This window comes from Nocardia fusca NBRC 14340 (genome assembly GCF_001618425.1).
GTDB classification, from domain to species: Bacteria; Actinomycetota; Actinomycetes; order Mycobacteriales; family Mycobacteriaceae; genus Nocardia; species Nocardia fusca.
The window spans coordinates 1-57,230 of the sequence record NZ_BDCU01000027.1 but is presented as its reverse complement, the minus strand read 5'-3'; the positions used below and the strand labels follow the sequence as shown (position 1 = coordinate 57,230).

55 protein-coding genes (1 of these 55 running past the window's edge) are annotated in these 57,230 nt (G+C 68.4%); 26 read left to right on the top strand and 29 right to left on the bottom strand.

What is annotated here, in order from left to right:
* The 3 genes from NF4_RS15850 to NF4_RS15840 all read left to right on the top strand — a co-directional run.
* Positions 1-21, top strand: partial view of a CHAP domain-containing protein gene (locus NF4_RS15850; protein WP_232330491.1) — the end only. The gene continues 558 nt to the left of window position 1, outside the view; only the last 21 of its 579 coding nucleotides appear in the window; its start codon lies beyond the left edge, outside the window; its stop codon occupies positions 19-21.
* Between the two features lie 60 nt (positions 22-81).
* A complete protein-coding gene (locus NF4_RS15845) occupies positions 82-1,245 on the top strand; it encodes a hypothetical protein (RefSeq protein ID WP_232330490.1) in 1,164 nt (387 codons plus the stop codon).
* A 488-nt stretch (positions 1,246-1,733) separates the two neighbouring features.
* The gene (locus NF4_RS15840) at positions 1,734-2,450 is read left to right on the top strand and encodes a DUF1906 domain-containing protein (RefSeq protein WP_063128309.1); all 717 of its coding nucleotides are present in this window, start codon (positions 1,734-1,736) and stop codon (positions 2,448-2,450) included.
* A 22-nt stretch (positions 2,451-2,472) separates the two neighbouring features.
* Here the strand turns inward: NF4_RS15840 and NF4_RS15835 are convergent, their stop codons facing one another.
* From NF4_RS15835 to typA, 4 genes are all read right to left on the bottom strand, one after another.
* Positions 2,473-2,904, bottom strand: a complete 432-nt coding sequence (locus NF4_RS15835) for a hypothetical protein (RefSeq protein ID WP_063128308.1) — start codon at positions 2,902-2,904, stop codon at positions 2,473-2,475.
* Between the two features lie 112 nt (positions 2,905-3,016).
* Entirely contained in the window at positions 3,017-3,913 is an 897-nt protein-coding gene (gene mshB / locus NF4_RS15830) for an N-acetyl-1-D-myo-inositol-2-amino-2-deoxy-alpha-D-glucopyranoside deacetylase (protein WP_063128307.1), read from the bottom strand.
* A complete protein-coding gene (locus tag NF4_RS15825) occupies positions 3,910-5,697 on the bottom strand; it encodes an ABC transporter family substrate-binding protein (RefSeq protein WP_269749598.1) in 1,788 nt (595 codons plus the stop codon). Before NF4_RS15825 ends, mshB begins: the two co-directional genes overlap by 4 nt.
* A gap of 41 nt (positions 5,698-5,738) precedes the next feature.
* Positions 5,739-7,637, bottom strand: coding sequence for a translational GTPase TypA (gene typA / locus NF4_RS15820; protein WP_063128100.1), 1,899 nt, complete (start codon positions 7,635-7,637; stop codon positions 5,739-5,741).
* Between the two features lie 147 nt (positions 7,638-7,784).
* Between typA and NF4_RS38630 the strand changes: the two genes are divergently transcribed.
* Both NF4_RS38630 and NF4_RS15810 read left to right on the top strand, forming a co-directional pair.
* Positions 7,785-7,961 (top strand): hypothetical protein, encoded by a 177-nt coding sequence (locus NF4_RS38630; RefSeq protein ID WP_168165626.1) that lies wholly within the window; start codon positions 7,785-7,787, stop codon positions 7,959-7,961.
* A gap of 135 nt (positions 7,962-8,096) precedes the next feature.
* Positions 8,097-8,384 (top strand): 4a-hydroxytetrahydrobiopterin dehydratase, encoded by a 288-nt coding sequence (locus tag NF4_RS15810; protein WP_063128305.1) that lies wholly within the window; start codon positions 8,097-8,099, stop codon positions 8,382-8,384.
* Here the strand turns inward: NF4_RS15810 and NF4_RS15805 are convergent.
* Positions 8,332-9,681, bottom strand: coding sequence for a mannosyltransferase (locus NF4_RS15805; protein ID WP_084533154.1), 1,350 nt, complete (start codon positions 9,679-9,681; stop codon positions 8,332-8,334). The two genes, NF4_RS15810 and NF4_RS15805, sit on opposite strands and share 53 nt — an antisense overlap.
* 327 nt (positions 9,682-10,008) lie before the next feature.
* Between NF4_RS15805 and NF4_RS15800 the strand changes: the two genes are divergently transcribed.
* Entirely contained in the window at positions 10,009-10,767 is a 759-nt protein-coding gene (locus NF4_RS15800) for an Rv1157c family protein (protein WP_232330489.1), read from the top strand.
* 124 nt (positions 10,768-10,891) lie between these two features.
* Positions 10,892-11,242, top strand: coding sequence for a hypothetical protein (locus tag NF4_RS15795; RefSeq protein ID WP_063128098.1), 351 nt, complete (start codon positions 10,892-10,894; stop codon positions 11,240-11,242).
* Between the two features lie 35 nt (positions 11,243-11,277).
* Here NF4_RS15795 and NF4_RS15790 read toward each other — a convergent pair whose 3' ends face one another.
* Both NF4_RS15790 and NF4_RS15785 read right to left on the bottom strand, forming a co-directional pair.
* Entirely contained in the window at positions 11,278-12,918 is a 1,641-nt protein-coding gene (locus tag NF4_RS15790) for a PH domain-containing protein (protein ID WP_063128097.1), read from the bottom strand.
* A complete protein-coding gene (locus tag NF4_RS15785; protein ID WP_063128304.1) occupies positions 12,915-13,427 on the bottom strand; it encodes a PH domain-containing protein in 513 nt (170 codons plus the stop codon). The genes NF4_RS15790 and NF4_RS15785 overlap by 4 nt, the downstream gene beginning before the upstream one ends.
* 722 nt (positions 13,428-14,149) lie before the next feature.
* Between NF4_RS15785 and NF4_RS15780 the strand changes: the two genes are divergently transcribed.
* The 5 genes from NF4_RS15780 (at position 14,150) to NF4_RS15760 (ending at position 21,130) form a co-directional block, all read left to right on the top strand.
* Positions 14,150-16,732: a bifunctional FO biosynthesis protein CofGH gene (locus NF4_RS15780; protein WP_063128096.1), complete on the top strand. Its 2,583-nt coding sequence runs from the start codon at positions 14,150-14,152 to the stop codon at positions 16,730-16,732.
* Between the two features lie 193 nt (positions 16,733-16,925).
* A complete protein-coding gene (fdxA, locus tag NF4_RS15775) occupies positions 16,926-17,249 on the top strand; it encodes a ferredoxin (RefSeq protein WP_030522084.1) in 324 nt (107 codons plus the stop codon).
* Between the two features lie 12 nt (positions 17,250-17,261).
* Positions 17,262-18,380 (top strand): succinyldiaminopimelate transaminase, encoded by a 1,119-nt coding sequence (gene dapC / locus NF4_RS15770; protein ID WP_198165344.1) that lies wholly within the window; start codon positions 17,262-17,264, stop codon positions 18,378-18,380.
* Positions 18,381-18,480: 100 nt separating this feature from the next.
* Entirely contained in the window at positions 18,481-20,118 is a 1,638-nt protein-coding gene (pruA, locus tag NF4_RS15765; RefSeq protein ID WP_063128095.1) for an L-glutamate gamma-semialdehyde dehydrogenase, read from the top strand.
* 61 nt (positions 20,119-20,179) lie between these two features.
* Entirely contained in the window at positions 20,180-21,130 is a 951-nt protein-coding gene (locus NF4_RS15760) for a proline dehydrogenase family protein (RefSeq protein WP_063128094.1), read from the top strand.
* A 343-nt stretch (positions 21,131-21,473) separates the two neighbouring features.
* On the opposite strand, the gene NF4_RS15755 is transcribed toward NF4_RS15760, so the two are convergent.
* The gene (locus NF4_RS15755) at positions 21,474-22,340 is read right to left on the bottom strand and encodes an oxygenase MpaB family protein (protein WP_084533153.1); all 867 of its coding nucleotides are present in this window, start codon (positions 22,338-22,340) and stop codon (positions 21,474-21,476) included.
* A 128-nt stretch (positions 22,341-22,468) separates the two neighbouring features.
* On the opposite strand from NF4_RS15755, the gene NF4_RS15750 reads away from it, so the two are divergent.
* Positions 22,469-23,113: a TetR/AcrR family transcriptional regulator gene (locus NF4_RS15750; protein WP_063128092.1), complete on the top strand. Its 645-nt coding sequence runs from the start codon at positions 22,469-22,471 to the stop codon at positions 23,111-23,113.
* 38 nt (positions 23,114-23,151) lie between these two features.
* On the opposite strand, the gene NF4_RS15745 is transcribed toward NF4_RS15750, so the two are convergent.
* Positions 23,152-24,030 (bottom strand): oxygenase MpaB family protein, encoded by an 879-nt coding sequence (locus NF4_RS15745; RefSeq protein ID WP_084533180.1) that lies wholly within the window; start codon positions 24,028-24,030, stop codon positions 23,152-23,154.
* Between the two features lie 263 nt (positions 24,031-24,293).
* Between NF4_RS15745 and NF4_RS15740 the strand changes: the two genes are divergently transcribed.
* Positions 24,294-25,712, top strand: coding sequence for an acyl-CoA synthetase (locus NF4_RS15740; protein WP_063128091.1), 1,419 nt, complete (start codon positions 24,294-24,296; stop codon positions 25,710-25,712).
* Between the two features lie 830 nt (positions 25,713-26,542).
* On the opposite strand, the gene NF4_RS15735 is transcribed toward NF4_RS15740, so the two are convergent.
* Positions 26,543-28,504, bottom strand: coding sequence for an arabinofuranosyltransferase (locus NF4_RS15735; RefSeq protein ID WP_084533152.1), 1,962 nt, complete (start codon positions 28,502-28,504; stop codon positions 26,543-26,545).
* Positions 28,505-28,519: 15 nt separating this feature from the next.
* Positions 28,520-28,696: a hypothetical protein gene (locus NF4_RS37785; RefSeq protein ID WP_157120346.1), complete on the bottom strand. Its 177-nt coding sequence runs from the start codon at positions 28,694-28,696 to the stop codon at positions 28,520-28,522.
* A gap of 397 nt (positions 28,697-29,093) precedes the next feature.
* On the opposite strand from NF4_RS37785, the gene NF4_RS15730 reads away from it, so the two are divergent.
* Positions 29,094-29,462, top strand: a complete 369-nt coding sequence (locus NF4_RS15730) for a PPOX class F420-dependent oxidoreductase (RefSeq protein ID WP_063128301.1) — start codon at positions 29,094-29,096, stop codon at positions 29,460-29,462.
* Between the two features lie 13 nt (positions 29,463-29,475).
* On the opposite strand, the gene dapD is transcribed toward NF4_RS15730, so the two are convergent.
* Positions 29,476-30,423 (bottom strand): 2,3,4,5-tetrahydropyridine-2,6-dicarboxylate N-succinyltransferase, encoded by a 948-nt coding sequence (dapD, locus tag NF4_RS15725; RefSeq protein ID WP_063128089.1) that lies wholly within the window; start codon positions 30,421-30,423, stop codon positions 29,476-29,478.
* A 60-nt stretch (positions 30,424-30,483) separates the two neighbouring features.
* On the opposite strand from dapD, the gene dapE reads away from it, so the two are divergent.
* From dapE to NF4_RS15700, 5 genes are all read left to right on the top strand, one after another.
* Entirely contained in the window at positions 30,484-31,581 is a 1,098-nt protein-coding gene (gene dapE, locus NF4_RS15720; RefSeq protein WP_063128088.1) for a succinyl-diaminopimelate desuccinylase, read from the top strand.
* A 114-nt stretch (positions 31,582-31,695) separates the two neighbouring features.
* Complete coding sequence (locus tag NF4_RS15715) at positions 31,696-32,499, top strand: LOG family protein (protein ID WP_084533151.1); 804 nt, start codon at positions 31,696-31,698, stop codon at positions 32,497-32,499.
* On the top strand, positions 32,493-33,053 hold the full coding sequence (locus tag NF4_RS15710) for an LOG family protein (RefSeq protein ID WP_063128086.1): 561 nt from the start codon (positions 32,493-32,495) through the stop codon (positions 33,051-33,053). The genes NF4_RS15715 and NF4_RS15710 overlap by 7 nt, the downstream gene beginning before the upstream one ends.
* Before the next feature lie 444 nt (positions 33,054-33,497).
* Positions 33,498-34,379 (top strand): dihydropteroate synthase, encoded by an 882-nt coding sequence (folP, locus tag NF4_RS15705; protein ID WP_063128085.1) that lies wholly within the window; start codon positions 33,498-33,500, stop codon positions 34,377-34,379.
* Positions 34,376-35,314 (top strand): glucosyl-3-phosphoglycerate synthase, encoded by a 939-nt coding sequence (locus tag NF4_RS15700; protein ID WP_063128084.1) that lies wholly within the window; start codon positions 34,376-34,378, stop codon positions 35,312-35,314. The genes folP and NF4_RS15700 overlap by 4 nt, the downstream gene beginning before the upstream one ends.
* A gap of 33 nt (positions 35,315-35,347) precedes the next feature.
* On the opposite strand, the gene NF4_RS15695 is transcribed toward NF4_RS15700, so the two are convergent.
* From NF4_RS15695 to sigE, 6 genes are all read right to left on the bottom strand, one after another.
* Positions 35,348-35,839, bottom strand: a complete 492-nt coding sequence (locus NF4_RS15695; RefSeq protein WP_063128083.1) for a hypothetical protein — start codon at positions 35,837-35,839, stop codon at positions 35,348-35,350.
* Positions 35,840-36,080: 241 nt separating this feature from the next.
* The gene (locus tag NF4_RS15690) at positions 36,081-36,941 is read right to left on the bottom strand and encodes a hypothetical protein (RefSeq protein WP_063128082.1); all 861 of its coding nucleotides are present in this window, start codon (positions 36,939-36,941) and stop codon (positions 36,081-36,083) included.
* A gap of 51 nt (positions 36,942-36,992) precedes the next feature.
* On the bottom strand, positions 36,993-37,409 hold the full coding sequence (tatB, locus tag NF4_RS15685) for a Sec-independent protein translocase protein TatB (protein ID WP_063128081.1): 417 nt from the start codon (positions 37,407-37,409) through the stop codon (positions 36,993-36,995).
* Between the two features lie 33 nt (positions 37,410-37,442).
* Positions 37,443-38,987, bottom strand: coding sequence for a S1C family serine protease (locus tag NF4_RS15680; protein ID WP_063128080.1), 1,545 nt, complete (start codon positions 38,985-38,987; stop codon positions 37,443-37,445).
* Positions 38,988-38,997: 10 nt separating this feature from the next.
* Positions 38,998-39,393 carry a zf-HC2 domain-containing protein gene (locus tag NF4_RS15675; protein ID WP_036514211.1) on the bottom strand — a complete coding sequence of 132 codons (396 nt, stop codon included), beginning with the start codon at positions 39,391-39,393 and terminating at the stop codon, positions 38,998-39,000.
* Between the two features lie 64 nt (positions 39,394-39,457).
* The gene (sigE, locus tag NF4_RS15670; RefSeq protein ID WP_063128300.1) at positions 39,458-40,123 is read right to left on the bottom strand and encodes an RNA polymerase sigma factor SigE; all 666 of its coding nucleotides are present in this window, start codon (positions 40,121-40,123) and stop codon (positions 39,458-39,460) included.
* A gap of 453 nt (positions 40,124-40,576) precedes the next feature.
* Between sigE and NF4_RS15665 the strand changes: the two genes are divergently transcribed.
* The 4 genes from NF4_RS15665 to NF4_RS15650 all read left to right on the top strand — a co-directional run bounded on the left by NF4_RS15665 (position 40,577) and on the right by NF4_RS15650 (position 45,269).
* Complete coding sequence (locus NF4_RS15665) at positions 40,577-41,209, top strand: O-methyltransferase (protein ID WP_396944596.1); 633 nt, start codon at positions 40,577-40,579, stop codon at positions 41,207-41,209.
* 639 nt (positions 41,210-41,848) lie between these two features.
* Positions 41,849-42,619, top strand: coding sequence for a TetR/AcrR family transcriptional regulator (locus NF4_RS15660; RefSeq protein ID WP_063814600.1), 771 nt, complete (start codon positions 41,849-41,851; stop codon positions 42,617-42,619).
* 77 nt (positions 42,620-42,696) lie between these two features.
* Complete coding sequence (locus NF4_RS15655) at positions 42,697-43,617, top strand: ABC transporter ATP-binding protein (protein ID WP_063128078.1); 921 nt, start codon at positions 42,697-42,699, stop codon at positions 43,615-43,617.
* Positions 43,614-45,269: an ABC transporter permease gene (locus NF4_RS15650; protein WP_063128077.1), complete on the top strand. Its 1,656-nt coding sequence runs from the start codon at positions 43,614-43,616 to the stop codon at positions 45,267-45,269. The genes NF4_RS15655 and NF4_RS15650 overlap by 4 nt, the downstream gene beginning before the upstream one ends.
* Positions 45,270-45,324: 55 nt before the next feature.
* Here the strand turns inward: NF4_RS15650 and glgC are convergent, their stop codons facing one another.
* Positions 45,325-46,539 carry a glucose-1-phosphate adenylyltransferase gene (gene glgC, locus NF4_RS15645; RefSeq protein WP_063128076.1) on the bottom strand — a complete coding sequence of 405 codons (1,215 nt, stop codon included), beginning with the start codon at positions 46,537-46,539 and terminating at the stop codon, positions 45,325-45,327.
* A gap of 123 nt (positions 46,540-46,662) precedes the next feature.
* Here glgC and glgA point away from each other — a divergent pair, with 123 nt between their 5' ends.
* Complete coding sequence (gene glgA, locus NF4_RS15640; protein WP_063128299.1) at positions 46,663-47,820, top strand: glycogen synthase; 1,158 nt, start codon at positions 46,663-46,665, stop codon at positions 47,818-47,820.
* A 15-nt stretch (positions 47,821-47,835) separates the two neighbouring features.
* Here the strand turns inward: glgA and NF4_RS15635 are convergent, their stop codons facing one another.
* The 10 genes from NF4_RS15635 to NF4_RS15595 form a co-directional block, all read right to left on the bottom strand.
* Complete coding sequence (locus tag NF4_RS15635; RefSeq protein ID WP_063128075.1) at positions 47,836-48,243, bottom strand: group I truncated hemoglobin; 408 nt, start codon at positions 48,241-48,243, stop codon at positions 47,836-47,838.
* Positions 48,244-48,359: 116 nt separating this feature from the next.
* On the bottom strand, positions 48,360-49,229 hold the full coding sequence (locus NF4_RS15630) for a putative RNA methyltransferase (RefSeq protein ID WP_063128074.1): 870 nt from the start codon (positions 49,227-49,229) through the stop codon (positions 48,360-48,362).
* Positions 49,216-49,383, bottom strand: coding sequence for a DUF3117 domain-containing protein (locus tag NF4_RS36540; RefSeq protein ID WP_064484472.1), 168 nt, complete (start codon positions 49,381-49,383; stop codon positions 49,216-49,218). Before NF4_RS36540 ends, NF4_RS15630 begins: the two co-directional genes overlap by 14 nt.
* A gap of 158 nt (positions 49,384-49,541) precedes the next feature.
* Complete coding sequence (locus NF4_RS15625; RefSeq protein WP_063128073.1) at positions 49,542-50,123, bottom strand: DNA-3-methyladenine glycosylase I; 582 nt, start codon at positions 50,121-50,123, stop codon at positions 49,542-49,544.
* Positions 50,120-50,440, bottom strand: a complete 321-nt coding sequence (locus NF4_RS15620) for a DivIVA domain-containing protein (protein WP_063128072.1) — start codon at positions 50,438-50,440, stop codon at positions 50,120-50,122. Before NF4_RS15620 ends, NF4_RS15625 begins: the two co-directional genes overlap by 4 nt.
* 19 nt (positions 50,441-50,459) lie before the next feature.
* Entirely contained in the window at positions 50,460-51,596 is a 1,137-nt protein-coding gene (locus tag NF4_RS15615) for an Mrp/NBP35 family ATP-binding protein (protein WP_063128071.1), read from the bottom strand.
* 19 nt (positions 51,597-51,615) lie between these two features.
* Positions 51,616-52,470, bottom strand: coding sequence for a lytic transglycosylase domain-containing protein (locus NF4_RS15610; RefSeq protein WP_063128070.1), 855 nt, complete (start codon positions 52,468-52,470; stop codon positions 51,616-51,618).
* A gap of 276 nt (positions 52,471-52,746) precedes the next feature.
* On the bottom strand, positions 52,747-54,108 hold the full coding sequence (locus NF4_RS15605) for a lytic transglycosylase domain-containing protein (protein WP_063814599.1): 1,362 nt from the start codon (positions 54,106-54,108) through the stop codon (positions 52,747-52,749).
* Positions 54,109-54,252: 144 nt separating this feature from the next.
* The gene (locus NF4_RS15600) at positions 54,253-54,861 is read right to left on the bottom strand and encodes a DUF1003 domain-containing protein (protein WP_063128069.1); all 609 of its coding nucleotides are present in this window, start codon (positions 54,859-54,861) and stop codon (positions 54,253-54,255) included.
* The gene (locus NF4_RS15595) at positions 54,858-56,138 is read right to left on the bottom strand and encodes a magnesium transporter MgtE N-terminal domain-containing protein (protein ID WP_063128068.1); all 1,281 of its coding nucleotides are present in this window, start codon (positions 56,136-56,138) and stop codon (positions 54,858-54,860) included. Before NF4_RS15595 ends, NF4_RS15600 begins: the two co-directional genes overlap by 4 nt.
* A gap of 54 nt (positions 56,139-56,192) precedes the next feature.
* Here NF4_RS15595 and NF4_RS15590 point away from each other — a divergent pair, with 54 nt between their 5' ends.
* Complete coding sequence (locus NF4_RS15590; protein WP_063128067.1) at positions 56,193-57,137, top strand: HpcH/HpaI aldolase/citrate lyase family protein; 945 nt, start codon at positions 56,193-56,195, stop codon at positions 57,135-57,137.
* Positions 57,138-57,230: the final 93 nt, after the last annotated feature.

Genomic DNA, 57,230 nt, shown 5'->3' with positions numbered 1-57,230 from the left:
CGGCTGTCGCCCGGGTGGTGACGGGCTTGCCGGATCGATACCTTCATCGCGTACCGTGACCGTCATTCGGTGGAGGTAGAGGTGTCGGAACGACTCATGGAACCGATCGAGGTAGGCGACCCGGGGTGGATCGACTACGCCGAGTTCGGCAGGCGGTTCGTCACCCACGCGGTGACCGAGCGGCGGATCGAGAAGGCGGTCGCCGGCATCACCGGGCGCGGGCTGACCATCGGCCCGGTCAATCTGGCGCCCGCCGGACTCGCCGGGTTCCTCGCCGAGGGCCGGATCGACCGTCCCGTGGTGGTGCGCCGCGGCTCCGAAGTCGCCTTCGACGTGCGGATACCGGTATCCCTGCGGGCCAAGATCCTGCTCGCCGGCAAACCCCTGCGGTCGGAGACGGTGGTATCCATCGGTCTCACCTTCCACGCCCGCACCGCCGACCCGCTGCTGATCGTGATCGATATCCCGCGGGTCGAGCCCGCGGATGTGAGTGTGCTGCTGCGCCTGTCCGCCGCCGACTCGGTGGCCGAATGGCTACTCGACCCGATCGCCGGGCTGCTGCAACGCGAGGTCGCCAATCGGGTGAACGGAATGCTGCGCGATCCGGGCGTGATGCGCAGCCGCATCTACGATATCGAGGCCATCGTCGCCCGCGAACGCTCCCCGCACCGCACCCGCACCCGCTTCGACTGGATCGACTACGCCGAATTCGGGCGGCGGTTCTTTCCGCGCATCGTCACCCGGGACCGGCTCGAACCATTCGTCACCCAGCTCGCCGACCGGCAGATCGAGATCGGCCCCTTGCGGGCCGGTCCCCGGGCGGCGGCCGAGGTCACCGTCCGCGGCGAGGTCGGCCGGCCCGCACTGACCGACCGGGTACCCGAGACCGCCACGGCCGACGACGATCCGGCGCTGGTCCGCTTCGACCTGACCGTCCCGGTCACCCTCGACATCACGGTCAGCGTGCTCAAGGACAACCAGTACCGCGCGGACGTGGAGATCCCCCTGCAACTCACCGCGCACGCGGCCGACCCTCTGCTCATCGTGGTGGAGGTCGACCCGCCGGAACGGGAGAACGTCCGCCTCGAATACGCGGCCCAGGGCATGCGCGCCGCCGTCCTCGGCGTCCTGGCGGGCATCAAGAAACAGATCGTCGCGCAGGTGGTCCGGGTCGTCCGCGCCGAACTCGCCGATCCGGCCATGCGAACCCTCGACGTAGGTGAACGCATAGACCGGCTGTTGTAATTTGCGGCGCTGTTTTTTGGCGCGCTTGCGCGCGCGGGGTCGAGGCCCCCTTGGTCTCGCCGTTCAGGCCTCGAGACTCGCGGCTTCGCCGCATGCGCTTCGAGGCCTGAACGGCGAGACGGGCCTCAACCCTTTGAGGTGTCTCATAAGACTCGACGCATGGGGTTGCGCTGCCCGGTTGTCGCGGGTATCTGTTGCTTTGACACAGCGTCTTCGCAAGCAGCCCACAGCGCGGTTTCACGGCTCGGCCCGCTGGACGCGCAGCGCATCCGACCGCGTGATGCGTCCCGGTCTTTTCTCGCGCCCGCTCTGTCGATCTCCGGTAGAGCCCGGACCCGCGGTGACGCGTGCAGTCGTCGGTCGTGGCGGTCGGGTGGTGGATGTGGTGGAATAACCCCACGTTCGAGGCTCCCGGCGCATGCAGTGCTGATGGGGAAGGTGCGCCGGGCATGCCGTTGCTGTCCACCCGGGTGTGCGAAGGAGTCTCGATGGTTTCTGCACTGTCTCGCCGGGCTCTGCTCGGATATACGGCCGCCGCCGTCGCCGCGGGCGCGGTGGGGTCGGCCTTCGGAACTTTTCGCGCCGGTGCGGCGTCGCTCGGGACCCTGCTCGATTACGCGGGGGGTGTGCCGTCCGCGGCGGCCATCAAGGCGGCCGGGCACACCGGGGTCATCCGGTATGTGTCCGATCGTCGGCCGGGAGCGGAATGGATGGCCGGGAAACCGCTGCTCGCCGGGGAGGTCGAGGATCTGCGGGCCGCCGGGCTGGCCATCGTGTCCTGCTACCAGTTCGGCAAAGGGCCCACCGCCGACTGGCGCGGCGGATACGACGCGGGTCGTCGGCACGCCGAGCGCGGACTGGCTCTACACCGCGCCGCCGGGGGACCGGACAACCGGCCGATCTACGCCTCCATCGACGACAATCCGAACCCCGTGGAATTCGCCACCATGATCCTGCCGTATCTGCTCGGCTGGCAGGCGGTGATCGGCCGGGAGCACACCGGCGTCTACGCCAATGCGCCCACCATCGATCTGGCCAGGGCGGCCGGTGTGGGTGCGTGGTTCTGGCAGCACGACTGGGGAACCGCGCCGGGGTATGTGCATCCGGCCGCGCATCTGCACCAGTTCGAGATCGACGACCGCACGGTCGACGGGGTGGGCGTGGATGTGAACGATATCCTCGCCACGGAGTACGGAGCCTGGTGACCGGCGCCACCCGGCGGACCGGTCAGCGTGCCGGGCGTTTCGTTCGGTTGGCGGCCACGTACAGGTAGACCAGCGGCGCCACCGCCCCGCACAGGAACAGCAGCAGCGTCGGCAGATCGCTGCGCAGCGGGACATCACCGCCGGGGCCCCGGCTCGCCGCGATCAGGAAGGCACCCAGCCAGGCGGCGATCGGCAGGAACAGCACGGTCGGCCGGGTGGTCACCGTGGCGGCCGCCCACACCAGGGCCACGTTCACCGGCGCGGCGATCAGTGCGGCCACCGGTACGGCGACGCTGCCGAGATGGAAGGGCAGGTAGAGCACCTCCAGAGCCGAGGTGATCACCGCGTCCACGATCAGGACCGCGATCAGCACCGGGCCGAGTGCCGCGGTCGCCAGTGCGGTCCAGCGGGTGCGGGAATCCGCACCGGCCCGATCGTCCACGGTGGCGGTCATCCGTGCGACCGGGTCGCCGAACACCGTCCGGCGGTCGCTGTGGGTCCGGTCCCGCTCTCCGATTCCGAGTGCTGCATAGCGACGAGTCTATTGGTGCGTGGGCGCCGCTCGGCTACAGCGAACCGGCGAAGAGATCGTCTTCCCGGCCGTCCGGCCCGCCCGCCCAGGCGCGACCGCGGACGAGAATGTAGTGCTCCTCCGGCAGGACCGGCTGGGCGATCATATTGGTCAACGCGAACTCCCGGCCCGACGGCGCGACCGTGAGCTGGGTGGCGTGGGCGCGCAGCGCGGCGCGTTTCCGGGGCAGGGATTCGGTGACATCGATCGCCGTGGTCACCGAATTACCCGGTACGCACGCCAACTCGTCCTCGGCCGGCAGCCGCCAGCCGGCGGGTAGCGCGCCCGGCAGGCCGTCCACCGTGCGGCGCGCCAGCGCCCGCAGATGATCGCGCAGGATGTCGGCGTCGGTCACGGTCCAGTAGAACTTGGGCGTGTCCCAGCCCTGCGCGGCCGCGGCCTCGACGGCTTCGGTGGTCACCCGGTGGGCGCGGATATGGTCCGGGTGGCCGTAGCCGCCGCGCGGGTCGTAGGTCACCACCACGCGGGGCCGCAGGTCGAGGATCACCTCGGTGAGCGCCCGGACCGCCGCCGGACCGGACTCGACGAAGGCCCGTGGATGCTGCGCCGCCGGAGTCCCGGCCATACCGGAATCGCGCCAGCGGCCCGCGCCGCCCAGGAAGCACGGCGGTCCGGCACCGAGTTCGGTCAGGGCGCGGGTGAGTTCACCGATCCGGTACCCGCCCAGTTGATCCGCGCGGTCGGCGGTCAGGCCGGCCCAGCGGTCGCCCATCACCTCGCCCTCTTCACCGAGAGTGCAGGTCACCACTGTCACGGGGACACCGAGACGCCGGTAGTGGGCGATCGTGCCCCCGGTGGTGATGGTTTCGTCGTCGGGGTGGGCGTGAACCAGCAGCAACCCGCCGGTACGTCCTTCGCCGGAACCGGTCACGGGACGCGCCGCCACATCGCCGCGTCGCCGAATATCCCGGCCTGGATCGCTCCGCTCAGCGACGCCCCGTCCACCGAGGGACCGGCCGCGGCCACCACGTTGTCCTGCACGATCGGCAGTACCGTGGATGCACTCCACAGCCGGGGTTCGGCCTCGCCCAGCGTGCGCGGTACTTCCACGCCGTGCAGCGCGCCGTCGATCGACGGCTGGAACTGCGGATCGCAGATACCGGACAGATTGCTCGGCGCCCGGCGGGCCGCCTCCACGGCGGCCGGAACCTCGGTCTGTTCGCCGTCGGTCGTGGGGGTGACGGGCGCCGCGGGCGGGCAGCCGTAGCGGGAGGCCAGCGCGGTAGCGGGATCACCACCGGTCGCCTCCCAGCCCACTGCCGCGTCGACGGAATTCTCCACCAGGCCTTTGCCGTACAGCTCGTCGGCCGCCAGATTGAGCACCGACGCGTCGATCCCGGCGCTGCGCAGCTGGTCGGCCGCGGTATTGGCCACCGCCAGAGCGGTATCGTCGCCGGTCACCGCGCCGATCCGCAGGACCAGCGGTTCCCCGTTGCGAGCCAGCGAGCGGGGCCGCGGGGCCGGTGAGGTCGCCGAGACCGGCGGCGGCTCCGGGGCGCGGCCGAACCCGGCCTCGGCCAGCAGGCCGAATGCCTGGTCGGGGTTGAGGCGGGGCGGTTCGGTGGGCGTATAGCCGGGATCGGAGGGCGAGAGCACCTGCGCGCGTACCGGTTCCACCCAGTTACCCGTCTGCGCGCCGACCGTGGCCAGCAGCGCGGGATCGAGAAGTGCGAGGACCGCGGTCCGGACCCGATGGTCGCCGAGCACCCCCTCGCGGCCGTTCAGGGTGAGGCGCAGCTGCCGGGACTGCGGCATGATCGCGGTGCGTACCGACGGGATCGCGGCCAGCTGGGCCTGGGTGGCGACCCCGCCGTGCACCAGTGCCATCTGGGTGTCGCCGGTGCGCAGCGAATCCGCCAGTTGGGCGGGGGTGCCGCCGCGGCGCAGCAGGATCTGGTCGGGGCGGGCCGGAGTGCCCCAGTAGCGGTCGTTGCGTTCCAGCAGGATCTCGTCACGACCGGGATCGGCGGATTCGATGGTGAAGTTCCCGCCCGAGACCGGTATCTGCTCGACCAGCGTCCGTTGGAAACCGCCCGGCGAATCCTTCATCAGATGCGACGGCAACAGGTTCGCGAACAATTGCGGCCAGGCCGGATAGGGCTTGTCGAACACCACGGAAACCGCTTTACCGCCGCCGGCGGAACGGACCTCGGTGATGAGGCGGTATCCGGCCGGGTCGATCACACCGGGCTGCGTGATCATCTGCTGCCACAGGTAGTGGAAGTCCTCGGCCGCGATGGGCGCCCCATCGGACCAGTTCGCCTGGTCCTTCAGCGTGTAGGTGACGGTGAACGGGGCCTCGGCGGTCACCGTCGCCGAATCGACCAGCGCCGTATCCGGAACCCACAGCGTGCCGCCGGGCAGGGCCGGGTCGGGTGTGGGCCGGAACGGACTCGGCAGCACCATGGCCGCCACCGCGGCGGTCGCCGGGGACTGGTTCGACCGCAGATGCGGGTTGAAACCGATCCCGATGTCATCGATGGCGACCACCACCGTGTTCTTGGTCGGTTGCGCCGGTTCGGTCTTCGGGCTGTCCGTACTGGCGATGGGCGGCGGCGGGTCGGCAGTACATCCGGCCAGCACCGGAACGAGCACCGCCACGAGCACCAGCAGCCCGCGCCACACCGCGCGCCTCCCCGAAATCACGTTCGGCACTCTACCCAAACCCGCGCCGGCCCGTCCGGGGGCGAAACCGCTTACAGCGCGGCCCGGTCGCGCGCCTTGCGACGCGACAGCTCCCGGGCCCGTTCGTTGGCGGCCAGGGTGACCTTGCGCACACGCACGACCTCCGGCGTCACCTCGACGCATTCGTCGGCGGCGCAGAATTCCATGGCCATTTCCAGATCGAGCTGCAGCGGCTTGGCCAGCGTCTCCATCACATCGGCGGTGGAGGAGCGCATATTGGTGAGCTTCTTCTCCTTGGTCACATTGATATCGAGATCCTCGGCGCGCGGATTGATCCCGACGACCATGCCCTCGTAGGTTTCCGCGCCCGGTTCGACGAAGAACTGCCCGCGGTCGGCGAGCTGGATCATGGCGAAGGGGGTCACCGAACCGGAGCGGTCGGATACCAGCGAACCGGTGTGCCGGGCCCGGATCTCACCGGCCCACGGCGCGTAACCGTGGGAGACGGCGTTGGCGATACCGGTGCCGCGGGTCTCGGTCAGGAAGTCGGTGCGGAACCCGATCAGACCGCGCGAGGGCACGATGAACTCCATCCGCACCCAGCCCGCGGCGTGGTTGTTCATCTGCACCATCTTGCCCTTGCGGGCGGCCAGCAGCTGGGTGATGGCGCCGAGGTACTCGTCGGGGCAGTCGATGGTGAGCTCTTCGTAGGGCTCATGCACCTTGCCGTCGACCTGCCGGGTCACCACCTGCGGTTTGCCGACGGTCAGCTCGAAGCCCTCGCGTCGCATCTGCTCGACCAGGATCGCCAGCGCGAGCTCGCCGCGGCCCTGGACCTCCCAGGCGTCCGGGCGCCCGATATCGAGAACGCGGAGTGAGACATTGCCCACCAGTTCCTGGTCGAGCCGCGACTTCACCATGCGAGCGGTGAGCTTGTGTCCCTGGACGCGGCCGACCAGCGGGGAGGTATTGGTACCGATCACCACCGAGATGGCCGGTTCGTCCACCGTGATGCGGGGTAGCGCGACGGGCTCGTCCGGGTCGGCGAGGGTGTCGCCGATCATGATGTCGGGGATACCGGCGACGGCGACGATATCGCCGGCCACCGCGACCTCACCAGGCTGCCGTTCGACGCCGATCGTCTGCAGCAGTTCGGTGATCTTGACGCTCTTCACGCCGTCGGCGTGCATCCACGCCACGTTCTGCCCCTTGCGGAGCTCACCGTTGTGGATACGCACCAGCGCCAGCCGGCCCAGGAAGGCCGAGGCGTCGAGGTTGGTCACATGGGCCTGCAGCGGCGCGGACGCGTCGCCCTTGGGGGCGGGGATGTTCTCCAGCAGGACGTCGAACAGCGCGTCCAGGTTCTCCGCGTTCGGTACCTCGCCGTTCTGCGGCTGCTCCTTGGACGCCTTGCCCGCGCGACCGGAGGCATAGAGCACCGGCAGATCGAGGGCGAGTTCGGCCGCTTCGGCCGCGTCGTCGTCCAGATCGGAGGCCAGATCCAGCAGCAGGTCGTGGCTTTCCTCGACCACCTCGGCGATGCGCGCGTCGGGCCGGTCGGTCTTGTTGACCACCAGGATCACCGGCAGACAGGCCGCCAGCGCCTTGCGTAGCACGAACCGGGTCTGCGGGAGCGGGCCCTCCGAGGCGTCGACCAGCAGCACCACGCCGTCGACCATGGACAGGCCGCGTTCCACCTCGCCACCGAAATCGGCGTGACCCGGGGTATCGATGACATTGATGACGGTGACGCTGCCGTCCGGATGATGCCGGTGCACGGCGGTGTTCTTGGCGAGAATGGTGATGCCCTTCTCGCGCTCCAGGTCGCCGGAGTCCATGACCCGGTCGACCGGTTCGGCCCGTTCGGCGAATGCGCCGGACTGGCGCAGCATGGCGTCGACGAGCGTCGTCTTACCGTGGTCGACGTGGGCCACGATGGCGACGTTGCGAAAATCGCGTGCAGACGACACGCCGGTTCCTCCTGCTGGTAACTGTTGCTTGCGGCCGGACCCTGCGACAGGGAGATTCGAACTCACCGGGCATCTGGGCCGGTTACACCCTACCGGGAACCCGGTGGCCTGCTGGCGCCGCCCAGAGGTAAGGGTATGCTAACCCGCATGGGCAAGGTCAAGGCGAGCGAGGTTTCGAGCCTCAAGCCGAAGAAGAAGTGCTGTCGTAAGAAGACACGCTGCGTGAAATGCCCTGTGGTCATCATGCGGATGAAGCGCCTGGAGGCCACGGGCGCCTCCGGTAAAGAACTGAAGAAAGGCCTGAAGAAGGCGCGCGCCGCCTGAGGGGGGCGACCTCCGCCTTCGCTCCGGCGTCCGCGCCCTGGAGGCCGGGCAGTTCGTAATAGGGGAGTGCGTGGCTGTGGATGAGGGGGCGGTTGGTGCGGTTGTAGGAATGCGGTGGCGGGGTATGCCCGCGATATGACCACATCACTGCTCTCCGAATCCGAGATCGCGGCGGCCCTGGAAACCCTGCCGGAGTGGAGCCGGGCCGGTGACGCGTTGACCCGCACGGTCGAGGCGGCCACCTTTCCCGCCGGAATAGAACTCGTCCGGCAGGTGGCCGATATCGCCGAATCGGCGAATCACCATCCCGATATCGATATCCGGTGGCGCAAGGTCACCTTCGCCCTGACCACGCACTCCGCGGGCGGGCTCACGGCACGGGACGTGGCGCTGGCCCGGGAGATAGATCGGCTGGCACCGTAGCGGTCCGGGAAGCCGTCCGCCCCGCCCAGACGATCCAGCCGTAGCAGGCCAGCGCACCGAGCACGTACACCGTGCCGAACCAGGACCACACCCCCCAGCGGGAGATGGTCCAGATCGAATCCTGCAGGAACGAGAGCACCCACGGCGCGCCGATCAGCGTCGTCACCAGCCAGTATCCGGCCAGTATCCGCGCGCCGGGCACCGCCCGGTACGGCCCGTAGAGCAACCAGAGGACGGTCGGTAGCAGCCAGCCCCAATGGTGCGACCAGGAGATGGGCGAGACCAGCAGCCCGAACAACTGCACGATCAGCACGGTGCCCAGCAGATCGTCGCGGCGCAGCGCCCGCCACGCGCACCACCCCAGCACCGCCGCCACCGCCACCGCCGCGATCCACCACGGCCCGGTACCCACATCGCTGCCCAGCAGCCGGCTGAGCGCGCCGCGCAGCGACTGGTTCCACACCGAGCCCACCGGCCCGATCCGGTCGGCGTCACCGAGCAGGGTGCCGAAATAGCGCCGGGTCTCCTCTGGATTGATCAGGAAACTCGCCGCCACGGTCAGGCCGAATACCGCCGCCGACCAGACGGCGGCGGCCCAGCGGCGCCGCGCCACGAAATAGAGGCCGCTGATCGCGGGCGTCAATTTGATCCCCGCGACCGCGCCTACCAGGGTTCCCGACAGCCACCACCGGGAGCTGCGGATCGCGACCATCACGCCGAGCATCAGGAAGACATTGACCTGGCCGTAGTCGATGGTGGTGCGTACCGGCTCGAACCAGAGGCCCACCGCCGTCCACGCCACCATCGCGGTGCGCCACCGCGCTTCGCGCAGGGCCTCGCGTCCCAGTATCAGCTCGAACGCGATTCGCACCACCCAGTACAACGCGGCGACGATGGCGAACAGCCACAACATCGCGACCACGGTGAACGGCAGGAAGTGCAACGGGAAGAACACCACCGCGGCGAACGGCGGATAAGTGAAGGGCAGCGGGAAATCCGGTGTCTTCTCGGCGTAGGTGAAATCGTAGAGATGGTCGGTGAGCAGAGCCGCCGACCCGTCGACATAGACGTGTAGGTCGACCAGGTTCATCCCGTTCGGGGTCAGCAGCATCCACAGCAGCCGCGCCAGTACGGTGATCCCGAGCGCCACCAGGGCCAGGCGAAACGGTACGAACCCCCGAATGTCGGTCCGGGCGCCGCTGGGCTGAGTCAATACACGAGCTTTCGAGTCGGTCCGGGCCGGCGGCCGGACCCGGTGCTGTTGGGCGCGTCGCCGGTTTTCCGGCCCGGAATACATTAACCCCACCGGTTTCCGGGCGGACGCGAGCCTTGCACGCGCTCCGCGCGGTGGGCGGCAAACAGTGCGCACAGGGGCCGGTAACCATCGAGCAACCGATGAGTCACGAGTCCACATACGCCTCATTTTTCACACCGGTCACTCGCGTTACCCCCTACTGTTCAGTAGCACAGCGAATTGGGGCTCGCAATCCCTACCCCGGTGCTGTACAACGCGCGTCAGTGTCCTTAGAGTGACCCCGAAACGACGGCTTTTCAGCGTCGCCCAGATGTACCCGAGGTAAGGACGGCTAGACCAGTGCTTCGCACCCGAGGATCGCGGATCGCAATGTCCGCGCTCGCCATAGCGGCGGGCGCCTCCCTCGTGGCGCCCGCGACGGCCGTCGCGGCTCCGGCCACCGAGGCGTCGGTGAGCAGCGTCCCGATGGTCCCCGAAGGGGTTCCCGTCGACGTTCTCGCCGCCCTGGCCCCGGCCATCGTCAACGCACCTGCCCCGGCGGCCAAGGACATCGCCGCACCGGGCAGCCCGCAGGAGGCCATTCTGTCCCAGGCCCGCGCGCTGCTGGCCGCGGTGAATCTGCCCCCGCAGATCAAATCCACGCTGGAACGGGTCATCACGTTCCTCGACGGCAGTGGCGGCGGCGGCCCCGAGATCCCCGAATCCGGGCCGGCTATCGCCCAGTTCCTCTACCCGACCATCGGTCAGGACTGCATCGCCCCGTCCGGTGATTCGGTCGGCACCGCCCTCGCGGTGCCCGGCCCGGCGCAGCTGCCGCCGCCCGGACCCGCCGCCGGCCAGACCGGTTTCGTGTTCACCGCGCTGGGCACCGAACGCCCCACGGCCGAGCAGGTGCAGCCGATGACGGTGCAATGGCGGAACCTGGACACCGGTGAGGCGGGCTCGCAGCCGCTGACCGATGCGGCCAAGATCAACCCGGACGGCCCGGCCACCCTGTCGGCCATCGCGAATACCGGCACCGGCCGGATCGTCGCGGTGATCGGTGGCGGGCTCACCACCCAGGCCACCGAAACCGAAACCCGCAGCTGCACTTTCATGCCGACCATCGGGTTCTTCACCGTCGGCTGAGCCGACGGTGGCTGCTCCGGCGCCGCGGGATGGGCCTTCGGGTCGATCCGCGGCGACCGCCCGGCACCGGAGCGTCGGCTCGTGGCGTGCCGCGTATGCCGCCCGGCTGTGGTAGACCGGGGTGATGGCGACTGTCGAAAGTTCGCGTAGGTCCGGCATCCGTAGCCGGCGCTCGTCACGGTCGATTCTGTCGATCCGCTCCGAGGGGTCGATCCTGTCCATCGGCTCCGCGTATTCGATCCTGTCCATCGGAAGCGTGGGGTCGGTGCTGTCGATCGGGTCCATCGGATCGTTCGGTTCAGCGATCTCCAGCGGGTCCTTCCTGAGTCTCGGCTCGGCCCTGTCCGGCTTGTCCCGGTGGTCCCTGCTGTCCTGGATGGGTGATCACGCGAGTCCGGACACCCGTCCCGGTCTGCGCGTGGTAGCCGACGAACCCGATCTGCGGGAGTCCGCCACCTGCCACTGCCAGACCTGACCTCGGCGTACTACCGTTCCCTGCCCACCATCGGTCTATTCCGGATGGTGGGCGTCCATGGCCGGGGCTCGCCGCGTGACGCCGGCGGCGACGCGATCCATCACCGCCCAGGCGCGATCCTGCGGTATGTCGTGGACGAGGTAGAGCTTCTTACCCGCTGCCGTGGCGGCGCCGACCGTGGCCAGGCCGGCTCGGCGCTGCCAGAAGGTCTGCCGCACAGTCCAGCCGATGATGCCCGGTGCTTCGAGACAGGTGCGTTCGCGGTCGAGGGAGCCGGAACGGACGACCAGCCAGGTGGGGGAGCCGGCGGTGGCGGGGACGACCGCGTGACCGAGGCCGCGGTAGCGGTCCTCGGCGAGCAGTGCGCCGACCGGGGCCAGGCCGGCCGGCAGCAGCCACCACCACACCGTGACCTGCCAGTCCGCCGCGGTCGCGAGGAGCAGGGCCACCGCGGTGAGCGGAACGGGCCAGCAGGCCCGGACATATCGGCGGCGCCGGGCGGCCGGACCGTGCCCGGTCAACGGGATATCGGCGAGGGCGGCCAGTCGTGCCGCTGTCGCGGCGGCGTTCGCGTTCCGTGGACTCAGCAGCCGGGCCAGGGTTCGTTCGACCGCCGCGCGGGGGGATTGCGGCAGGATCTTCTGGCGCGGATTCTCACCGGTCATCACGGCTTCCAGTTGCGCGGCCCCGGCGAGACGCAGCAGGAGTGGTTCGCGGATGGTGGCGCCGCGCAATCGCGCGGTGTCGAGGGTGATCCGGCGCAGCGTGAACAGTCCGCGGCGGATCTGCAAAGTGCTGCCGTGATCGGTGACGCGGAGTCCGTAGTACGTGGCGAGGTAGTGCGCGCACGCCGCCACGCTGACGACGACCACCAGGGCGAGCAGCGCCGCGAGGCCGGCCAGGAACAGCGACAGCACCCCGAAACCACGCACGGTGTCGACGGTGCCGTGGCCGATACGGATCTCGGCGGCACCGAATCCGAACTGAGCGGCCAGGCCGAGTGCCGAGGCGGCGAGCGCGAAACCGGTCAGCGACAGCGGCGCGTACCGGACCCAGCCCGGCTGCCAGTGACCGATCTCCGCACCCCGCTCGGCCGCGGGGGCCTCCGGCCCGGTGTCCGGGCCGGCGGCGGGGAGGCGGGCCGGAGTGGGATCGTCGGCAGCGGTAGGCAGGGTGCGGGTGTGGGCCAGCAGTTCGGCGCGCAGCGGCCGGACGTGTCCGGCGGCGAGTGCGTCCAGCCTGAATCGGTCGCCGGCCTCGGCTTCCTGGCCGGTGCCGATCACCACCACGGCCAGGCCCAGGATCCGGTGCAGCGGGTCGGCCTCGATATCCACCGACCGGATTCGCGCCCGCGGCACCGCCAGCCGTTTCCGCCTGATCAAGCCGGTGCGCAGTTCGACATGGGTCGGTCCGACCCGGTAGGTGGTGGTGAACCACAGGGTGAGTGCGTACGGGACCACGAATACCAGGCCCAGGAGGCTGTAGAGCGGGTTACCGGAACTGACACCCAGGACGACCGCGCCGATCACGGCGGGCAGGAACTTCACGATCTCCTGGATCGGATGGACCAGCAGCATCCGGCGATCCACGTGTAGCCACGGCTCGTCGTCGCCGGGAACGAGGGTCTCCGGCTCGGTGGCCGGGCCGGGCCCGTTCGCCGGACGCGGTTCCGTCATGTGGCGTCCCCGCGGTGACGTGCCGCGGTCTCGGTCAACCGGGTCACCGTCTGCTCGGCCACCGCGCGGTCCAGCAGGCTGATGTGCACCGCACCCGCGGACGAGGCCGTGGTCACCGTGACCGTCGACAGGTCGAGGATGCGTTCCAGCGGGCCGCGTTCGGTGTCCACGGTCTGCACCCGGGAGATCGGCGCGACCCGGCTCTCCTGGGTGAGCCAGCCCGATCGGGAGTAGACGGCGTCGTCGGTCACCTCCCAGCGGTGGACCCGATACCGCCACCGGGGCACTGCGATCGCGGTGAGCGTGGCCATCGGTACCGCGACCACCGCCACCGCCGCCTGCCAGATCCGGCGATCGGGGTCGACGACGACCCACCCGAGCAGCACGGCGAATACGCCGAGCCACGACAGCGCGATCTGCACGGTCCACAGCGTCTTCGCGCGCGGACTGGGCCGCCACGACGGATCGGCCAGAACGTTGGGGGACCGCGGCGGGCTGTCCGGCGACATATATTCATCGTCGCACGGCGCGGTGTGCGGTTGGCCCTCCATAGGTCGGCGACCATTGAGCACTTACAGTGATGTGGGCCTACCCAGGTTTGCCGAGGCACATGCTCTCCCGTCTGTCCTTCCGGCCCCGCCGGATGGTCGACATCGGTGGTCGGGGCCCGCCCCCGGTTCTGGAGCGACAGAGCGAAGGAGCGCAGCGACTGAGCGTGTGCAGTCCACCGTTCATGGGTCGGTGACCATTGAGCACTTACAGGGCTGTGAGCCTCCTCAGGCTGGTCGAGGCGCACGGCAGCATGCACTTCTGTCTCTTCCGGATGGGCTACCTCCACGGTCGGGGCCCGCCCCCGGTTCTGGAGCGACGGAGCGAGGGAGAGCGCAGCGACTGAGCGTGTGCAGTCGACCGTCCAGAGAATGGCGATCATTGAGCACTGACAGTGACGTGAGCCTCCTCAGGCTGGTCGAGGTGCACGGCAGCATGCACCTTCTGTCTTTTCCGGAGGGTCTACCTCAGTGGTCGGGGCCCGCCCCCGATTCTGGACCGACGGAGCGAGGGAGCGCAGCGACTGAGCGGAGGAGGGAAGAATCGGGGTCACAGGGCCCCGACCCGCGGCGCCGGAGGCGCCGCCATCAACACAGCCCCGACCTGCACGGAATAGCCCGAGACGCAGCGCGGTTGTGAACGCTCAACGACCTGGGAGGAGACAGTTCCGGATGTGTGCCGCATGATCGAGGGCGTGACCGAACTACCCGAACCAACCGTCCCGACCCCCGTGCCGCCCCCGTCCGCCATGCGCCGGGCGCTGCGCCGGGCACGTGACGGGGTCACGCTGAACGTCGACGAGGCCACGGTGCTGCTGCACGCGCGCGGCGACGACCTCGCCGACCTGTGCCGCAGTGCGGCCCGGGTACGCGACGCCGGGCTGGCCTCGGCCGGACGGCCCGCCACGATCACCTATTCGCGCAATGTTTTCATTCCGCTGACCCATCTGTGCCGCGATACCTGCCACTACTGCACCTTCGTGACGGTGCCGGGCAAGTTGCGGGCACAGGGTCGCGGGATGTTCCTGGAACCCGACGAGGTGCTCGATATCGCGCGCCGGGGTGCCGAACTGGGCTGTAAGGAAGCGCTGTTCACCCTCGGCGACCGCCCCGAGGCCCGCTGGCCCGAGGCCGCGCAGTGGCTGGACGAACGCGGCTACGATTCCACCCTCGACTATCTGCGTGCGGTGTCGATCCTGGTGCTCGAGGAGACCGGACTGCTGCCGCATCTCAACCCCGGGGTCATGTCGTGGGAGGAGATCTCGCGGCTGAAACCGGTGGCGCAGTCGATGGGCATGATGCTCGAGACCACCGCGACCCGGCTGTTCACGGAGAAGGGTAACTGCCATTACGGCAGCCCCGACAAGGATCCCGCGGTTCGACTGCGTGCCATCACCGACGCGGGCCGGCTCTCGGTGCCCTACACCACCGGTGTCCTGGTGGGTATCGGCGAGAACATGGCGGAGCGGGCCGATACGATCGCCGCGATCCGCAAGCAGCACAAGGCGTTCGGTCATATCCAGGAAGTGATCGTGCAGAACTTCCGGGCCAAGGACGACACCGCCATGCGGCACGCGCCCGACGCGGACTTCACGGAGTTCCTGGCCACCATCGCGGTGACCCGCCTGCTGCTCGGACCCGACGTCTCGGTGCAGGCGCCGCCGAACCTGGTGTCCGAGGCGGAGTGCCGGGCCCTGCTGGAAGCCGGGATCGATGACTGGGGCGGCGTCTCGCCGGTCACCCCTGACCATGTGAATCCCGAGCGGCCCTGGCCCAACCTGGACACGCTGGCCGAGATCACCGCGGCCGCCGGTTTCGAACTGGTGGAACGCACGTCGGCGCATCCCAAATACGTGCGGGCGGGCAACCCGTGGATCGATCCGCGGATCGGCGCGCATGTCGCGGCCCTGACCGACGCCGAGACCGGGCTGGCGAAGGCCGGCGCGCTCCCGGTGGGTCTGCCCTGGCAGGAACCCGATGAGTCCTGGGAGTCGGCGGGTCGTACCGATCTGAACACCGAGATCGATACCACCGGGCGCAATACCGATACCCGCAGCGATATCGACAACGCGTTCGGCGACTGGGACACCATCCGCGAACAGGTCCGCGATCTCGCCGCCGCGCCCCAGCGGCTGGACGCCGACGTACTGGACGCGCTGCGTGCCGCGGAACGGGATCCGGCCGGCCTCAGCGATGCCCAGTACCTGGCGCTGGCCACCGCCGACGGACCCGATCTGGAAGCCGTCGCGGGTCTCGCGGACCAGTTGCGCCGCGATGTCTGCGGCGACGACGTCACCTATGTGGTGAACCGCAATATCAACTTCACCAATATCTGCTACACGGGCTGCCGGTTCTGCGCGTTCGCGCAGCGCAAGGGTGACGCCGACGCCTTCACGCTCAGCACCGGCGAGGTCGCCGACCGGGCCTGGGAGGCCTACGTCGACGGCGCGACCGAGGTCTGCATGCAGGGGGGTATCGACCCCGACCTGCCCGTCACCGGCTACGCCGATCTGGTGCGGGCGGTGAAGGCGCGGGTGCCGTCCATGCACGTCCACGCCTTCAGTCCGATGGAGATCGTCAACGGCGCCTCGCGCGGTGGTGAAAGCGTCCGCGATTGGCTGACCGCGCTGCGCGAAGCCGGGCTGGGCACTATCCCCGGTACGGCCGCCGAGATCCTCGACGACGAGGTCCGCTGGGTGCTGACCAAGGGGAAATTGCCCGCCTCCGCCTGGATCGATGTGGTCACCACCGCCCATCAGGTCGGCATCCGGTCGAGTTCGACCATGATGTACGGGCACGTCGACAACCCCAGCCACTGGGTCGGGCACCTGCGGGTGTTGCGCGGTATCCAGGACGAGACCGGCGGTTTCACCGAATTCGTCCTGCTCCCGTTCGTGCATCAGAGCGCCCCGCTCTACCTGGCCGGCGCCTCCCGTCCGGGCCCCACCAACCGCGACAATCGCGCCGCGCACGCTCTGGCCCGGATCATGCTGCACGGCCGGATCGACAACATCCAGACCAGCTGGGTGAAACTCGGCACCACGGGCACCCGGGTGATGTTGCGCAGCGGCGCCAACGACCTCGGCGGTACCCTCATGGAGGAGACCATCTCCCGGATGGCGGGTTCGCAGCACGGGTCGGCGAAGACGGTGGCCGAACTCACAGAGATCGCCGAGGGTATCGGCCGGCCGGTCCGGGAGCGCACCACCACGTACGGGGTTCCACCCCAGCGGAGTGCGGCAGCCCCCGGCCTGGAACTCGTCTAGGCGCGTGGCCCTCGACTGAAGGCGCGCAGCGACCCAGCGCAGTAGTGGAATACCGGGGCCACGAAGCTCCGACCAGGCGACGCCGGAGCCGGCGTCGAGTATTAGGGCAGGCTCACCAGGCGTAGCCTGTGGGGCGCCAGGGATACTTGTGTGCGGGCGCAGTTACCCGGAGAAGGAAGACTTAGGAGCGGGAGTGACGTACATCATCGCCGAACCGTGCGTTGACGTGAAGGACAAGGCATGCATCGAAGAATGCCCTGTGGACTGCATCTACGAGGGCGGTCGCATGCTCTACATCCATCCCGACGAATGCGTTGACTGTGGTGCGTGTGAGCCGGTCTGCCCGGTGGAGGCGATCTTCTACGAGGACGACACGCCCGATCAGTGGAGCGGGTACGTCAACGCCAACGTCGACTTCTTCGACGAGCTGGGCTCGCCGGGCGGTGCCACCAAGCTGGGCAAGGTCGATTCCGATCCGGCGTTCATCAAAGAGCTGCCGCCCATGGCGGGCGAGTAGAGCATTCGCACGATGAGCACCGAGGTAACCGAACGTCGCCGGGTGAGTGCGGTCCTGCCCGATTTCCCCTGGGACACCATCGCCGAGGTGAAGGCGCGGGCGGCCGCGCATCCGGGCGGACTCGTCGATCTGTCGGTGGGTACGCCGGTCGATCCGGTCGACCCGCTGATCCGCGCGGCGTTGAGTTCGGTCGCCGAGGTACCCGGTTATCCGACCACGCACGGCACGCCGGAGTTGCGTGCCGCCGCGGTGGCCGCGCTGACCCGGCGTTTCGGTATCACCGGGGTGCCCGAGGCGGCGGTGCTGCCGGTGATCGGCACCAAGGAGCTGATCGCGGGGTTGCCGCGGCTGCTCGGGCTGGGGCCCGCGGATCTGGTGGTGATCCCCGAGGTCGCCTATCCGACGTACGAGGTGGGCGGACTGCTCGCCGGGGCCCGGATTCTGCGCGCCGACGGGCTCACCCGGCTGGGCCCGGAGACTCCGGCGCTCATCTATCTCAACTCACCGTCCAACCCGACCGGCAAGGTGCTGGGTGTGGAGCATCTGCGGAAGGTGGTTACCTTCGCGCGCGAGCGCGGGGTGATCGTCGCGTCCGACGAGTGCTACCTGGGGCTGGCCTGGGAAGAACCCGCCGTATCGATTCTCGACCCGCGGGTCTGCGACGGAGATCACACCGGCTTGCTGGCGGTGCATTCACTGTCGAAGACGTCGAATCTGGCGAGTTACCGGGCCGGGTTCGTGGCCGGTGATCCGGAGCTGGTGGCCGAGTTGCTGGAGGTGCGCAAGCATTCCGGCATGATGGTGCCCTTCCCGATCCAGGCGGCGATGGCGGTGGCGCTGGGCGACGACGCGCACGAGTCGGTGCAGCGGCAGCGGTATCGGGCCCGCCGCGAGATCCTGCGGTCGGCGCTGCTGGATGCCGGGTTCCGGATCGACCATTCCGCGGCCGGGCTGTATCTGTGGTCGACTCGCGGTGAACCGTGCCGGACCACGCTCGAGTGGCTGGCCGAGCGCGGCATCCTGGCGGCTCCGGGGGAGTTCTACGGTCCCGCGGGCGCCGAGCACGTGCGTATCGCATTGACCGCGACCGACGAGCGGATCGAAACGGCCGCACAGCGCCTACGCGGCTGACCACGCTCTCCCCGCCGCTGTGCGACAGTGCGGTAACGACTCCGCAGAGATTCGCGCGTCGAGTTCGGGCAGGGCCGGGCGGGCGGCGCTAGCCTGGGGTATGGACGCTGTCACAGTTGTCCCCACCCCCGGTAACGAGCCGGTGCACACCTACGCGCCCGGGAGCCCCGAGCGGGAACGGTTGCTCGGCAGGCTCGCCGATATCTCCGACGGCACCACCGAGATCCCCCTGGTCATCGGCGGCAAGCATCGTCCGGGGATCGGCACGCGACGGGAGATCGTCGCACCGCATCGACACCGGCAGGTACTCGGGACCTATACCGACACCACACACACCGAAGCCGCCGCGGCGATCGACGCCGCCACCGCGGCCGCCCCCGGATGGCGTGCGCTGCCGTTCGACGAACGTGCCGCGGTGCTGTTGCGGGCCGCGGACCTGCTGGCCGGACCGTGGCGGGAGACTCTCGCCGCGGCGACCATGTTGGGCCAGTCGAAATCGGTGGCTCAGGCCGAGATCGACGCGCCGTGCGAGCTGGTCGACTTCTGGCGATTCAATGTCTCCTTCGCCCGGGGCATCCTGGCACAGCAGCCGCAGTCGAGCGCGGGGGTGTGGAACCGGCTCGACTACCGCCCGCTGGAGGGGTTCGTCTACGCGATCACCCCGTTCAATTTCACCGCGATCGCCGGCAATCTGCCGACCGCGCCCGCGCTCATGGGCAATACGGTGGTGTGGAAGCCCTCGCCCACCCAGACGCTGGCCGCTTATTACACGATGAAACTGCTGGAGGCGGCCGGGCTGCCGCCCGGCGTCATCAATATGGTCACCGGTGACGGGCGGGATCTCTCCGAGGTCGCTCTGGCCGACCCCCGCCTGGCGGGGATCCATTTCACCGGCTCGGGCGCCACGTTCCAGTATCTGTGGAGCCGGGTGGGCGCCAATATCGGGCGTTATCACGGGTATCCGCGGATCGTGGGGGAGACCGGGGGCAAGGATTTCATCGTCGCGCATCCGTCGGCGGATCCTGCCGCATTGTGTACGGCGATGATCCGCGGGGCCTACGAGTATCAGGGCCAGAAATGTTCGGCCGCCTCGCGTGCCTACCTCCCGCGCTCGCTGTGGCGGGAGATGGGTGACGATTTCCTCGGTATCGCCGAGAGCCTGAGCTACGGCGATATTGCGGATCTGTCGAATTTCGGTGGCGCGGTGATCGACCGGCGGGCCTACGACAAGAGCGTGCGGGCGATCGAGCGGGCGCGGTCCGCCGGGGTGGAGGTGCCGGTGGGTGGCACCTACGACGACAGCGAGGGGTGGTTCGTCCGCCCGACCGTACTGCTCGCCGACGATCCACGCGACGAATCGTTCGCCACCGAATACTTCGGCCCGATCCTGTCGGTGTACGTGTACGACGATTCCCAGCCCGACGCCTACCGGACGATCTTGGCCGAGGTGGAATCCACCGCCCCGTACGCCCTGACCGGCGCGGTCTTCGCGCAGGACCGGCACGCCGTGGAAGAGGCCGCCCAGCTGTTGCGGTTCGCGGCCGGCAACTTCTATGTGAACGACAAACCCACCGGCGCGGTCGTGGGGCAGCAGCCTTTCGGCGGCGCACGGGCCTCGGGCACCGACGACAAGGCGGGGTCTCCGCTGAACCTGTTGCGCTGGGTGGCCCCGCGCACCCTGAAGGAAACCTTCGTCCCGCACACCGATCACCGCTACCCGCACATGGAGCAGGGATGAACGGCTCACCCCGCCCCGCCGCGCGGCGCCCGGTCCCACTCCGTCTCCGCGGGGAGTCCCGGTGAACCCGCTGCGTCCGGCGATCCTCGCCGTCGCCGGGTCGGACCGGGTGAAACGAACCCTTACGACGAGCCCGGCCACCGCGGCGATGGTCCAGCGCTTCGTACCCGGGGAAGCTCGGCCGGATCTCATCGCCGCGGCTCGCGCACTATTGATGAGCGGGCGCGCGGTGAGCGTCGACTACCTGGGCGAGAACACCACCGACCGCGCGCAGGCCGACGCCGCGGTCGCCGAATATCTGGCATTGATCAACGATCTGGCGGCCCTGCCCACCACCGAGGTACCCACCGGCGCCGCGCCGCTGGAGGTGTCGGTCAAATTGTCCGCGCTCGGGCAGGCGCTGGGCGCCGACGGCCCGGCGATCGCCACCGAGAACCTGCGCACCGTGTGCACCAAGGCGGCCGAGGCCGGGGTATGGGTGACCGTGGACGCCGAAGACCACACCACCACCGCCGCCACCCTCGCCACCACCGGGCAGGTCCGCCCGGATTTTCCCTGGCTGGGCACGGTGATCCAGGCCTACCTGTACCGCAGCGAGGACGACTGCCGCGACCTCGCCGACGCGGGCGCCCGGGTGCGCCTGTGCAAGGGCGCCTACCGGGAACCGGAAACCGTGGCCTACCAGCGACGTGTGGATGTGGACCGCGCCTATCTGCGCTGCCTGCGGGTGCTCATGCGCGGCGCGGGCCGTCCCCTGGTGGCCTCCCATGATCCGGTGGTCATCGCGGCGGCGGCCGACCTCGCGACGGTCACCGGCCGTCGCCCCGGCCGGCTGGAATACCAGATGCTGTACGGCGTCCGCACCGACGAGCAGCTCCATCTCGCCGACCGCGGGGATTTCGTCCGGGTGTACCTGCCCTACGGGCACCAGTGGTACGGATATCTCATGCGCCGGCTCGCGGAACGCCCCGCCAACCTGGCGTTCTTCCTCCGCGCGCTGGCCGGGCGGTGATACACCCTCTGTCTCCTCCGGATGGTCGGCCTCAGTGGTCGGGGCCCGCCCCCCGGTTCTGGAGCGACAGAGCGAAGGAGCGCAGCGACTGAGCGTGTGCCGTTGGTCCGTCAATAGATCGGTGACCATTGAGCACTGGCAGTGATGTGAGCCTCTCCAGGCCGGTCGAGGCGCATGACAGCGTGCACCTTCTGTCTATTTCGGATGGTCTGCCTCAATGGTCGGGGCCCGCCCCCGATTCTGGACCGACGGAGCGAGGGAGCGTAGCGACTGAGCGGAGGAGGGAAGAATCGGGGTCACAGGGCCCCGACCCGCGCGCCGGAGGCGCGCAAATAAACACAGTTCAGACCAGGGGTTTGCCCTTGCGGATACGGCGGCGCATATCCCATAGGTAGTAGTTCATCGGGAACTGGCGTAGGACCCGGGGCTGGATCTTCAGGCCCACGCCGATGAGCTTCATGGTGCGGTCGAACCAGCGCTGGTTGCCTTCGGTCCAGGTGAGATGCATTTTCTCGCGGATCTGCGGCGGCAGGCAGCCGGTGACGACGAAACGGTGGAATCGTGCCGATACCCACTGGATCGGGCGCGCCACCATCTTCAGGTCGATGAGGTCGTTGAAGTAGGCGCGGGTGGTGTCGTCGATTTCCAGGGCGTCGAGATTCTCTTCCCAGAACCGCCAGAACGCGGCGCGATCGGCCGGCCACATCTCCGGTCGGACCTGCAGGGTGGTGCCCAGCCGGATGCTGTGGGCGTAGAAGGTGTCGGCGGTCGCCTCGTCCATCGGGCCCTGGACCTTCTCCAGCAGGTCGACGAAACCGAAGTACAGGCAGGCGGCGACCCACAGCTGGAGTTTCGGGTCGAAGGCGTTGTACTTCACCGGGCTGGTGGGTTTGGTGCGAATGTGGCGGTGGGAGGTGTTGACCGCGAGCCGGTAGGCGTTGCGTTCTTCGTCGGTGCCCAGCATGGCGACGGCGAGATAGGTGAGAGTGGTGCGGAGCCGTTTGAAGGGATGCTCCATGACGTTGCCGCTCTTGACGTCGCTTTCCATCACGCCGTAGGCGACCGGCCGCAAACCCAGCTGCATGATGACGTTCGCGGTGCCGCCCAGGAACGCGGTGACTCCGATGATGTGATCGTTCATATCGAAGTCGGGTGCGTACAACCGCTGGGGTTCGGGATCGTTCATCGGAGCGGGCCGGGGAGCGGTCATCGGTGACCTCTTTCCTATGAGAAGATTATATGATAACCATCTCATTCTCTCGATGTTGCGTCAACCGCCCCCGCAATTGTGCGATGCTTACCGTGTCATTGCATCGCCGAGCGCGGGAAGGTGCCGAGATGGGTGCGCTGGCTCGATTGTTGCCTCTGGTCCGAACACCGCGCCGAGATCAAGATCAATCCGTGCTGTCCGCGGCGTTGCAGGCTTTTCTCGACTTCGGGATCAAGCGCACGAGTATGGTCGAGGTCGCCCGGCGTGGCGGCCTCTCCCTGGCCACACTGTACCGGCGGTTTTCCAGCAAATCGGACTTGATCCAGGCGGTCGGATTGGCGCAGACCCGCGATTTCATCGAGGGTGTCGACGCCGCGGTGCAGCAGCAGATCGAGCGCGACGCCGGTGCCGAGGACCAGATCGTGGAACTGTTCGTCGCGTTCCTGGCCGGTCTGCGCGGTAACCAGCTGCTGGATCGGCTGCTGAACACCGAACCGGAGATCGTGCTGCCCTATCTGACCACCCGGGGCGCCCCGGTGATCGAATTGGGCCGCGATTACGTCGCCGAATTCATCACCCGTCTGCAGGGCGAAGGCAAATTGCCGGAATACGATCCGCTGCCGCTGGCCGAAATGATCGCGCGGACCGCGCTGTCGCTGGCGCTGACCCCGCAAACGGTTATCCCCCTGGACGACGATATCGCGGTGCGCAGATACGCGCGTGATCATGTGGCGGTCTCGTTCCGGGTGCCGGGCCAGGTCGCCGGATCCTGAATGTCGGACAGGCTCGTTTTCATATCCGCGAATTCGAATCAGACGAGTTTCAGTCCGAGCCTGCGGCGGATCCGGAAATCCACCAGGTAGGCCTGGATCGGGAAACTGCGCAGCGGTGCCGGTAGCGTCGCCGATACCCGGCCCAGTCCGCGGAGCATGCGCCCGAACCGGCGCTCGTCGTCGGCCGACCAGGCCATGCCCATCTCCGTGCGCAGGTGTGGCGGTAGGAGGCCCGCGGTGACCCATCGGTTGAAGCGGCCGCCGAGGAGCCGGACCGGGCGGGGGAACATCCTCAGATCGACGATCTCGTTCAGCATGTCCCGGACCGGTGGGTCGATCCGGGTCGTGGCCAGGTTTTCGGTCCAGTAGCTGTCGAAGGCCGCCGGGTCGGCCGGCCAGGCATCCGGCGGCACCTGCAGGGTGGTGCCCAATCGTGCGGAATGGCGATAGATCGTCTCTTCCAGGTCGGCGTCCGCCTTGCCGTGCATACGCTCCCGGATATCGCGGGCGCCCCAGTACAGGCAGGCGGCCACCCACAGTTGCAGATCGCGGTCGAATGCGTTGTACCGCACCGGACTCTGCGTGGTCGAGCGCACCCGGCGATGCGAGGTATCGACGGCTGCCCGATAAGCGGCCCGCTCGGCGGGGCTGCCGAGCAGTGCGACCGCGAGATAGGTGAGTGTGGTGCGCGTGCGTTTCACCGGATGCAATGTCAGCTTCCCGCTGTCGACCGGGCTTTCCAGAACTCCGTAACCGACCCCGGGGACGGCGAGCTGCATGATGACATTGGCGGCGGCCCCGAGTATCGCGGCGCCGTCGATATAGGGTCGGAAATCGAAATCCTCGTCCTGCACCGAATCGGCCCGTCGATCGGCGGAGCCGGATACGGGCGGTCCTCCGGCGGGCGTGCTGGTCATGGAAGCCACCGTTTCGAGGGCTCGAGAAAGCTGACGATTCACCTTCTCGCCGCTGCCCATATGTGTCAAGCGACGCCGGAACAATTCGATCTCGTGCGATTCGGAGCCCGGTCGTGGTATGTGTGATTTGAATCGATAAAGTTTCACTGTCGGGTGCGGAATTTCCCGCGAGCCGAATACGTGAACTCCTATCGGCGCATTTCCCGGATTTTCCGGGGCAGGTGCCCGACCGCCGGCCGAGGCCGGGGCAGTAGTTTGGGCGCATGTCCTACGGCCACCGTCTGCTCAGCTCCCTCGACCCCCTCGCCGTCGCCGCGGGCGCCGATATCCCGGACGCCGTGACCATCGACGGTGTCACGCTGTCCCGCAGTGATCTGCTCGGGGCGGCCACCTCGGTGGCCGAACGTATCGCCCGCGCCGAACGAGTCGCCGTGCTGGCCCGGCCGACGACGGCGACCGTGCTCGCGGTGGTGGGATGCCTGATCGCCGGAGTCACCGTGGTGCCGGTACCGCCCGATTCCGGAACGGCCGAACTCGACCACATGCTCGCCGATTCCGGCGCCCGGGCATGGCTCGGCGAAGCGCCGGAGGGCACCGCCCTGCCGGTGGTTCCGGTGCGGCGGCACGCCCGCTCCTGGCACACCTACCCCGAGCCCGACCCGGGCGCACCGGCTTTCGTGCTCTACACCTCCGGCACCACCGGCGCTCCCAAAGGTGTGGTGCTGAGCCGCCGGGCCATCGCCGCCGGACTCGACGCGCTCGCCGATGCCTGGGCCTGGACCGCGGCCGATGTGCTGGTCCACGGACTGCCGCTGTTCCATGTGCACGGGTTGATCCTGGGTCTGCTGGGGCCGCTGCGGGTCGGTAGTCCGCTCGTGCACACCGGGAAACCGACTCCCGCGAACTACGCGGCGGCACCGGGCACGATGTACTTCGGCGTACCGACGGTCTGGACCCGGATCGCCGAGGATCCGGCCGCGGCCGCGGAGCTGGCCGCGGCCAGGCTGTTGATCTCCGGTAGTGCCCCGCTGCCGGTGCCGGTGTTCGAGCGGCTCGCCGAACTCACCGGGCATCGGCCCATCGAACGCTACGGCATGAGCGAAACCATGATCACCCTGTCGGCCCGGGCGGACGGCGAACGCCGGCCCGGTTGGGTCGGCGTACCGGTGCGCGGCGTCGAGACCCGGCTCCGGGACGAGGCGGGACAGCCGGTACCGCACGACGGCTCCGGTATCGGCGGCCTCCAGGTGCGCGGGCCGATGCTCTTCGACGGCTATCACGGCCGCCCCGAGGCCACCGCCGATTGCTGGACCGAGGACGGATGGTTCCGCACCGGCGATGTCGCCGCCATCGACGCGGACGGTTTCCATCGGATCGTGGGCCGCGAATCGGTGGACCTCATCAAATCCGGCGGCTACCGGATCGGCGCGGGCGAGGTGGAAACCTCCCTGCTCGGCCATCCGTCGGTCGCCGAAGTGGCCGTTGTGGGTCCGGCCGACGCGGACCTGGGGCAGCGGATCGTCGCCTTCGTGGTCCCGCGCGGGGCGGCGCCGGCCGAACAGGAACTCATCGACCACGTGGCCGGGGAACTCTCGGTGCACAAACGGCCCCGCGAGATCCGCTTCGTGGACTCGCTCCCGCGAAACGCCATGGGCAAGGTTCAGAAGAATCAGTTGGATTGAGCTCTCTGCGGCGCCATCGGCGCCGCGGCGTCCGACGCTCCAGCGAGCTGAGGTCACTGGACTTCGGAATATTCAGCTGTCGTCGGAGGTCGGCGATTGCCCCTGAATTCGGCGGCAGAGGGGGTTCGTGGCCGCGGTGCGATGGGCGCGCCCGCATTGCCTCGTCGAGGGAATCGAACTTCGGATTGGCCGTGCAGTCACTGCGGCCGAGGCTGTGGGGTCGCGAAAATCGAGAGGTCCCGATCGCCGCTGGCGATCGGGACCTCCGGATTCAGGTTGCCCGCCCACTTGCGCTACCAGCTGGTGTCAACCGGACAGTGAGGCGGTGGTGAGTTACTTGTTGTACGAGTAGCTCCAGGGCTTCGAGCTGCTACCCCCGTGGAAGGTGCACTGGTCCTCCTTCGGACCACGGGTCTCCTTCGCTCGAGCATCTTCACATGACGTTCGGTCGCGGAATTCCACCGATTCGTATGGCTTGTTTATGTCGAAGCGAGCAATGAACTGGATCCCCCTAGAGCTGTCTGGCTGGCGTCGGGTCCCGGCACCGGTGTCGCCACGGCAGCGCCAGCACCGAGAATGCTGGCTGCCACCACCACTGCGCCGACGGTCAATTTGATCAACATGGTCTGTCCTCCCTGTGTCGCATCAGGCCCAACGGCCTGATGCTCAAGCCATGAAGACGTTGCCTTGCATCATGTCCAGCGATTATCGACGTCGATCGATGGTTGCTATCGATCAGCAACCCGGGCGGTTGTTGATGCCTCCGGCTCGAGTTGGCGCGCCAGTCGCGAAGAGCTCCGCAGTATGGGACTCATCGTCGCGCTGAACAGTTATTTTCGGGCTATAACCGCGAAGGGGCCCACCGATGTGGTGGTGAAATGGTCGCTGTCGAACACGGCTCGAGGGAATCGGATGGTGGTGTAGCTCCTGGTCGCGAGATCGCTGGGCTGGGTATCGCGCGCTATCCGCAGGGTGTAGTCCGTGGGTGTTTCACGGAGCAGAAACACCTCGGGTGCGTCCCATTGGCCGGCGTCGAGTTCGTCGACAAGAGACTCGCTGTTGGGAAGGTTCGCCCAGGCAGATAGCTGACGCACGCGGCGGTTGTAGTCGGCCAGTCGGTTGGAGTAGCGATCGCTCTGGCTCAGGAAGCCCGGGTAGGGATGGTACGCGAAGAACGCCGAGTCACCGGTGAGCACTGTGGTCTGGTCGCGAGGTTGACCTTGCCGAGCAGCACGTATGGCCTGGTCTATCTGGTCGAAATGTGTGGGGGCTGCGGGCGGGTAACCATCGGCCCGGTCACCGTAACCGTCAGTGTCGGTGTACGCCGCTGATATCGGCGTCCGGAGGTCGGTGGGTATCTCCTGCACGACTGCCACCGTTGCGATTACGCCCAGGGCAAGCGCTACGCGCTGGATCGGGATCGAAGGGATACTGGAAGCGAGCTCACGTACCAGCTCGCCGGACGCGAATATTCCTGCCGCCGCGAGAAGCACGCGCAGAGCCTGCTCGGCTTGCAGCGACGTCATGGCCGCGGTACCGGCGAGGACGGAAAGTAGCCAGCCAACATAGGTGGCGACGACACCCAAAGCTATTGCCTGGGCAAATCGGTCACGGTAGACCCGAGTCACGAGCCAGAGCAAACCTACCAGACCCAGCGCTCCGAGAGCGGAGACATCAATTGGCCATGGGAGGGCTCTTTCGCTGGCGGAAAGGCCGATATCAGTGCGTTCCGAAGCTGGAGTGGTGATGAGAGCCAGCAGGTAGGGGCCGTACATCACGGCGCCCGACACAGCCACGACGGCCATCACGACGATCAACGGTTTGAGCGACGGGAACGCTTTCCGCGACTGCATTCGAGCCGCTGCGACAGAGGCCACGACCATCACGACGAGGCTGACTGCCAGAAGCGTGAAGTAGTGCTCATCGATACCGGCGCAGAGGACCGCGCTGGCAGCGAGCAGAACGACCGGACCCCAGCCACTCAGAACGGGTTGCGGCCGCACTGCCCCCCAAGCGGTAACCAGCGCTGGTCCGAGCATCACCAGGGCGATCACCGCTGGCGGATCATCGGCCGCGGCGACTACCGCTGCCACCGTGGTAACGACTGCGGCTCCGGTCATCCATAGCGATCGTCCCAGCTTGGTCCACCACACCATGGCTACGGCCGCTGCTACTGCGATTGATACCACCGAAAATGGCTTGAACAGCTCCCAAGCAGGTACGCCAGCCAAGTTTGCGAGGCGCCCACCGATCCAGAACCATCCTGCGGCGGTGTCGGACGGCAGGTCGGGATATGTGCTGTCACGAAGCCCAGGGCTGTCGCTGAGCGCAGTGAGAAGCCCCGTGCGCTTCTGCTGTTCGGGCTCCAGGCCGGCTATATACAGCCTGGTGGCGGCGAGAGGGATCGCCAACGTCGCCGTAACAAGGCCTGACACACCAGCCCATGACAGTAGCTTCGTCACCCATGTCCGTCGTGGGGCTTGTCCCGAGCTAGCTGTTTCCGTGGCTCGTCTTTGCATCAAGACCGAGGCGACCAATAGCGCCACTGATGCAACTTGGCCGACCGTAGTCAGCGCCCGGAGGACATTTGAAGTGGTGAACGCGGGCCACTGCACCAGCGAAAAGGCGGTGAGTCCACCACTGGCCACGCACAAGGCAACGAGGGCTGCTGCCACTGCTTCGCGGAGGAGACGCCAAGCGCCGGAAAAACCTTTTTTGGCAACGACGCCGGAACCCTCACCGGTGGTGTGCGCCCTCCGCTCGATGGTGTCACGGGACTCGAGGGTAGTCATCTCCTGCGCTGTCTTTCAGTCGGTCTTCGCGTTGCGATCGCGGCCGCATACCTGGGCGAGGCTACTGCCCGCCTCCTGGACCGTTTCGCCGAGCGAGGGATCAAGGGCAACCGGCTCGGCATGCCCATGCAATACCGAACTCGCCGTACGCACCAGCAGGCAGGCGTCTATGTCGTTCAAATGCGGCCTCACGACGCAGCATCCATTACGACAGCGTCACTGTATGCAATCCGAAATCCGCGGGCGACCTCATCCGGCGTCACCCGGGCTCACGGTTGCGGGCGAATCGCACGACATCTCGGCGGAACTCAGTCGGGTAGGGCTCGGGCACGCTGACATCCTTCCAGGCCAGCCACTCGCCCGGCCAGATCGGTGCCACTTGTCGTGCGGCAGCCCCAATACGGTTTTTAACCGTGGGGCGGACTGCCACGGTTCGTTACGCACTCGCCTCCAGACCCGTGCCGAATGAATCCTCGAACCAATGTACTGGCAGGGCTTGGCCCGCAATGTGGCAGCTCGCCGGTTGCCAGGCGCGGAAGTACGGTTCGACCATTGACCTCAACTTAAGTTGCGGTTTTATGTTCTGGTCATGAAAACCACGCTCACCCGGGACCATATCGACTACCTCGCCGGACAGCGGCTCGGCCGGCTGGCCACCGTGGCGCCGGACGGGGCACCACAGAACAATCCGGTCGGATTCCGCTACAACCCCGAACTCGGCACCATCGATATCGCCGGCTGGAACATGGGCCGATCCCGGAAGTTCCGCAATCTCGCGCGGAACAACCGGGTGGCATTCGTGGTCGACGATATCGCCTCGGTCCAGCCGTGGCGGGTGCGGTGCCTGGAGATCCGGGGCACCGCGGAAGCGCTGACCGAAACGGTCACCTACATCGGGCCGGAGGAGAGCGAACTCATCCGCATCCACCCCGAACGCGTGATCGCCTTCGGGCTCTGATCCCCCGTCGGACCTAGTTGTGGGCGTGCAGGGCCTCGTTGAGTTCGATACCGGTCCCGGCGCGCGGCACCACCTCGACGGTTCCGGTGCGCGAGTTGCGGCGGAACAGCAGGTTGTCCTTGCCGCTCAGTTCGGCCGCCTTCACCACGGTGCCGTCCGGGGCGGTGACCTTGGTGCCGGCGGTGAGGTAGAGACCGGCCTCGACCACGCAGTCGTCGCCGAGCGGAATGCCCAGGCCGGAGTTGGCACCCAGCAGTGAGCGCTCACCGATCGAGATGACGGTGGTGCCGCCGCCGGAAAGGGTGCCCATGGTAGAGGAGCCGCCGCCGATATCGGAGCCGTCGCCGACGACCACTCCGGCGGAGATCCGGCCCTCGACCATGGAGGTGCCCAGGGTGCCGGCGTTGAAGTTCACGAAGCCCTCGTGCATCACGGTGGTGCCGGCGGCGAGGTGCGCGCCCAGCCGGACCCGGTCGGCGTCACCGATACGGACACCGGACGGGACCACGTAGTCGACCATGCGCGGAAACTTGTCGACGCTGTACACCGTGACCGGGCCACGAGCGCGCAATTTGGCACGGGTGATCTCGAATCCTTCGACCGCCGCCGGGCCGTGATTGGTCCACACCACATTGCTGAGCAGGGCGAACTGGCCCTCCAGGCTCACCCCGTGCGGCCGGACCAGGCGATGCGAGAGCAGGTGCAGCCGCAGATAGACATCGTGAGCGTCCACCGGGGCGGCGGACAGGTCGGCGATGGTGGTGCGCACCGCGACGACATCGACGCCGCGGGCCGGGTCCGGGCCCACCAGCTCGGCGAATTCGGCGGGCGCCGTGGCGAGGCGTTCGGTGCCGGTGTCACCGAACTCACCCAGCTCCGGGTTGGGGAACCAGGTGTCCAGAACGGTCCCGTCCGAGGTCACGTTGGCGATGCCGATGGCGGATGCTCCCTGAGTGCTCACGACACGGAAGCCTACCCACCGGCGGTCCGATACGGCGGGGCCCCTCTACGCTCGTACGCTGTGACACTCGACCTGCACGCCGACCCCATCGCCCTCACCGCGGCCCTCGTCGACATCCCGAGCGTTTCTCGGGACGAGGCCGCGATCACGGCCGCCGTGGAAACTGCGCTGCGTACCCAGACCAGCGGTTTCGAGGTGCTGCGCCGCGGCAATGTGGTGCTCGCCCGGACGAACCGGGGACTGCCGACCCGGGTCGTGCTGGCCGGGCATCTGGACACCGTGCCGATCGCGGACAATGTGCCGGGCCGGTTCACCACCGAGAACGGCGCCGAGGTCTTCTACGGTTGCGGTTCGGTGGATATGAAATCGGGCGACGCGGTGTTCCTGCATCTGGCCGCCACCGTCGCCGAACCGGCCCACGATCTGACCCTGATCTTCTACGACTGCGAGGAGATCTCCGCCGAATTCAACGGACTCACCGCCATCGAGCGGGAAGTGCCGGAATGGCTGGACGGTGATCTGGCGATCCTGGGCGAACCCTCCGGCGGCTGGATCGAGGCCGGTTGCCAGGGCACGCTGCGGGTTCGGTTGCGGACTACCGGGGTTCGTGCGCATTCGGCCCGCTCCTGGCTCGGCGACAACGCGATCCACCGGTTGGCGCCGGTCCTGGGGCGGCTCGCGGAGTACCGCGCCCGGGAGGTCGAGATCGACGGTTGCCGCTACCGCGAGGGGCTGTCCGCGGTCCGTGCCGGCGGCGGGGTCGCGGGCAACGTGGTGCCGGACGAGGCCGAGGTCGAGGTGAATTTCCGTTTCGCCCCGGACCGTTCGGTGGAGCAGGCGATCGACCACGTGCGCGAGGTGTTCGCGGGTCTCGAACTCGACCTGGAGGTCACCGACGCGGCCCCCGGCGCGCTGCCCGGTCTCACCGCCCCCGCGGCGCGCGGTCTGGTCGACACCGTGCGGGCGCACGGGTCGGCGGGCGTGCGGGCCAAATACGGATGGACCGATGTCTCCCGGTTCGCCGCCCGCGGTATCCCCGCCGTGAACTTCGGCCCGGGCGACCCCAACCTCGCGCACAAACGCGACGAGCACGTCCCGTTGGCCCAGATCACCGCGGTGACAGAGATGCTGCGCCACTATCTCACCACTCCGGCCTAGCGCACTCCGGCGAATCGCCGGCCGCTTGCGGAGCCGGCACGGTTCGAACCCGACCGGCCGTCCACCGAGGGGCCTCGACCCCGCGCGCGCCCGCGGGCCAAATACACTGCGGCCATGTCAACCGACGCCGCCGAATCCGGGATGGCCGGCAAACCCAAGACCCGCTACCGCGGGCCCATCATGTTCCGCCGGGAACGGACCCCGCGAGGCACCACCGCCGACCAGCATCTGCTCGATCAGCGCAGCGACAGCGACTGGGTACATACCGACCCGTGGCGGGTGCTGCGGATCCAGGCCGAATTCGTCGAGGGTTTCGGCGCCCTGGCGGAGGTCCCGCGCGCGGTGAGCGTCTTCGGTTCGGCACGCACCGAACCCGGCAGCTCGGAGTACCAGGCCGCGCGGGAACTGGGCGGGGCCCTGGCGACCGCCGGTTTCGCGGTCATCACCGGCGGCGGTCCCGGGGCGATGGAAGCGGCCAACCGCGGGGCCTCCGAGGCCGGCGGCTACTCCATCGGACTGGGTATCGAGCTGCCGTTCGAACAGAGCCTCAACGACTGGGTCGATCTGGGGATCAACTTCCGCTACTTCTTCGTGCGTAAGACGATGTTCGTGAAGTACTCCCAGGCCTTCGTCTGTATGCCCGGCGGATACGGCACCCTGGACGAACTGTTCGAGGCGCTTACCCTGGTGCAGACCCGCAAGATCACCCGGTTCCCGATCATCCTGTTCGGCAGCAGCTACTGGGCGCCGCTGGTGGACTGGATACGCGGGTCCCTGGCCGCCGACGGTCGTATCTCCCCGGGCGATATCGATCTGCTGCACGTCACCGACTCGGTCGAGGACGTGGTGCGCATCATCCAGGAGTCCGAACCGGGCGCCGCCACCATCGAGAAGATCGGTACGGAGGACGAATGGTGACTCCACGGCCCTTCGCGGTGTGCGTGTACTGCTCGGCCAGCACCACCGACCCCGATCAGCTCGCCTTGGCCGCCCGGGTCGGCACCGAAATAGCCCGGCGCGGGTGGCAACTGGTCTCCGGCGGCGGGCACGTCTCCATGATGGGTGCGGTGGCCACCGCCGCCCGGGCCGGCGGCGCCAATACGGTCGGCGTCATACCGAAACACCTGGTCCACCGGGAGGTGGCCGATGTGGACGCCGACGAACTGGTCGTCACCGATACGATGCGCCAGCGCAAACAGGTGATGGAGGACCGCTCCGACGCCTTCCTCACCCTCCCCGGCGGAATCGGCACCCTCGAGGAGTTCTTCGAGACCTGGACCGGCGGCCACCTGGGCCAGCACAACAAGCCGATGGCCATCCTGGACCCCGCCGGGCACTACAGCGGACTGTTCACCTGGCTCACCGAACTCCACGACCGCGGCTTCGTCCCGCAGGCGGCCCTCGACCGCGTCACGGTCACCCCCGATCTCACCGAAGCCTTCGCGGCGCTGAGCAAAGACTCCGATCGGTGAGTTGATCCGAGGCCGGGCGGCCGGTGGCTGTTCGAGAGGGACGACGCAGGCTCACCACGGCTCGATGAGCCGCGTAGTTGGCTCGATGAGCCGCGTAGTTGGGTGTGCGGACCGGGCTGTCCTGACCGCGAAGGTGAGGAGGGGGCCTGCTCGGGGAGGCGCTGTGTTTTTTGGCGCCGCCTGCGGCGGCGCGGGGTTGAGGCCCCCTGGGTCTCGCCGTTTCGGCCTCGAGACTCGAACCTTCGGCTCATGCGATGTGCGGTGGGCCGTCCATAGAGGGCGACCTTCGAGCACCTTCGGCCAAGGGGCGAGACGGGCCTCAACCTTTGAGGTGTCTCGTAAAACTCGACGCAGGCGGGTTGCGTGGGCATTCGATGTTCGGATCGGGGGGCGACGCGACTACCTGGCACCATGGCGCCGGAAGTGACGCCATAAACTGAGTTCATGTTCGAGCCCGTCCGGCCGTTGCCGACACTCTGCGGCCGGACCGTCGCGACGGATCGCGCGCTGGTGATGGCCATTGTGAACCGCACCCCCGATTCCTTCTATGACCGGGGCGCGACCTTCAGTGATTCCGCCGCGCTGGCCGCGGTGGCCCGGGCTGTGGACGAGGGTGCCGATCTGGTCGATATCGGTGGGGTGAAGGCGGGTCCGGGAGAGTATGTGGACGCGGCCGAGGAGTCGCGGCGGGTGGTGCCGTTCGTGGCGGCGATCCGGGCGGCCTATCCCGGCCTGCTGATCAGTGTGGACACCTGGCGGTCGGAGGTGGCACGGGCCGCGGTGGCGGAGGGGGCGGACCTGATCAACGACACCTGGGCGGGTGCGGATCCGGAGTTGGTGCCGGTGGCGGCCGAGACCGGGGCCGGGATCGTGTGCAGTCACACCGGCGGGGCGGTGCCGCGCACCCGGCCGCATCGGGTCCGGTACGCCGATGTGGTGGCGGAGGTGACCGATACCGTGGTGCGGGCGGCGGAGCAGGCCGCGGCGGCGGGGGTGCGCCGGGATTCGATTCTCATCGACCCGACCCATGATTTCGGGAAGAACACCTATCACGGGCTCGCACTGTTGCGGGCAGCGGACGTTCTTGTTAAAAGCGGGTGGCCGGTCTTGATGGCACTGAGCAACAAGGATTTCATCGGAGAGACATTAGGTGTCGGACTTTCCGAACGGCTGGAGGGCACATTGGCGGCAACAGCATGGTCGGCCGCGGCCGGTGCTCGCGTTTTCCGTGTGCACGAGGTCGCCGCGACTCGTCGCGTCGTGGACATGATCGCCGCGATCCAGGGCATCCGGCCCCCCGTGCGAACTCTGCGAGGTCTCGTATGAAATTTCCCCACCACGAGCTCGACTGGGCATCGACCCACACCTGGGATGCCCCCGACTGGTCGGTGACCGATCTGGTCGCCGCCAAGGCCGGCCGGACCGTATCGGTGGTGCTGCCCGCGCTGAACGAGGAGAGAACAGTCGCCGAGGTGGTGGCGAGTATCCGTCCGCTGCTGGGCTCTCTGGTGGACGAGCTGGTGGTGCTGGATTCGGGGTCGACCGACGCCACCGCCGACCGCGCTCGCGCGGCCGGCGCGGAGGTGATCTCCCGGGAGCAGGCCGTACCCGAGCTGGAGCCTTCCCCGGGTAAGGGCGAGGTGCTGTGGCGTTCGCTGGCGGTGACCACCGGTGATCTGGTGGCGTTCGTCGATTCCGATCTGATCGACCCGGACCCGGCTTTTGTGCCGAAGCTGCTCGGCCCGCTGCTCACCACTCCCGACCTGCATCTGGTGAAGGCCTACTACCGGCGGCCGCTGCGGCACGGCGGCGGGGTCGACGCACACGGTGGCGGCCGGGTGACCGAGCTCGTGGCCCGGCCTCTGCTGGCCGCGCTGCGGCCGGGGCTGGCCCAGGTGTTGCAGCCGCTGGGCGGTGAGTACGCCGGGACCCGGGAGTTGCTGACAGCGGTTCCGTTCGCCCCGGGATACGGCGTGGAGATCGGGTTGCTGCTCGATACCTACGATCGGCTGGGCCTGGGCGCGATCGGACAGGTCAACCTGGGGGTTCGTACCCATCGCAACCGTCCGCTGGCCGATCTCGGTGTGATGAGCCGGCAGATTCTCGGTACGGTGCTGGGGCGCAGCGGGGTCCCGGATTCGGGGGCCGCGCTGACCCAGTTCCCGCTGATCGGGGACGAGTTCACCCCGCACAGCACCGCGGTGGATCTGGTCGATCGGCCGCCGATGAACACCATCCGGCCGGACGTCGCGGCCGCATGAGCGGACGGGCCCGCACCGCGGCGCCCGCCGGCGTCAGTGGTTCGGGTCCGGTTTTTCCGCCGGTGGTTCCTCTCCGGGTTCCGGGGGCGGCTCGTCTCCGGGCTTCTTCGCCGGGTTGCCGAGGGCTCCGGTTTCCGGGGGCGGTTCGGCTCCGGGCTCCTTCGCTGTCCGGCCGGAACCTCCGGGTTCGGCGCCGCCGGTGTCGGGCGTGGATTCCGCGGTGGGCGGAATGTCGGGTCCGGCCCCGGTCACTGTGGGCGGTGTGACGACGGCCGCCGCGGGACGGCCGGCGTCGTGTGCCGGTTCCGGGGCGGCCCCGGTTCCGCCGGTTTCCGGTCGATCCTCGCCGGGCTCTTCGGCCGTTTCCTCTTCGGTGGGTTCCTGTTCGTTGTCCAGACGCGCGCGGAGTTCGGCGACTGTCACGTACTCGCTTTCGGCGGAATGTGGAGCGCGTAGCCACAGGACGAGGGTGATCAGCAAGCCCACCGCGACCAGGGCCACCGCCAGGATGATCAACGCGTTCACCTGAGCCTCCACGAATTATCTTTCGGAGCCGACAATCGCTACTGTGCACCGCAGGGGATACCGAGTAATGCTATGGCTATCGAATCGTCGGGCCCGGGTAACCGGTCGCGGTAATAGAAATCGGCCTACTTCGCACCACAGTAGCAATTCTTCGACCAGCTAATATTTGCTGTCGCTATCGGTGTTTCGGCGTGTCGGCGGTAGCGGCCGCCGGTCTTTCGCGGTCGGCGCGGTGTCGCGATCAGCGACGCTGGCGTACCGCCGGGGGGCGGGAATCCACCGGTTCGTGGAGATAGACGGGGGTGAGCAGATCGGCGTCCACGGGTTCGCCGGTGGTGCGCTCGTAACGGACGCCGATCAGGACGGAGAAGCGGCGGTTGGCCGCTCGTTCGTGCAGGGTCGCCAGCCGGGTGGCCAGCAGCCGTACCGCACCGAGCGAACCCGGTGGGTGCAGGCCGTCGAGAACCAGGATCGAACCGCGGCCGTCCGGGCGCGGCAGCCGTGCGAGATAGGCGATATCGTGCGGTTCCGGGCTGGCCGGCCGGTAGATACGCCGGGCGGCGCGATCCTCGATACCGCGGCGGCCGTCCCCGGGGCGCGCCACAGCGCGGCGCAGGCGTGGATCGGCGGCGATGAGATGCCGCAGGCTCGGCGACAGTTCCGGGCCGCCGAGCACGATGAGGCCGTCCCGGAGCAGATCGATCGGGCGTCCCGGGGCGAAGGGTTCGATGGTGACCGCGAAGCCGAGTTCCCGTAGCTGTTCGGCCAGCCGGGGCGCCGCCGCCGGGTCCGGGGCTCCGATCAGCCTGCCCGCGCGGGTATCCGGGACCAGCAGGGTCAGCGGCCCGTGCCCGAAGAACAATCCCTCGGGCGCCGGGCCCTGCGTGCTCACCTGGTGGATCCGGGCGCGGGAAAGGCCCGCTGCGGCACCGATTCTCGCGAAAGTCCAGCCCTCGGCGTGTAACTCCCGGATCACCGCGCGCCGAATCCGGGTGAGTTCGTTGATGGTCTGCTGAGCCGCTGCGACACCTTCGGTGGCGGCCTTGAGTCGCTCGACTTTGTCTTCGATCGCGAATATTCGCGCCACGTCATCGGCCGACATGTGCGAAGTCTAGACAGGGAGACGCTGAACTGCGTCTAGCCTGGTTGACGATCAGGTGGCGTCGGTATCGATCGGGGGACGTTCGTTGCGCTCCAAGGGTTTATCCAACTTGGGCATAGGGTAATCTGGCATCCCGCTGTGTGTCCCCAGCACATTCTTGCTGTCCGGCAGGGCGCCGTCGAGATCCTTGAAAAGGGAATCATCGCCGTTCAGGAGATGTTTCGTCACCACCGAACGCGGTGACATACCCCTTAATTCCTGGAGGTCGGCGAGTGGTTTACGCAGCTCCTCGAATTCGGGCCCGAGTTCGGATCGCAATTGCGATGTCGCTCCGGTGGCGTAATCGCGAAGTTGGCGCAGGCTGCGCGCAGTCCACCGTGCGGCGCCGGGCAGGCGCTCCGGACCGAGGATCACGAGGGCGGCGACGAGTAGCACGAGCATCTCGCCCCACCCGATACTGCTGAACACTCCTACAGGCTACCCGGCGCCGCGATCAGCGGATCAGTCGGAGGCCAGCGTCACCGGGATGTCCACCTGCCGGCCTTCGCGAATGAGCTGGACGTTCACTGACTCGCCGATCTTGTTCATCTGAACCGCCACCACCAGTTCGTCGGGGTTGGTGACTTCGCGGTCGCCGATCCGGACGATCACATCGCCTTCGACGATGCCGGCGTTCGCGGCCGGGCCGCCCGGCTGCACATCGGCTACCTCGGCACCGCTCATGACTTCGTTGGCGACGGTCTTCTGCCGGGCGCTCACCCCGATCATCGGGTGATGGATCGACCCGTCGCGGATGAGGGTCTGCGCGACCTGGGTCATCTGGTCCACCGGGATGGCGAAGCCGAGGCCCACCGAACCGCCGCTCTCGCTGCGGATGGCGGTGTTGATCCCGATGACCCGGCCGTCCGCGTCCACCAGCGCGCCACCGGAATTGCCCGGGTTGATCGACGCGTCGGTCTGCACCGCGTCGATCACCGCTTTGGTATCGCTGCCCTCGCCCTCGAGTTTCACCGGGCGGTGCAGCGCGCTCACGATACCGGAGGTGACGGTTTTGCTCAGGCCCAGCGGGGATCCGATGGCCAACACCGCGTCTCCCACTTGCACGTCATCCGATTTACCCAGCTGTGCGACCGTGAGATTTTTCACATCTACCTTGAGTACCGCGAGATCGGTCTTGGGGTCTCGGCCAACGATATTGGCCGGTGTCCGGGTGCCGTCGGAGAAGGTGATCTGGATCCGGGCGCGCCCGGACTGGTCCTGCGCCGCCATGGAGACGACGTGGTTGTTGGTGACGATATAGCCGTTGCCGTCGATGACCACGCCGGACCCGGTGGCGCCGTTGTCGCCGACCGTGGTGCGGATGGACACCACCGACGGCAATACCGCGTCGGCGACCTGCGCGATCGGGCCGTGCGGCTGCTCGCCGTCGGTCTGCTCGAGACTGACCTTGCGGGAGGTCAGGGTCGAGGCGGTTTCCGCGGTCAACCGGCCGACCAAGCCGCCGACCAGGCCGATCGCCAGCGCGATCGCACCGAGCGCCAGCAGCGCCTTGGGGGCGACCCGGGACCCGAAGAGCACTTGCCGGGCGGAGAGCTGTTCGGCGCGCGGGAGTTCTCGCGCGGCCGGGGTGGCGAGCGCCGGAGCGCCCAAGCGGGCCGCCGAATCCGGATCGCGCCAGGGATCGGCCGGGCCGGCTACCGGTTCGCGCTCGTTATCGGCGTCGGGATCGCGCTGGAGCAGTTCGGTGGAACCGGGTGGCCGGCCGAAGGCCTCCTCCAGCACGGCGCGCGGCGGCCCTTTCGGGGCCACCTGGGTCGCGGGATCGGCGTCCGGGCGGGCCGGGCGTGCGGCGAAGGATCCGGATTGACCCGAGGGCCGGCGGAAGACGTTCGCGGTATGTGAGTCCACATGGGGCCGGTAGACCGGCCGCGGAGCCAACACGGGCGCATCGGGCGGGCGCAGAGTGCCGTTGTCGGGCGTCGTGCCGTTTTCGTCCGCCGAATCAGCGTTATCGGCAGGGGAATTCTGCGTCGGTTCGGAACTCACGCGGCAAACTCTACTTGCGCCACCACACCGACCACCGGAAGCTGTCGAAGGTTGCCGAGAAAGATTGGCTCGTGAAGCCGAATACCGCCTCGTTACGCTGATTTCCGGCCGAATTCTGCGATTGTGCACCGCTGGGTGGTTCGGCGAGCGGAATGCGGGACAGCGTGTCGTGCAGGCCGGTGGGAATCGAGACCTGGGAGGCACGGCGCAGGGCGATCCGCGCCTGCTGCTGGGCCTCGACCTCGGCCGCGCATTCCGGGCACACCGAAAGGTGCTGGGCCGCACGCAGATAAGGATTCATCCGCAGTTCGCCATCGACGTAGGCGGCGACTGCCTCGCTCGCCAGATGCTCGGTGGAGTGGAACTGCGGGGAACGACGACCGGGCGTTTCGGAGTCGCCACTCATTCGCTGCCCATCCTTCCCGACCGGTATCACAAACTGCTGTGATCCCGGCGTCATGATCGCAGGATCACCCGAAGCTCGCCTCGGCGGCGAAACGCTCCTGGACTCCATTATGCGCAAGATACTCGCGCAGTGCCTGCCGGCCGCGATGGATTCGACTGCGCACCGTGCCGAGTTTCACGCCGAGCGTCGCGCCGATCTCCTCGTAGGAGAGTCCCTCGATATCGCAGAGCACGACCGCGGCGCGGAACTCCGGAGCCAGCGAGTCCAGCGCGGACTGCAGGTCCGGATCGAGCCGGGCGTCGTGGAAGACCTGCTCGGGTCCGGGGCCGTCGGAGGGTACCCGGTCGTAGTCCTCCGGTAGCGCCTCCATCCGGATACGGCTGCGCCGCCGGACCATGTCCAGGAAGAGGTTGGTGGTGATGCGGTGCAGCCAGCCCTCGAAGGTGCCGGGCTGGTAGTTCGACAGGGACCGGAAGACCCGGATGAAGGTCTCCTGGGTGAGATCCTCCGCGTCCTGCGCGTCACCGGAGAGGCGGTAGGCCAGCCGGTAGACCCGGTCGGCGTGTTCGCGGACCAGTTCGTCCCAGGTCGGCATCACGGTGCGGTCGCCGGTGGCATCGAAGGCGGCGGTGCCGGTGAGCGGCAGCAGGCTGTCGAGTTCGGACGACGTATCGGCCAACACGGCCTGGGCGGCGTCGTATTCCTCGGCTCGCTCGTCGGTACTGGACATATCGGGCACCTCCATCAGGGCGTCCGGTGGAGCGGGGTCTTCGGTCACCGGGTCGCGGTGCGCGGCTACCTCCGAATTCGGCCCGGTAAACGGTCGCGGGCCGAATTCCTCCGGCCTCGGCAGGCCGTGCCCGGCGGGGGTCGCCGAGCGGTCGGCCCGGGACAGTTCGGGCAAGGTGGCGGACTCGCGTGCCGCATCGACCATGTGGATGGTGACAACCTCCTGATCGGGACCGAGGCGTAAGCTCGAATACGCGGCCCGTTGTTCGGGCCGTCGTTCATGGGGTACAACGGTGGATCGGTACTCCGTTGTTCCCGTCGCGGTGTGCTCGGTCGGCTGGTCTTGCGTAGCCCACACTCTTCCGCCTCCCGGTGTGGGGCGGTTATGGGGATCCTGAGGGACACCTGAGAATGTTGCGACCAGCATCGCCGCGTTTGGCATAGCCTCTTGGACGTGGCATCGAACCTGGAGCTCAATCTCGCCTACGTGGAGGAATCCGTCGTCGAGGACGAGGTACTCGTCAGCGCCCGCGAACGGGCCACCGAGCTGGGCGTGGCTCCGGTGCCGCCGTCGGTCGGCGCGCTGCTGAGCATGTACGCGCAGTTGCTGGACGCGCGGGCGGTGGTCGAGGTGGGTACCGGTGCCGGGGTCAGCGGATTGTGGCTGCTCGACGGTATGCGCGAGGACGGCACGCTGACCACCATCGATTCCGAACCCGAACATCAGCGGGCGGCCAAGGAGTCGTTCCGTGCCGCCGATATCCCGCTCGCCCGGACCCGGCTGATCAACGGGCGTGCACTGGACGTGCTGCCGCGGCTGGCCGACGGTGCCTACGACCTGGTGTTCCTGGATGCCTCGCCGATCGAGCATCCGCAGTACATCGCCGAGGCGGTGCGGCTGCTGCGGGCCGGCGGGGCGGTCCTGCTGCACAACGCGTTGCTCGGCGGCCGGGTGCCGGACCCGGCGAATCGCGACGCGGCGACCCAGGCGGTCCGCTCGGCCACCCGGTACGTGGCCGAGGATCCGGGCCTGACCAGCGTACTCATCCCACTCGGCGACGGGTTGCTCTGCGCGTCCAAGGGTTAGCGCCGCGGCTGACATCGGTCGCCGCGGGAGCCCTGCTCTCCTCGTCGTCCGGCGCTCGACGGCACCTGTGTCGACAGCCGGGCGCAGCGGGCCGACCGGACCTGAGCCCTGAATGCGGCAGGCCCGCCGGGCCTGAGTCCGGTCGCTGCGGTCGTCGCCGTCGTGGCGCTCGACCGGGCGCCGAGGGTGACCCCCGCCCGAGGTCTGCGGGGTAGACCTCACCGCGGACACGGCTGGTGCTGTTGCCGGTTGGGTTCCTCTGGCCGTACTCGTCCCGCGGCCGGTCCGTCCGGCTGTGCCACGACGCGTCGAAGGTCATACCGGGTCGTTCTCCCGTGCGAGCGTCGGTATTGCTGCGATGTTGCCCCGTTGGGGGTGCGCAAGCCTGCGTCGAGGTCCGATCCGGTGGGGTGACGGGTGTGCGGCGCGATCCGGCGGGCCGGCTCGTTTCGGACAGGGACCTGTCGCCGAGGCACGAGTGGCCGCTGGGTCCCAGCGGACGGCGGCGCTGATCTACGGCCGTGATCTGGTATTTACTGTGTTCTTCGCCGGGTGGCGTGCGGCCCCCGGATGTCTTTACGGAATCTCTACGCCGCCCCCTCTTGCGCGATGATTGAACGTGTGTTTAACCTATTGAACATGCGTTCAAGCGATGATCTGAACACGCGGGCCCGGATCCGGGACGCCGCCCTCGTGCTGTTCGGCGAGGAGGGCTTCGGGGTCGGGGTACGCGCCATCGCGGCGGCCGCAGGGGTGTCGCCCGGCCTGGTCAACCACCATTTCGGGTCCAAGGACGGGTTGCGGCGCGAATGCGACGACCATATGCGCGCGGTGATCCGCGAATCGAAGATGAGCTATATGAACCGGCCGTCGTCGGGGAATCTGCTGCAGCAGCTGGCCGAGATCGAGGAGTTCGCCCCGGTCATCGCCTACATCATGCGCAGCTTCCAGGCCGGCGGCGACCTGGCGGTGTCCATGTTCGAGCACATGGTCGAGGATGTCGAGCAGTACCTGGAAGCCGGTATCGCCTCCGGGGCCGTCCGGCGGCCGCGGGACCTGAAAGCGATGTCGCGCTATCTGGCGACCATCAACGGCGGCGGAATGCTGTTGTTCATCCAGCTGCATGCCGGGGACTCGGGCGGGGTCGACTACCGGCAGGCGCTGCGGGAGTACGGCGACCAGATGTTGCTGCCCGCCCTGGAGATCTTCACCGAAGGGTTGCTGCCCGACTCGACCATGCTCGACACCCTCCTGGCCGACGCCGCGGCCCGGACCGGGCCCGGCGCACCGCCGACGCCGGACGCACCGACCGCCGGCCGCGCGGACGCGCCGGACGCCGGAGCGGAGGCGGCCGCTACGCACCCACCAGAAACGCCGACGCCGGCACGAACCGCCGGCGACGCGCACTGAGCCGGCGCGGCGTCCGATCCGCCGCGCCTGCGAACCCTCTCCATCAACGCTCTATCTCTGTCCCACGAGGAGACACGATGATTTCGGCAATTCGGATCCGGGATCTGCACAAACACTTCGGTCAGGTCCGGGCACTGGACGGTCTGGACCTGGAAGTATCCGAGGGTGAGGTCCACGGATTCCTGGGCCCCAACGGAGCCGGCAAGTCCACCACCATCCGGGTGCTGCTCGGCCTACTGGCGCGCACCTCCGGCGAGGTGCGGATGCTGGGGCGCGACCCCTGGGCGGACGCGGTGGCACTCCACCGCGAGATCGCGTACGTGCCCGGTGATGTGACCCTGTGGCCGTCGCTGAGCGGGGGCGAGACCATCGACCTGCTGGCCTCGATGCGCGGTGGGCTCGACACCGCGCGCCGGGCCGAACTGATCGAACGCTACGAACTCGATCCCCGGAAGAAGGCACGCACCTACTCCAAGGGCAACCGCCAGAAGGTCGCGCTGGTCTCGGCTTTCTCCTCGCACGCCCGGCTGCTGCTGCTGGACGAGCCCACTTCCGGCCTGGACCCGCTGATGGAACAGGTTTTCCGGGAATGTGTCGCCGAGGCGGCCGAGCGGGGGGCGACCGTGCTGCTGTCCAGTCACATCCTCTCGGAGGTGGAGGCACTGTGCGAGCGGGTCACCATCATCCGGTCCGGGCGCACGGTGGAGAGCGGCACGCTGGCGTCCATGCGGCATCTGAGCCGTACCTCCATCACCGCCGAACTCACCGGTGATCCCGGTGATATCGCGGCCATGCCCGGGGTGGCCGATGTGAGCATGGACGACCACACGCTGCGCTGCCAGGTCGACGGCGAACATCTGGCCGAACTCATCCGCGTCCTCGGCGATACCGGCGTCAGCAGCCTGACCAGCCGCCCGCCGACGCTGGAAGAGCTGTTCATGCGGCACTACTCGATCAACGGCCAGGAGGCCGGCGAACTGGAAGAGGCGCGGAAATGACGACCGCCGTCGCCGGAGCACGGCACAGCGTGCTCCATACGAGGCCCGGCCGCACCGGATTCACCGGGACCGCCCGGCTGCTGCGGCTGTACCTGCGCCGCGACCGGATCGTGGCGCCGCTGTGGATTCTGCTGCTGTCCCTGCCGCTGGGCGGGGTCTATGTGGCCAGTATCGAATCGGTGTATCCCACCGCGGCCGATCGCGCCTCCTTCGCGGCCACCATCCTGGCCAGCCCGGCACAACTGGCGATGTACGGCCCGATCTACAACACCTCGATCGGCGCGGTGGGCATCTGGAAGGCCGGGATGTTCCACACCCTGATCGCGGTGGCCACCATCCTCACCGTCATCCGGCACACCAGGGCCGAGGAGGAGACGGGGCGTAGCGAGATCCTGGCCTCCACCTCGGTCGGTCGCTACGCGAACCTGACGGCCGCGCTCGTCCTGGCGCTGGGCGGCGCACTGCTCACCGGACTGCTCGGTGCGGTCAGTCTGAGCGCGACCGATGTTCCGGCGAGCGGATCGCTGGCCTTCGGGCTCGCGCTGGCCGGATCCGGCATGGTGTTCGCGGCCGTGGCCGCGGTGACGGCGCAGGTCTGCACCGGCGCGCGGCTGGCCCGTGGACTGGCGTTCGCGGTGCTCGCGGTCACCTTCACCCTGCGGGCGATCGGTGACGCCCGGGCGGGGGCGGGTCCGGTGAGTCCGCTGACCTGGTTGTCCCCGCAGGGCTGGTCGTTGCAGGTGCGGCCGTACGCCGGTGATCGCTGGTGGGTTCTGGCGCTGCACCTGGCCCTGCTGGTGGTGCTGATGGCCGTCGCCTATCTGCTGCTGCGCCGCCGCGATGTGGGTGCGGGCCTCATCGCGGAACGACTGGGGGCACCGGCAGCGGGTGCGGGCCTGGCCGGACCGTTCGGCCTGGCGGTACGGCTGCAACGCGGCACACTGCTGGCCTGGACGATCGGGGTCGGTCTCTACGGCCTGGTGATCGGCAGCGTGGTGGCGGGGATCGGGGACAGCTTCGCCGAGAACGAGACGCTGCGCGATCTGATCACCCGGATGGGCGGCTCCGAATCGATCGAGGATTCGTTCATCTCCTACGCCTTCACCATGCTCGGGGTCGCGGGCGCGGCGTACGCCGTCTCGGCGACACTGCGGTTGTTCGGCGAGGAGAACGGCCATCAGGCCGAATCGGTGCTCAGCGGTGCCGTGGGCCGGCTGCGCTGGGCCGGCAGCCATCTGGTGTTCGCGCTGGGCGGGCCCGTGGTGATCATGCTGACCGCCGGGTTGCTCGGTGGCGTGGCCTACGGTCTCGCCAAGGACGATATCGGCGGGGAACTGCCCGGTGTGGTGGCCGCGGCGCTGGTCCAGCTTCCGGCGATCTGGTTCTTCGCCGGGGTGACCCTGGCGCTGTTCGGGCTGGTACCGCGCTGGACTCCGGTGGCCTGGGGGCTGCTCACCGCTGCGATCGCGGTGTTCCTGCTCGGTTCGTTCTCCGGCGCGCCGCAGTGGTTCCGCGACCTGGAACCGTTCAGTCACGCGCCCAAGGTGCCGGGATCGGAGTTCACCGCGACTCCGCTCGTCGCGGTCACCGTGATCGCCGCGGTACTGCTCGCGGCCGGACTCGCCGGGGTGCGGGGACGCGACGTCCGCTGACCTGTCGGTCTGTGCGGTGCCCCCTTCCGTAGGGAGGGGGCACCTGGCGTATCGGTCAGACCCAGGTGCCCTTGCCGACGGTCACCACACCGCCGTTGCTGATCGCGAAACGGGAGCGGTCCCGCTCCAGATCCACGCCGATGATCTCGCCCTCGGACACCATGACGTTCTTGTCCAGGATCGCGCGCCGGACCACCGCGCCCCGCCCGATCCGGACCCCGGGCATCAGCACACTGCCCTCGACGGTGGCTCCGTCGTCGACCATCACATTGGCGCTGAGCACCGAATTGCGGACGGTCGCCGCGGACAGGATGCTGCCCGCCCCGACAATCGTTTCCTGGGCCAGGCCGCCCTGCGCGAATTTCGCCGGCGGGAGATTCTCCGCCGCACCCCGGATGGGCCAGTGCCGGTTGTAGAGGTTGAACACCGGGTTCACCGACACCAGGTCCATATGGGCTTCGTAGAAAGCGTCGATGGTGCCGACGTCGCGCCAGTAGCCGCGATCGCGGTCGGTGGCGCCGGGCACCTCGTTGTCGGCGAAATCGTAGACCGACGCCTGGCTGGCCGAGACCAGGCTGGGAATGATGTCACCACCCATATCGTGGTCGGAATCGGAATCCTCGGCGTCGGCCTTGATCGAATCCACCAGTACTTTGGTGGTGAACACATAGTTGCCCATCGAGGCGAAGGTCGAATTCGGGTCGTCGGGGATACCGGGCGGATGCGCCGGTTTCTCCAGGAAACCGATTATGCGGCCGGATTCGTCGGAATCGATACAGCCGAAAGCGCCCGCCTCGCTGCGCGGCACCCGGATACCGGCCACCGTGACCCCGGCCCCGGAGTCGATATGGTGGGCCACCATCTGTTCGGGGTCCATCCGGTAGACGTGATCGGCGCCGAAGACCACGATGTAATCGGGATCCTCGTCGTAGATGAGATTCAGCGATTGCATGATGGCGTCGGCGCTGCCGGTATACCAGCGCGGCCCGAGTCGCTGCTGGGCGGGGACCGGGGTGATGTATTCACCGGCGAAACCGGACAGCCGCCAGGTCTGGGAGATATGCCGGTCCAGTGAATGCGATTTGTACTGGGTGAGCACACAGATCCGGAGGAAACCGGCATTGACGAGGTTGCTGAGCACGAAGTCGATGAGGCGGTAGGCGCCGCCGAAGGGGACGGCCGGCTTGGCCCGGTCGGCGGTCAACGGAAAGAGTCGCTTGCCCTCGCCACCGGCGAGCACGATTCCTAGTACGTGCGGCTGGCTCCTCACAGTGCCAAACTACCGAACGAGGTGGTCGGCGGGCATCGACCGCTCGGCGGCTACCGTGAATTCGTGAGTTCCGGTTCCAGCGGCGCGGCCGAGTTGTCCGCGGCCGACGAGCTACGGGTGGCCATGCTGACCCGAGAGTTTCCACCCGAGGTCTACGGGGGCGCGGGCGTCCACGTGACCGAACTGGCGGCCCGGTTACGGCGGATGAGCGCGGTGACCGTGCACTGCATGGGAGTACCGCGCGACACCGCACAGGTGCACGGCCCCGATCCGGCCCTCGACGGCGCCAATCCCGCCCTCCGGATGATGTCGGCACAGTTACGGATGGCCGACGCGGTCGGCGCGGCCGACGTGGTCCATTCGCACACCTGGTATTCGGGGCTGGCGGGGCATCTGGCCGCCACCCTCTACGGGATCCCGCACGTGGTCACCACCCATTCGCTGGAACCGCGGCGACCGTGGAAAGCCGAACAGCTGGGCGGTGGATACCGGCTCTCGTCCTGGTCGGAACGCAATGCGCTCGAACACGCCGACGCGGTGATCGCGGTGAGCGACTGGATGCGCCGCGACGTACTCGACGCCTATCCCGGGCTGGACCCCACCCGGGTGCACGTCGTACGCAACGGGATCGACGCCGACGTCTGGCATCCCGGCCCGCCGGAGCCCGGTAGCCGCCGAATCCTCGACGAACTCGGTGTGCGGGCGGACCGGCCGCTGGCGGTGTTCGTCGGACGGATAACCCGGCAGAAGGGCGTCGGCCATCTGCTGGGCGCGGCGCGCGAGATCGACCCGGAGATCCAGCTCGTCCTGTGTGCGGGCGCGCCGGACACGCCGGAACTGGAGGCCGAGGTCGCGAAGGCCGTGTCCGGGTTGCACCGCCGCCGGGGCAATGTGTTCTGGGTCCGGGAGATGCTGCCCACCGAACAGATCCGGCAGCTGCTGGCGGCGGCCGAAGTGTTCGTCTGCCCGTCGGTCTACGAACCACTGGGGATCGTGAACCTGGAGGCCATGGCCTGTTCTACCGCTGTGATCGCCTCGGATGTGGGCGGAATCCCCGAGGTGGTCGCGGACGGGCGGACCGGCCGGCTGGTGCATTTCGAGGCGGGGGCGACCGGCGCCTACGAGCGCGCGCTGGCGGCCGCGATCAACGAGCTGGCGCTGGACCGGGCGCGCGCGGCCGAACTGGGCGCGGCGGGCCGTCGCCGCGCCCGGGCAGAATTCGACTGGTACCGGATCGCCGAGCAGACCCTGGCCGTGTACCACACCGTCTGTAAACGCTGAGCCTCTCGCCGGCCGTCAGGCCGAGGAGGACCCAGAGGTGATGTCGTCGGCCAGCGGGGCGACGGCCGCGATGATCTGCGCGACGGTCTCCTCGCCGACGCCGGCCGCGGTCAGTGAATCGGTCAGGTGCCCGGCCACCAGGGTGAAATGGTGCATGGTGATCCCGCGTCCCTGATGCACCTGTTTCATCGGCGCGCCCGAATAGGGTTCGGGGCCGCCCAGTGCCGCGGCGAAGAATTCCACCTGTTTGCCCCGGAGCCGGGACATGTTCGTCCCGCTGAAGAAACCGGCCAGTTCCGCGTCGGCGAGGACCCTGGTGTAGAAATCGGCGACGACCGCTTCGAGCGCCTCATGGCCGCCGATCTGCTCGTAGATGGTGGTGGTGCCGGTGTCTTTCCGTTTGCCGAATGTCGGTATCCGCATAGGACAAGGACATCAGGACGGTGTTACTCGGCGATCAGGCCGATGTCGCGAGTGGATTGCCCGCTGTGCCAGGGGGATTGCCCCGTTCTCACCGCGGCGGCGAGTGGCCGGTGAGGTCAGGTCGGAGTGTAGATGCCGACGGTGACCGACGCGGTGACCTCGATGGGATCGGGCAGGCGGGCGATCCGGGCCGTCGCGTCGTCGGCGTGGTGCGCGGACGGTCCCATCGCCACCAGGTTCGCGATATCGGCGCGGGAGAGCGTCATCGCATACTCGACCGTGCGGCGATCGGTCCGGGTGAAGCGGCCGGTCATGGCCTCGGCGAGACGACGGTCCTTCGCTGGGTCGACGGTGACCATGCCGACCGGATCGATGAGCTCGGCCAGGTGCCGGTCCGTGGGTGTGACGACGATATAGCGCCCGCCCGGACCGAGGGCCCGGGCCACGGCGTCCGGATTGCGCGGAGCGAATATCGAGAGCGCGGTGGTGAGCGTGTGCTCGCGCAGCGGCAGGCCCCGCCAGGCGTCGGCCACCACCGCGGCCGCGCGCGGATGGGCGCGGGCGCACCGGCGGCCGGCCGGTTTGGCGATATCCAAGGCGATCCCCCGGGCCGCCGGGACCGCGTCGAGAGCTCGCGCCAGGTAGTAGCCGGTGCCCGCACCGATATCCGCGATGAGCCCGCCGGCGCCGGTATCGTGCGCGGTCACCGTGGCCGCCGCGACGGCGTCGGCGATCGGAGCGAAATTTCCGGTGCCCTGAAATGCCGCCCGCGCGTCGAGCATGGCGGCGGTGTCACCGGTCATTTTGGTGGCGGCACCGGTGAGCAGGCTGATATAGCCCTGCCGGGCGATATCGAAACTGTGCCCGCGCGAGCAGCGTAGTGTGCCCGGCGCGGACGACAGGCCGCGGTCGCATTCGGGGCAGCTCAGTACCTCGGCGACCGCGGCGAGCGCCGATTGTTCGGCTACCTGTCTAGCCGGTGACACTCTTCAATTCGTCACCGAGTGCCGCGGCTTCGTCCGGCGTGAGTTCTACGACCAGACGCCCGCCACCCTCGAGTGGGACCCGCATGACGATCCCACGGCCTTCCTTGGTTGCCTCGAGGGGACCGTCCCCGGTACGGGGCTTCATGGCCGCCATCCTCTGCTCCCTCCAGATCTGCGCTGTATGCTGCGCACTTGCTCGGAACTCCGGTTGTCGCCAACCGGGCGGTCCGTCGGCTGAGACGACGGACCGCACTCGGTCCATTCTTCCCTATCGCATGAGATGACGGACACTCGACGTCCAAATGTGATCGGTCAGCCGACCGCGGTGGGCCGGGTATCGACCCAGCATTCGGCCAAGTGATCGTCGACCATACCGGTGGCCTGCATGAGCGCGTACGCGGTGGTGGGCCCGACGAAACGGAAACCGCGCCGCTTCAATTCTTTTGCCAGTGCGATGGATTCGGGCGTCGTCGCCGGAATATCGGGCAATGCGCGCGGACGCGGTCGCGACGGCGGCGCGAAGGACCACAGCAATTCGTCGAGTCCGATATCGAGTTCGCGCGCGACTTTCGCGTTGGCGATACACGCGTCTATTTTCGCGCGATTGCGCACAATGCCGGCATCGGCGAGCAGACGTTCGCGATCCGCGTCGCCGAACTCCGCGACCCGGTCGATGGCGAATCCGGCGAACGCCGCCCGGAACGCGGGTCGTTTGCGCAGAATCGTGATCCACGACAGGCCGGACTGAAACGCCTCCAGGCACAGCCGCTCGAACAGGGCGTCGTCCCCGTGCAGCGGCCGGCCCCATTCCTGGTCGTGGTAGTCCCGGTAGAGCTGCGATTCCACCGACCACGGGCAACGGATCAGCGTGTCGGTCGCCACGGAGCCGGTCACGGCTGCTCCGGACCGTGCTGCGAGGCGGCATCGGCCGCGCGGGCCTCGGCGAGTTGACCCTGCAACTCATCGATCCGGGCGGCCAGCCGGGCCAGCGCCCAGTCGACCTCGCCGGCCTTGTATCCGCGGACGACCTGCTGGAAGCGCAGCGCCCGGACATCCGCGCCGGTGATGCCCTCCACCGGTAGCACCGTCGCCGTGGTGCCCTCGGGGAGCGGGCCCAACTCCTCCGACCGCCCGAACAGGGCGCTGGCCAGGAGGAACAGGACTGCGGCCACCAAACCGACGATCACGACGTACAGCAGCAGGGTGAGCATGGACCGAGTCTATGTGCGCTCAGAGATGACGGGTGGTGTCGATACCCAGCGACATTCCGGCCAGACCGCGCCGGCGGACCGCGAGCTTGTCCGCCACTCCGCGCAGGGCCACGGCCGACGGGCTCTCCGGATCCTTCAGCACGATGGGCGTGCCCTCGTCACCGGCTTCCCGCAGCGCCTGTTCGATCGGGATCTGACCCAGCAGCGGCACCTCCGCGCCCACCGCCCGGGTGAGACGGTCGGCCACCGCCTGACCGCCGCCGGACCCGTACAACTCCATCCGGGTGCCGTCGGGCAGATCCAGCCAGGACATGTTCTCCACCACACCGGCGATCCGCTGCCGGGTCTGCAGTGCGATGGCGCCGGCACGCTCGGCGACCTCGGCAGCCGCGATTTGCGGGGTGGTGACGACCAGGATCTCGGCGTTGGGGATCAGCTGGGCGATGGAGATCGCCACATCACCGGTGCCGGGCGGCAGATCCAGCAGCAGGACGTCCAGATCGCCCCAGAACACATCCGCGAGGAATTGCTGGAGTGCCCGGTGCAGCATGGGGCCGCGCCACACCACCGGGGTGTTGCCCTTGGTGAACTGCGCGATCGAGATCATCTTCACGTCGTGCGCGACCGGCGGCATGATCATCCGCTCGACCTGGGTCGGCCGGGCGTCGGTACCGAGCATGCGCGGGATGGAGTGGCCGTAGATATCGGCGTCGAGGACTCCGACGGAGAGGCCGCGGGCGGCGAGTGCCGCCGCCAGGTTGACCGTCACACTGGATTTACCGACGCCGCCCTTTCCGGAGGCCACCGCGTACACGCGGGTCAGCGAACCGGGCTGGGCGAAGGGGATGACCGGCTCGGCGGAGTCACCGCGCAATTGTTTGCGCAGTTCGGTGCGCTGCTCGTCGCTCATCACATCGAGATCGACCGAGACCGCGCCCACGCCCGGGACGTCGGCGACCGCGGTACTGACCCGCTGGGTGATCTCGGTGCGCAACGGACAGCCGGCGGTGGTCAGGTAGACCTCGACATGCACATTGCCGTCCGGTTCGATCCGGATGCTCTTCACCATGCCCAGTTCGGTGATCGGTTTGCGGATCTCCGGGTCGTCGACCTTCGCGAGAGCGCCCCGCACCTCCGCTTCCGTTACCACTGGCATACCGCCGATGGTAGTGCGGTCAGATCTTGGGGAGTTCCGCGGGCCGCGGTGCGATACCCGTCTGGTACGACTGCTCCCAGGCCATCACGTTCGCCACGTAGGCCATCGAGTTGTTGTAGCGCAGGATCGCCCTGGTCTGCTGGGCGGGATCGCTCATGTCCAGGCCACCGGAGCACAGGTATTTGCCGGCGGTCAGGGTGGCGTCGTAGTAGTTCTGCGGATCGGAGATGCCGTCGCGGTTGCCGTCGGCGGCGAAACTGGTCCAGGTCTCCGGCAGGAATTGCATGGGGCCGACGGCGCGGTCGTAGCCGCTGAAGCCGTCCAGTGCGCCGCCGTCGGAATCGTGGATGACATTGTTGCCCGACAGGCTGCCGTCCAGCACGGGGCCGAACACCGGGGCGAGGGCATTACCGTCGGCATCGGCCCGGCCGTTGTTCATATGGGTGGACTCGACCCGGCCGATACCGGCGAGCATGGTCCACGGCATATTGCAGTCGGGATTCTCGTCGGCCAGGATCTCCGCGGCGCCGATATAGGCGGCCTCGGCGATACCGGGGATACCGGACGCGGCCACGGGGAGATCGTTGCGGGGGCGGTTCGGATCCAGCGCGACCGATTTGACCTCGACGCGTGCCTCGGGCGACTGCTTGGCCATGGCGTGCATTGCGGTGGGGTCGACCGCGGCGGGGGCGGCGGCCTGCGCGGGGGCGGCGCCGAGTGCCGAGACCTGCATGGCCACCGAGGCCGCGGTCGGATCGGTGACCACTGCCGCGGCGGCATTGGTGGCCACGACTCCGGCCGGAACCAGCCCGGTGAGTGCGATCACCGAGCTACGGGAAACGGTGGCAGGTTGCTGTTTACGGTGACGCCCCACGTACTCAAGCCCTTCATCTCAACGCACAGCCTGCGGTCACGAGTGGTTCGTTGCCGGTCCGTGACCTGTTGCGTCGACCATACCGCATCCGAGATCTGTTTGTTACTCCTCCGTGACCATTATTTCCGCGCGGATGGGAATGGGAAGCGGCGGCGCCGCTTCGGAACTCGGTTCCCGCCCGCCCGGCCGGGCGCACCGGCAGGCGGGCCCGGCCGGTGTCCGGGCCCGCCTTTCCGGCGTGGGTGCGGCTACCGCGCGTCCGATGGAAACGCCTGTTCAGGCGGGTGGAGCAGGCGCCTGAGGAGCCGCCGGAGTCGCAGGTTCGGGAGCTACCGGGGCGGTATCCGCCGGCGCGGGCGGAGCCACCACGGGAGCCGGGACGAGCCCCATCGGCAGCGGGATGACGATTCCGCCCGGGAGCGTGATCGACGGTGGCGCCGGCGGTGCAGGTGCAGGTGCGGGGGCGGGCGGGTTCTGGTTCTCGCCGGGCGCCGGTGCGGACGGGCCGCCGGGCTCCGGTGCCGCCGGGTCTCCGGGAGCGGGGGCCGGAGCTGCCGGACCGGTACGGCCCGCGGGTCCGTCCGGAACGACCGGCGCCGGATCGGGCAGCGCCTCGCCGACCTTCGGGGCGCCCGGAGCGGGCGGGCACAGCAGCCCGCAGGGAATCGGCGGCAGGCCCGGGATCCGGATCATGGGTGCCGGCCGCGGCGTCTGCGCCGGCAGCGAGGGCGGGGGCGGCGGGACCTGGTTCTCGGTCTGCGCGGCCAGCAGATCCGTTGGGCCGGGCGGGAATTCGGTCGGGGCGCTGCCCGGCGGAACCAGATCGGGCGAGACGGTGACCGGGGCCGGCCGGCCGCCGGTCCGGTAGGCCGCCGACCAGCTCAGCACATCGGCCGCATACGACATGGAGTTGTTGTAGCGCAGCACCGCCCGCAATTCCTGCTGTGGGTCACGCAGATTCAGGCCACCCGAGCACAGGTACTTCCCGGCGCCGAGGGCGGCGTCGAAGACATTGTGCGGATCGGCACGCCCGTCGGCGTTGCCGTCCGCGGCGTAGCGCGACCAGGTGCTCGGCAGGAACTGCATGGGTCCCAGCGCCCGGACGTACCCGCCGTCGGCCGCGCGGATGACTTCGTTGCCGGGCAGCGAACCATCCAGTGCCGGACCGAAAATGGGCGGGTTGGTGGTACCGGCAGCGTCCGTACGGCCGTTGCTCGCGTGGCCGGATTCGATCCGGCCGATCCCGGCCAGCAGATTCCAGGTGACACCGCAGCCCGGTGTCGAGGACTGCAGGGCCAGTTCGGCATTGCGATAGGCCGCGAGCACGATCTCCGGAATGCCGAGCGCGCCGCCCCCGCGGGGCAGGTCGATGGTCTGCAGCGGGACGATGCCACCGAAGGGCGGGATGCCGTCGGCAGGGGAGGGGCTGAGTGCGCGAAGTTTCCGAGGTGTCGAGCGCTCGACCGGCAACATTCCGAGTGTCTGGGGCAGTGGCGCGTCGGTGGTCACGTCCGGGTCTTCGGAACGATCGGAATCGGCGGTGAGCCGAGCCCCGGGAGCCTCCGGGGGAGTCGACGAGAAGGTGGTGTGGGCGGCCGAACCGCTCGCTACCAGGCCCGCCATGACCAGAGCCGACATTGCCACAGGGGTAGGTATCCGCATTCGGCTCCACCATTCCTCTATGTCACAGGTGAGCAACCGTCCCGGACATTCCCGGACGGCGTGCTCGGGACAACGTGATCCAGGTTACCTACCGGTCAGGAGCATATTGCTGATTTCCGGTCATTCGTCCGCGACAGGCGACGAAACAGAGCCCGTAACCGGCTTGTGACCGGAGGTTTTCTTGCGTTTCGGCTTGGCAGACTTTTCCGGGCGCGTCGGACCCACGCCCGCCGCCGATTCGAGGCGGTCGAGTGCGTCGCGGATCTCGTCCAGTTCCCGCCTCAGATAGTCGCGGGTGGCCACCTCGCCCACCGCCAGCCGCAGGGCGGCCAGTTCGCGCGCCAGGAATTCCGTGTCGGCCTTGGTCTGGGCCGCCCGTAACCGGTCCTCTTCCAGCGATACCCGGTCGCGGTTGTCCTGCCGGTTCTGCGCCAGCAGGATCAGCGGCGCGGCGTAGGCGGCCTGGGTGGAGAAGGCCAGATTCAGCAGAATGAAGGGATAGGGGTCCCAGCGCAGCGCGACGAAGAAGATGTTCAACGCGATCCAGACGATCACCAGCACCGTCTGCAACGCGAGATAGCGTCCGGTGCCCAGGAACCGGGCGATGCGTTCGCTGCCGCGCGCCAACGCCTCGGCGTCCCAATCGAATCGGAACCGGGATTCCACCGGTGTCTCCAGCCGCTGCCGGGCGGCTGCCGCCGCCCGGCTCGCGGTGCTCTTGTCCGTCACTGCCGTACACCCTCGAACAGTTGCTCGTCCGCACGCCAATCCCGCGGCAGCAGATGATCCAGTACGTCGTCCACGCTCACCGCGCCCAGCAGATGATTCTGCTCGTCCACCACCGGCGCGCACACCAGGTTGTAGCTGGCGAAATAGCGGGCCACCGCGGTGAGCGGGGCCTCCGGGCGGAGAGTGGTCAGATCGGTGTCCAGGAGCCCGCCCACCAGATGGGCGGGCGGTTCCCGCAGCAACTGTTGCAGGTGCACGCATCCCAGATACCGCCCGGTCGGCGTCGCAGTCGGCGGCCGCACAACGAAAACCATCGAGGCCAGCGCGGGCGTCAGGTCGGGGTCCCGGACCCGGGCCAGCGCCTCCGCGACGGTCGTCGAAGGCGTCAGAACCACCGGTTCCGGCGTCATGAGCCCACCCGCGGTATCCGGGGAGTGCTCGAGCAGGCGACGCACCGGTTCCGATTCCTCCGGATCCATCAGCGTCAGCAGCGATTCGGCCTCGTTCTCCGGCAGCCCGCCCAGCAGGTCGGCGGCGTCGTCGGGATCCATGGCCTCGAGGACATCGGCCGCGCGCCCGATATCGAGCTTGCCCAGCAGCTCCAGCTGATCGTCGCCGGACAACTCCTGGACCACATCGGCGAGCCGTTCGTCGTCGAGCGCCACGGCGACCTCCAGCCGCCGCTTCTCCGGCAGTTCGCGCAACAGAAGCGCGACATCGGCGGCGCGCTGACCCTCGAACTGCTCGAGCAGGGTGCTCACATCCTGACCCGGCCGCCCCAGCTCGTACGGTGTGAGGCCCTCCACCCGAGCCCAGTCGACCACATGCACGGTACGCCGCCGCCCGAGCCGGCGGTGCCCGCGCACCGCGACCCGCGACACCCGCCAGTCCCGGGTGCGGGTGAGCGTCATCCCCAGATCCACCACGTACACATCGACCCCCGCCAGATCGGGCAGATCGGGATCGTCCACGCGTACCGCCGAGTCGACGATCTGCGCCATGGCCAGCACCTCACCGGGACGCTGCGCGAAACGCCGCAGGCTCACATTGCCGGTGTTGAGGTTCACCGAGCCGGGTTCGACGGCGGTGACGCGCAGCATCGGGACGAAGATCCGGCGACGGGTCGGCAACTCCACCACCAGGCCGTGGACACGCGGTTCTTGCCGGTCGTACCGGACGGCGACCACCACGTCGCGAACACGGCCGATAGACTCGCCGTCCGGCCCCAGCACCGCCAGGCCGGTCAGCCTGGCGATATACACCCTGGTAGCTGCCATGGGTGCCAGGCTAGATGTTCCGGGGCCGGACCGGGCCGACCCCCAGGAGAGTTGATGAAGCCGCGCCGTTCCGTGCTCGCCGTGCCGGGCAGCAATCCCAAGATGATCGCCAAAGCCAAGGGCCTACCGGTCGACGAGGTCTTTCTAGACCTCGAAGACGCGGTCGCACCCGAGGCCAAGGCCGCGGCCCGCGCGAATATCGTGGCCGCCCTCAACGACTCGGGCTGGGGTGGGCAGCTGCGGGTGGTGCGGGTCAACGACTGGACCACGCAGTGGACCTACGCGGATGTGATCTCGGTGGTCGACGGCGCCGGTACCGCACTCGACGCGATCCTGCTGCCCAAGGTCACCGACGGCGGTCAGGTGCGCGCGCTGGATCTGCTGCTGAGCCAGCTGGAACGAGCCAACGGACTCGAACCCGGCCGCATCGGTATCGAACCGCAGATCGAGAACGCGCTGGGCCTGCGCAATATCGACGAGATCGCCACGGCCAGCCCCCGGGTGCAGACCCTGGTCTTCGGCCCGGCCGACTTCATGGCCAGCATCAATATGCGCACGCTCGTGGTCGGTGAGCAGCCCGAGGGCTACGACACCGGTGACGCCTACCACCATATCCTGATGACCATCCTGCTCACCGCCCGCGCCCACGGCCTGCAGGCCATCGACGGCCCCTACCTGCAGATCCGCGATATCGACGGCTTCCGGCGCGCCGCCGGCCGCACCGCCGCCCTGGGCTTCGACGGAAAATGGGTGCTGCACCCGAGCCAGGTCGACGCGGCCAACGAGATCTTCAGCCCCCGGCAGGCGGACTACGACCACGCCGAACTCATCCTCGAGGCCTACGCCTACCACACCTCCGCCGCCGGCGGCGCCCGCGGCGCGGTGATGCTCGGCGACGAGATGATCGACGAGGCCAGCGCGAAAATGGCGGTGGTCATCGCGGAAAAGGGCCGGGCAGCGGGCCTGAAACGCACGACCACCTTCACGCCGCCGGAGTGAACGGCCGTCCGGCTATACCTGGTGGGTGGGGCTTGCTGCTGGGGATACTCGCTCGTGAAGGTGGAAGCTGGGCTTGCTCGTGACGGTGCTGTG

Bases quoted from the DNA above. Each gene is read 5' to 3' on its own strand.
- NF4_RS15840 (WP_063128309.1), top strand. From the start codon at position 1,734: ATGGTTTCTGCACTGTCTCGCCGGGCTCTGCTCGGATATACGGCCGCC.
- NF4_RS15835 (WP_063128308.1), bottom strand. From the start codon at position 2,904: ATGACCGCCACCGTGGACGATCGGGCCGGTGCGGATTCCCGCACCCGC.
- NF4_RS38630 (WP_168165626.1), top strand. From the start codon at position 7,785: ATGGGCAAGGTCAAGGCGAGCGAGGTTTCGAGCCTCAAGCCGAAGAAG.
- NF4_RS15810 (WP_063128305.1), top strand. From the start codon at position 8,097: ATGACCACATCACTGCTCTCCGAATCCGAGATCGCGGCGGCCCTGGAA.
- NF4_RS15805 (WP_084533154.1), bottom strand. From the start codon at position 9,681: ATGTATTCCGGGCCGGAAAACCGGCGACGCGCCCAACAGCACCGGGTC.
- NF4_RS15800 (WP_232330489.1), top strand. From the start codon at position 10,009: ATGTCCGCGCTCGCCATAGCGGCGGGCGCCTCCCTCGTGGCGCCCGCG.
- NF4_RS15795 (WP_063128098.1), top strand. From the start codon at position 10,892: ATGGCGACTGTCGAAAGTTCGCGTAGGTCCGGCATCCGTAGCCGGCGC.
- NF4_RS15790 (WP_063128097.1), bottom strand. From the start codon at position 12,918: ATGACGGAACCGCGTCCGGCGAACGGGCCCGGCCCGGCCACCGAGCCG.
- NF4_RS15785 (WP_063128304.1), bottom strand. From the start codon at position 13,427: ATGTCGCCGGACAGCCCGCCGCGGTCCCCCAACGTTCTGGCCGATCCG.
- NF4_RS15780 (WP_063128096.1), top strand. From the start codon at position 14,150: ATGATCGAGGGCGTGACCGAACTACCCGAACCAACCGTCCCGACCCCC.
- dapC (WP_198165344.1), top strand. From the start codon at position 17,262: ATGAGCACCGAGGTAACCGAACGTCGCCGGGTGAGTGCGGTCCTGCCC.
- pruA (WP_063128095.1), top strand. From the start codon at position 18,481: ATGGACGCTGTCACAGTTGTCCCCACCCCCGGTAACGAGCCGGTGCAC.
- NF4_RS15755 (WP_084533153.1), bottom strand. From the start codon at position 22,340: ATGACCGCTCCCCGGCCCGCTCCGATGAACGATCCCGAACCCCAGCGG.
- NF4_RS15750 (WP_063128092.1), top strand. From the start codon at position 22,469: ATGGGTGCGCTGGCTCGATTGTTGCCTCTGGTCCGAACACCGCGCCGA.
- NF4_RS15745 (WP_084533180.1), bottom strand. From the start codon at position 24,030: ATGACCAGCACGCCCGCCGGAGGACCGCCCGTATCCGGCTCCGCCGAT.
- NF4_RS15740 (WP_063128091.1), top strand. From the start codon at position 24,294: ATGTCCTACGGCCACCGTCTGCTCAGCTCCCTCGACCCCCTCGCCGTC.
- NF4_RS15735 (WP_084533152.1), bottom strand. From the start codon at position 28,504: ATGACTACCCTCGAGTCCCGTGACACCATCGAGCGGAGGGCGCACACC.
- NF4_RS15730 (WP_063128301.1), top strand. From the start codon at position 29,094: ATGAAAACCACGCTCACCCGGGACCATATCGACTACCTCGCCGGACAG.
- NF4_RS15715 (WP_084533151.1), top strand. From the start codon at position 31,696: ATGTCAACCGACGCCGCCGAATCCGGGATGGCCGGCAAACCCAAGACC.
- NF4_RS15710 (WP_063128086.1), top strand. From the start codon at position 32,493: ATGGTGACTCCACGGCCCTTCGCGGTGTGCGTGTACTGCTCGGCCAGC.
- folP (WP_063128085.1), top strand. From the start codon at position 33,498: ATGTTCGAGCCCGTCCGGCCGTTGCCGACACTCTGCGGCCGGACCGTC.
- NF4_RS15700 (WP_063128084.1), top strand. From the start codon at position 34,376: ATGAAATTTCCCCACCACGAGCTCGACTGGGCATCGACCCACACCTGG.
- NF4_RS15690 (WP_063128082.1), bottom strand. From the start codon at position 36,941: ATGTCGGCCGATGACGTGGCGCGAATATTCGCGATCGAAGACAAAGTC.
- NF4_RS15675 (WP_036514211.1), bottom strand. From the start codon at position 39,393: ATGAGTGGCGACTCCGAAACGCCCGGTCGTCGTTCCCCGCAGTTCCAC.
- sigE (WP_063128300.1), bottom strand. From the start codon at position 40,123: ATGTCCAGTACCGACGAGCGAGCCGAGGAATACGACGCCGCCCAGGCC.
- NF4_RS15660 (WP_063814600.1), top strand. From the start codon at position 41,849: ATGCGTTCAAGCGATGATCTGAACACGCGGGCCCGGATCCGGGACGCC.
- NF4_RS15655 (WP_063128078.1), top strand. From the start codon at position 42,697: ATGATTTCGGCAATTCGGATCCGGGATCTGCACAAACACTTCGGTCAG.
- NF4_RS15650 (WP_063128077.1), top strand. From the start codon at position 43,614: ATGACGACCGCCGTCGCCGGAGCACGGCACAGCGTGCTCCATACGAGG.
- glgA (WP_063128299.1), top strand. From the start codon at position 46,663: ATGCTGACCCGAGAGTTTCCACCCGAGGTCTACGGGGGCGCGGGCGTC.
- NF4_RS15635 (WP_063128075.1), bottom strand. From the start codon at position 48,243: ATGCGGATACCGACATTCGGCAAACGGAAAGACACCGGCACCACCACC.
- NF4_RS36540 (WP_064484472.1), bottom strand. From the start codon at position 49,383: ATGGCGGCCATGAAGCCCCGTACCGGGGACGGTCCCCTCGAGGCAACC.
- NF4_RS15620 (WP_063128072.1), bottom strand. From the start codon at position 50,440: ATGCTCACCCTGCTGCTGTACGTCGTGATCGTCGGTTTGGTGGCCGCA.
- NF4_RS15615 (WP_063128071.1), bottom strand. From the start codon at position 51,596: ATGCCAGTGGTAACGGAAGCGGAGGTGCGGGGCGCTCTCGCGAAGGTC.
- NF4_RS15605 (WP_063814599.1), bottom strand. From the start codon at position 54,108: ATGTCGGCTCTGGTCATGGCGGGCCTGGTAGCGAGCGGTTCGGCCGCC.
- NF4_RS15595 (WP_063128068.1), bottom strand. From the start codon at position 56,138: ATGGCAGCTACCAGGGTGTATATCGCCAGGCTGACCGGCCTGGCGGTG.
- NF4_RS15590 (WP_063128067.1), top strand. From the start codon at position 56,193: ATGAAGCCGCGCCGTTCCGTGCTCGCCGTGCCGGGCAGCAATCCCAAG.